This window comes from Colwellia sp. SU-HH00943 (genome assembly GCF_057546125.1).
The window spans coordinates 692,057-736,311 of record NZ_BAAJLW010000003.1 but is presented as its reverse complement, the minus strand read 5'-3'; the positions used below and the strand labels follow the sequence as shown (position 1 = coordinate 736,311).

The 44,255-nt window shown below is 37.7% G+C and carries 37 protein-coding genes and 7 tRNA genes (1 of these 44 cut by a window edge); 23 read left to right on the top strand and 21 right to left on the bottom strand.

Annotated features, from left to right (window positions below):
* The 3 genes from ybgF to AC27GZ_RS11690 form a co-directional block, all read left to right on the top strand.
* The coding region (gene ybgF / locus AC27GZ_RS11700; protein WP_487095249.1) for a tol-pal system protein YbgF at nt 1-2,113 on the top strand (2,113 nt) is incomplete at its 5' end.
* A gap of 110 nt (nt 2,114-2,223) precedes the next feature.
* A complete protein-coding gene (locus AC27GZ_RS11695; RefSeq protein ID WP_487095248.1) occupies nt 2,224-3,057 on the top strand; it encodes an OmpA family protein in 834 nt (277 codons plus the stop codon).
* A gap of 38 nt (nt 3,058-3,095) precedes the next feature.
* Nucleotides 3,096-5,627 (top strand): protein kinase domain-containing protein, encoded by a 2,532-nt coding sequence (locus tag AC27GZ_RS11690; RefSeq protein ID WP_487095247.1) that lies wholly within the window; start codon nt 3,096-3,098, stop codon nt 5,625-5,627.
* A 204-nt stretch (nt 5,628-5,831) separates the two neighbouring features.
* Here the strand turns inward: AC27GZ_RS11690 and AC27GZ_RS11685 are convergent, their stop codons facing one another.
* The 16 genes from AC27GZ_RS11685 to lolB all read right to left on the bottom strand — a co-directional run bounded on the left by AC27GZ_RS11685 (nt 5,832) and on the right by lolB (nt 16,686).
* Complete coding sequence (locus tag AC27GZ_RS11685) at nt 5,832-6,797, bottom strand: universal stress protein (RefSeq protein ID WP_487095245.1); 966 nt, start codon at nt 6,795-6,797, stop codon at nt 5,832-5,834.
* Nucleotides 6,798-6,916: 119 nt separating this feature from the next.
* Nucleotides 6,917-8,566, bottom strand: a complete 1,650-nt coding sequence (locus AC27GZ_RS11680) for an alpha/beta hydrolase (RefSeq protein WP_487095243.1) — start codon at nt 8,564-8,566, stop codon at nt 6,917-6,919.
* A gap of 251 nt (nt 8,567-8,817) precedes the next feature.
* On the bottom strand, nt 8,818-9,852 hold the full coding sequence (locus AC27GZ_RS11675) for a Leu/Phe/Val dehydrogenase (RefSeq protein ID WP_487095241.1): 1,035 nt from the start codon (nt 9,850-9,852) through the stop codon (nt 8,818-8,820).
* A gap of 236 nt (nt 9,853-10,088) precedes the next feature.
* Nucleotides 10,089-10,180, bottom strand: a tRNA-OTHER gene (locus AC27GZ_RS11670).
* Nucleotides 10,181-10,293: 113 nt separating this feature from the next.
* A tRNA-OTHER gene (locus AC27GZ_RS11665) sits at nt 10,294-10,388 on the bottom strand.
* Nucleotides 10,389-10,488: 100 nt separating this feature from the next.
* Nucleotides 10,489-10,573 (bottom strand) — tRNA-Leu (locus AC27GZ_RS11660).
* 25 nt (nt 10,574-10,598) lie between these two features.
* Nucleotides 10,599-10,673: transfer RNA gene (locus AC27GZ_RS11655), tRNA-Gln, on the bottom strand.
* A gap of 64 nt (nt 10,674-10,737) precedes the next feature.
* A tRNA-Gln gene (locus AC27GZ_RS11650) sits at nt 10,738-10,812 on the bottom strand.
* 24 nt (nt 10,813-10,836) lie between these two features.
* Nucleotides 10,837-10,921: transfer RNA gene (locus AC27GZ_RS11645), tRNA-Leu, on the bottom strand.
* Between the two features lie 162 nt (nt 10,922-11,083).
* A tRNA-Met gene (locus AC27GZ_RS11640) sits at nt 11,084-11,160 on the bottom strand.
* Between the two features lie 247 nt (nt 11,161-11,407).
* On the bottom strand, nt 11,408-12,499 hold the full coding sequence (gene ychF / locus AC27GZ_RS11635) for a redox-regulated ATPase YchF (protein WP_487095240.1): 1,092 nt from the start codon (nt 12,497-12,499) through the stop codon (nt 11,408-11,410).
* 98 nt (nt 12,500-12,597) lie between these two features.
* A complete protein-coding gene (gene pth / locus AC27GZ_RS11630; protein WP_487095239.1) occupies nt 12,598-13,182 on the bottom strand; it encodes an aminoacyl-tRNA hydrolase in 585 nt (194 codons plus the stop codon).
* 23 nt (nt 13,183-13,205) lie between these two features.
* Nucleotides 13,206-13,829, bottom strand: coding sequence for a 50S ribosomal protein L25/general stress protein Ctc (locus tag AC27GZ_RS11625; RefSeq protein WP_487095238.1), 624 nt, complete (start codon nt 13,827-13,829; stop codon nt 13,206-13,208).
* 247 nt (nt 13,830-14,076) lie between these two features.
* The gene (locus AC27GZ_RS11620; RefSeq protein ID WP_487095236.1) at nt 14,077-15,024 is read right to left on the bottom strand and encodes a ribose-phosphate pyrophosphokinase; all 948 of its coding nucleotides are present in this window, start codon (nt 15,022-15,024) and stop codon (nt 14,077-14,079) included.
* Nucleotides 15,025-15,113: 89 nt separating this feature from the next.
* The gene (gene ispE, locus AC27GZ_RS11615) at nt 15,114-16,049 is read right to left on the bottom strand and encodes a 4-(cytidine 5'-diphospho)-2-C-methyl-D-erythritol kinase (RefSeq protein WP_487095235.1); all 936 of its coding nucleotides are present in this window, start codon (nt 16,047-16,049) and stop codon (nt 15,114-15,116) included.
* On the bottom strand, nt 16,042-16,686 hold the full coding sequence (lolB, locus tag AC27GZ_RS11610) for a lipoprotein insertase outer membrane protein LolB (RefSeq protein ID WP_487095234.1): 645 nt from the start codon (nt 16,684-16,686) through the stop codon (nt 16,042-16,044). The genes ispE and lolB overlap by 8 nt, the downstream gene beginning before the upstream one ends.
* A 213-nt stretch (nt 16,687-16,899) precedes the next feature.
* On the opposite strand from lolB, the gene hemA reads away from it, so the two are divergent.
* The 7 genes from hemA (at nt 16,900) to kdsA (ending at nt 23,820) form a co-directional block, all read left to right on the top strand.
* Nucleotides 16,900-18,168 carry a glutamyl-tRNA reductase gene (gene hemA, locus AC27GZ_RS11605; RefSeq protein ID WP_487095232.1) on the top strand — a complete coding sequence of 423 codons (1,269 nt, stop codon included), beginning with the start codon at nt 16,900-16,902 and terminating at the stop codon, nt 18,166-18,168.
* 183 nt (nt 18,169-18,351) lie between these two features.
* Nucleotides 18,352-19,440 (top strand): peptide chain release factor 1, encoded by a 1,089-nt coding sequence (gene prfA, locus AC27GZ_RS11600; protein WP_487095231.1) that lies wholly within the window; start codon nt 18,352-18,354, stop codon nt 19,438-19,440.
* A gap of 22 nt (nt 19,441-19,462) precedes the next feature.
* On the top strand, nt 19,463-20,320 hold the full coding sequence (gene prmC, locus AC27GZ_RS11595; protein ID WP_487095269.1) for a peptide chain release factor N(5)-glutamine methyltransferase: 858 nt from the start codon (nt 19,463-19,465) through the stop codon (nt 20,318-20,320).
* A gap of 57 nt (nt 20,321-20,377) precedes the next feature.
* A complete protein-coding gene (locus AC27GZ_RS11590) occupies nt 20,378-20,743 on the top strand; it encodes a SirB2 family protein (RefSeq protein WP_487095230.1) in 366 nt (121 codons plus the stop codon).
* A gap of 28 nt (nt 20,744-20,771) precedes the next feature.
* Nucleotides 20,772-21,611, top strand: coding sequence for a SirB1 family protein (locus AC27GZ_RS11585; RefSeq protein WP_487095229.1), 840 nt, complete (start codon nt 20,772-20,774; stop codon nt 21,609-21,611).
* A gap of 44 nt (nt 21,612-21,655) precedes the next feature.
* Nucleotides 21,656-22,900, top strand: coding sequence for a DUF819 family protein (locus tag AC27GZ_RS11580; RefSeq protein WP_487095227.1), 1,245 nt, complete (start codon nt 21,656-21,658; stop codon nt 22,898-22,900).
* 77 nt (nt 22,901-22,977) lie between these two features.
* Nucleotides 22,978-23,820, top strand: a complete 843-nt coding sequence (gene kdsA / locus AC27GZ_RS11575) for a 3-deoxy-8-phosphooctulonate synthase (RefSeq protein ID WP_487095225.1) — start codon at nt 22,978-22,980, stop codon at nt 23,818-23,820.
* A 109-nt stretch (nt 23,821-23,929) separates the two neighbouring features.
* Here the strand turns inward: kdsA and AC27GZ_RS11570 are convergent, their stop codons facing one another.
* Entirely contained in the window at nt 23,930-24,232 is a 303-nt protein-coding gene (locus tag AC27GZ_RS11570) for a hypothetical protein (RefSeq protein WP_487095223.1), read from the bottom strand.
* Between the two features lie 318 nt (nt 24,233-24,550).
* On the opposite strand from AC27GZ_RS11570, the gene AC27GZ_RS11565 reads away from it, so the two are divergent.
* Genes AC27GZ_RS11565 through rlmM form a run of 4 tightly spaced genes read left to right on the top strand, consistent with a single transcriptional unit; the run spans nt 24,551 to nt 27,708 of the window.
* Nucleotides 24,551-25,483, top strand: coding sequence for a transcriptional regulator GcvA (locus AC27GZ_RS11565; RefSeq protein WP_487095222.1), 933 nt, complete (start codon nt 24,551-24,553; stop codon nt 25,481-25,483).
* Between the two features lie 41 nt (nt 25,484-25,524).
* Nucleotides 25,525-26,187: an alpha/beta family hydrolase gene (locus tag AC27GZ_RS11560; protein ID WP_487095221.1), complete on the top strand. Its 663-nt coding sequence runs from the start codon at nt 25,525-25,527 to the stop codon at nt 26,185-26,187.
* A gap of 25 nt (nt 26,188-26,212) precedes the next feature.
* Nucleotides 26,213-26,611, top strand: coding sequence for a DUF423 domain-containing protein (locus AC27GZ_RS11555; protein ID WP_487095219.1), 399 nt, complete (start codon nt 26,213-26,215; stop codon nt 26,609-26,611).
* A complete protein-coding gene (gene rlmM / locus AC27GZ_RS11550) occupies nt 26,608-27,708 on the top strand; it encodes a 23S rRNA (cytidine(2498)-2'-O)-methyltransferase RlmM (protein ID WP_487095217.1) in 1,101 nt (366 codons plus the stop codon). The genes AC27GZ_RS11555 and rlmM overlap by 4 nt, the downstream gene beginning before the upstream one ends.
* Before the next feature lie 97 nt (nt 27,709-27,805).
* On the opposite strand, the gene AC27GZ_RS11545 is transcribed toward rlmM, so the two are convergent.
* From AC27GZ_RS11545 to mfd, 3 genes are read right to left on the bottom strand one after another with little or no spacing between them, the layout of a single operon-like run.
* Nucleotides 27,806-28,093, bottom strand: coding sequence for a DUF1244 domain-containing protein (locus tag AC27GZ_RS11545; protein WP_487095215.1), 288 nt, complete (start codon nt 28,091-28,093; stop codon nt 27,806-27,808).
* 21 nt (nt 28,094-28,114) lie between these two features.
* Nucleotides 28,115-29,800, bottom strand: coding sequence for a CsiV family protein (locus AC27GZ_RS11540; protein WP_487095213.1), 1,686 nt, complete (start codon nt 29,798-29,800; stop codon nt 28,115-28,117).
* A gap of 14 nt (nt 29,801-29,814) precedes the next feature.
* Nucleotides 29,815-33,417, bottom strand: coding sequence for a transcription-repair coupling factor (gene mfd, locus AC27GZ_RS11535; protein WP_487095211.1), 3,603 nt, complete (start codon nt 33,415-33,417; stop codon nt 29,815-29,817).
* A 183-nt stretch (nt 33,418-33,600) separates the two neighbouring features.
* Here mfd and AC27GZ_RS11530 point away from each other — a divergent pair, with 183 nt between their 5' ends.
* The 7 genes from AC27GZ_RS11530 (at nt 33,601) to galE (ending at nt 40,902) form a co-directional block, all read left to right on the top strand.
* Nucleotides 33,601-33,909, top strand: coding sequence for a ComEA family DNA-binding protein (locus tag AC27GZ_RS11530; protein WP_487095209.1), 309 nt, complete (start codon nt 33,601-33,603; stop codon nt 33,907-33,909).
* A 190-nt stretch (nt 33,910-34,099) separates the two neighbouring features.
* Nucleotides 34,100-34,999, top strand: a complete 900-nt coding sequence (gene cysD, locus AC27GZ_RS11525) for a sulfate adenylyltransferase subunit CysD (protein ID WP_487095207.1) — start codon at nt 34,100-34,102, stop codon at nt 34,997-34,999.
* Between the two features lie 59 nt (nt 35,000-35,058).
* Nucleotides 35,059-36,459: a sulfate adenylyltransferase subunit CysN gene (gene cysN, locus AC27GZ_RS11520; protein WP_487095206.1), complete on the top strand. Its 1,401-nt coding sequence runs from the start codon at nt 35,059-35,061 to the stop codon at nt 36,457-36,459.
* Nucleotides 36,460-36,524: 65 nt separating this feature from the next.
* Entirely contained in the window at nt 36,525-38,252 is a 1,728-nt protein-coding gene (locus tag AC27GZ_RS11515; RefSeq protein WP_487095205.1) for an SLC13 family permease, read from the top strand.
* A gap of 15 nt (nt 38,253-38,267) precedes the next feature.
* The gene (gene cysC / locus AC27GZ_RS11510) at nt 38,268-38,882 is read left to right on the top strand and encodes an adenylyl-sulfate kinase (RefSeq protein WP_487095204.1); all 615 of its coding nucleotides are present in this window, start codon (nt 38,268-38,270) and stop codon (nt 38,880-38,882) included.
* Nucleotides 38,883-38,886: 4 nt separating this feature from the next.
* Nucleotides 38,887-39,855, top strand: coding sequence for a DHH family phosphoesterase (locus AC27GZ_RS11505; protein WP_487095203.1), 969 nt, complete (start codon nt 38,887-38,889; stop codon nt 39,853-39,855).
* Nucleotides 39,856-39,891: 36 nt separating this feature from the next.
* Nucleotides 39,892-40,902, top strand: a complete 1,011-nt coding sequence (galE, locus tag AC27GZ_RS11500) for a UDP-glucose 4-epimerase GalE (protein ID WP_487095201.1) — start codon at nt 39,892-39,894, stop codon at nt 40,900-40,902.
* Nucleotides 40,903-41,001: 99 nt separating this feature from the next.
* Here galE and AC27GZ_RS11495 read toward each other — a convergent pair whose 3' ends face one another.
* Nucleotides 41,002-42,222, bottom strand: coding sequence for an EAL and HDOD domain-containing protein (locus AC27GZ_RS11495; RefSeq protein ID WP_487095199.1), 1,221 nt, complete (start codon nt 42,220-42,222; stop codon nt 41,002-41,004).
* Nucleotides 42,223-42,449: 227 nt separating this feature from the next.
* On the opposite strand from AC27GZ_RS11495, the gene putP reads away from it, so the two are divergent.
* Both putP and AC27GZ_RS11485 read left to right on the top strand, forming a co-directional pair.
* Nucleotides 42,450-43,937 (top strand): sodium/proline symporter PutP, encoded by a 1,488-nt coding sequence (gene putP, locus AC27GZ_RS11490; RefSeq protein WP_487095198.1) that lies wholly within the window; start codon nt 42,450-42,452, stop codon nt 43,935-43,937.
* A 49-nt stretch (nt 43,938-43,986) separates the two neighbouring features.
* Nucleotides 43,987-44,255, top strand: partial view of a protein adenylyltransferase SelO gene (locus tag AC27GZ_RS11485; RefSeq protein WP_487095196.1) — the 5' end (the start) only. Its footprint extends 1,306 nt past the window's final position; 269 of the gene's 1,575 nt are visible here — the first part of the coding sequence; its start codon is at nt 43,987-43,989; its stop codon lies beyond the right edge, outside the window.

Genomic DNA, 44,255 nt, shown 5'->3' with positions numbered 1-44,255 from the left:
AAGGCAAAGTGTGGGTGAAAAGTCTAAATCTATCAGCGCTATTATCAGCCAAGGTTATGCGCCACCAGAACAATACACTACTCGTGGCAAACAAGGGCCATATACCGACATCTATGCCATTGGCGCCGTCATGTATTATTTAGTTACCGGAGAAAAGCCAGTAGATAGTACCGACAGACAACATGATATTATTGATGAGCAACCTGATCCGCTAACACCTATTGAACAAAGTAGAGGCTACAGTGAGTCACTTGTAAACGCTATAACTAAAGCGATGATGTTACGGGCAGCAAGTAGGCCACAACATGTTAATGAATTACAAGCCCTTTTAAAGGGGGAAGCTAAAGAGAAATCGGTTAAATCAAGCTCTAGTATTGATGAAGACAAAACTCAAAAAATATCAAGAAAACAGCTTGATGAAGTTTCAGTTAAACATGAACAAGTAAGCACTGAAACCAGTCATACAAAATCAGAAAAATCGAAAAAACTTCCGATAATTTTTTTTATTGTTGCAAGTGCATTAGCAGGCTTAGGGTATTTTTTATATTCAGAACATCAACAAAAGTTGGCAGAAGAGCAAGCAGAAAAATTAGCTCAACAATTAGCCCAAGAACAAGCCTTAGCACTGAAAAAACAGCAAGCGATCGAATCAGGTAAAAAACTCTCGGCAATTTGTGTCGCTTGTCATGGGGATAAAGGTATTTCTAATTTGCCAGAACTTTACCCTAGCTTGGCGGGTTTATCAAAAGACTATACTTACCAACAGTTACTCGCTTATAAAAATGGTTCAATTGCTGAGCCCATTATGCAAGGTATGGTTGTTGGTTTAACAGAAAAAGAATTAGAAGATCTTGCCTATTATTTTGAAAGCGTTAAAAAACTAACTCCAGCGCAGCAAACCGCACAAATTGAAACGTTTAAAGCACAAAAGCTTATTAAACAAGAAGAGTCAGCTTGGAAAGCAGCTAAAAAATTAAATGATATAGAGGCTTACCAGTCTTTTTTGAACAAATGGCCTAATGGTCAGTTTGTTGATGAGGCAAATCAAGCGATAAATCAGCTAGAAGAAAAAGCGTTAATTGAGCAGCAGCGTTTAGCACGTAATAAACAAGCCGCAATGGCCAAAGAGCAAGAACGTGTTCGTCTTGAAACTATGGCAAAGCAAGCTAAGCGTAAGCAAGATATAGAAACAGCACAACAACACCTGAATACTTTGGGGTATCAAGCACCGAATCATGGCACGTTAGATATTAGGACTGTTAAAGCCATTGAAGCATTTGAAACCAAACAAGGCATGATAGTTACTGGGGAAGTGGATAACTTATTATTGTCAAATTTATCAGCAGCAGTTCAGCAGTATAAGAAAGCAGAAGAGCAAAAAATAGCGCAAGAAAAGTTAGCAAAAGAAAAATCAGCGAGTTTAGCTAAAGCGAAAAAAGCCAATCAGTTATCAGAGCATCAAATGTATGATAAAGCGATTAATATTATCCTTAAAGATAGAAACTATGATGAAGGTATAGTTGCCCTAAATGATTTTCTGTCGGTTTATTCAGATAAAAGCTCTAGCTATGTGGCAAACGCAAATTATTGGTTAGGGCAGCTTTATTATAATAAGGCCGATTTTAGATTAGCTGAGCAACATTTTAGTACTGTCATAAACGAGTTCCCAAGCTCTACTAAACGAGGCGATAGTTATCTTAAATTAGGTATGGTGTATGAAAAACGGCAGCAATTTTCAAAAGCAAGAGCCTCTTATAACACTGTTATCAGGTCTTACAGTGATAGCTCTGCGGCTAAATTAGCAAAAAATCGTTTAGCACAAATTGAAAATACACCAGACTTAGCCAACAGTAAAAATGTAATAGCAGGGGATATTGCCAAAGGTAAAAGTAAGTCTGCCATGTGTGCTGCCTGTCATGGAGCTAACGGTATATCATTAATAAAGTTATATCCCAGCTTAGCGGGATTAGATGGCAATTATATATTTACTCAGCTTAAAAACTATAAAAGTGGTGCACGTAAAGACCCTGTTATGCAACCCATGGCTATACCTTTATCTGAGCAAGATATGAAAAACCTTGCGGCATATTATGAGAGTTTGCCAAGCAAATAGTCAGAAATATTGATAATGATAACAAGGCTCATTTATAATTTATTGTACGTGGCAGCTTTTTTAAAAGAAAAATAACGATAAAAGATAGTGGTATTAAACAAGTGAATAAGATGAATAAAATAATTATTAGTATATGTTTAGTTAGTCTTTTAATTACCAGGGCAGTATCTGCTAACTGTAATGTTAAAACAAATATCCAGCTATCTGACGATCATGTTGAGCGACTTTATCAACTACAAGACGCCGTAGATGATTGCGAAGACTTATCAACCTTAATGCCATTAATAACTGAACTTGTTGAACAAGATAAATTTAAACAGGCACAGACCTACCTTGATATAACGAATGATTATATTACAACAAAACCACAAGCTGCGAAGGTTCGCTTACTCAAAGCTAACTTTTATTTAGCGCAAGATAACGTGTGTAAAGTGCAAAAGTTAATACATTCAGCAAGTGCTAAAAAGTTACCCATCTCTGAAGTGGAAATTGCCTTAAATAACTATCAGCAACTTCATGGCGTCAATAGTAAAGCATTAAACTGCATGTTATCGTCAACTCGCTCACTTGCCAGTGCAAGAGGGTTAAAACGCACCCAAAGTATTAATATGGCGATAGCATTTTCGACCAATAGTGCTGAGTTGACACCAGCGGGTAAAGCGCAAGTGGAGCAACTGGCGAAATCATTAACCAGCCTGAAACTTAAAAAATATAAAATCAACTTTGTTGGTCATACTGATTTACGTGGTATGGAAAGTTATAATATGAAGCTATCACAACAAAGAGCAAAGTCTGTATATCAAGAAGTTGTGTTTCACCAGCCTGCATTAACAGGTGAAATTAACTTTTATGGTAAAGGTGAAACAGAGCCTAAGATGACAATACAAACTGAGCAGGCACATCAATTGAACCGACGTGTCGAAGTGTTTTTAAGTAAAGAATAGACTCATTCAATAGTAATAATAAAAAGTAGGGTAAACACGTGCAAGAATTGGATTCATCACTCGCTATTGGCAGTCACGTTGGTGATTATCGCATTGTTGATATCTTAGGTGCAGGTGGTTTTGGTATCACTTATAAAGCTGAAGATACCATCATGCACCGTATGGTGGCGTTAAAAGAGTTTTTACCACAAGAATTAGCCGGTAGAAGTCACGATGCATCAACCGTTATCCCTAAAACCAATTGTTCTGATGATTATAATTATGGTCTAGACAAATTCCTCATCGAAGCACGTACTCTCGCAAAATTCAATCATCCTAATATCGTTAAAGCCTACACCTTAGTACAAGCTAATGGTACAGCGTATCTAGTGATGGAATATGTTGAAGGTGAAGCACTGGATGAACACCTGAAAAAAATCCATTTTAATGGTGGTATGGCTGAAACTCGTATTCGTGAAATTATTGAGCCCGTATTAAAAGGGCTTGCTGAAGTTCACAAAGCAGGCCTATTACATCGAGACATAAAACCTGGCAACATTTACCTGCAAAGTTCAAGTGATGAACATGGTAATAACCCTATGCTCATTGACTTTGGTGCCGCAAGGCAAAGTGTTGGTGAAAAGTCTAAGTCTATTAGTGCCATTATCAGCCAAGGTTATGCGCCACCTGAGCAATATACTTCACGTGGTAAACAAGGCCCATACACAGATATTTATGCAATTGGCGCTGTTATGTACTACTTAGCAACCGGTATTAAGCCGGTAGAAAGTACCGACAGACAGCACGACATTATGGAAGGTGAGGCAGACCCTTTAAAGCCGATCGAGCTTGAGCAATATAGCCAATCGCTTAAACAAGCCATTAGCCAAGCTATGGTGCTAATTGTTAAAAACCGTTGTCAAAACGTTGAGCAATTACAAAAACTATTAGCAGGAGAGGTTGTTTCCTCTGTTGAAAATGCAGCTATTGATGATGACGCTACCCGTAAAGTAGAAGCCGTTACTCGTCAAGTAAGTAAAGAGCCTACGCCTGCGAAAACAGAGCAAGCGTCTGAGCAAAAAGCTAGTGAAACACCTACAAAGAGCGGCTCAGCTAAAACTCTCATTGTTATCATTATAGCTGCGCTGTTAGGTACTGGCGGTTATTTTGGTTTTGCTGAATATCAAAAAGAACAAGCACGTATTCAAGCAAGAGATGAAAAAGCGGCTCAACAAAAAATTGAACAGCAGCGTATAGCTGAGCTAAAAAATATAATATTAACAGTGCAGCAAGGGTTAAGAGAGCTAGGCTTTCAATCTCCGGCAAACGGAGAGCTTGATGTTCGCACTCAAAAAGCTATTGAAGCCTTTGAAAAGCAACAAGGCATGTTAGAAACAGGCGCCGTTGATGATATTTTATTGTCAAGCTTGAATAAAGCCTTATCTGAGCAAAGAGCAAAGCAATTGGCGGCTAAAAAAGCCAAGGAGAAAGCTGATAGGTTAGCCAAAGAAAAGGCTGAGCGACTAGCCAAAGAGAAAGCAGAGCGGTTAGCTAAAGAAAAGGCTGAACGACTAGCAAAAGAGAAAGCAGATCGGTTAGCTAAAGAAAGGGCTAATAGACTAGCAAAAGAGAAAGCGGAACGATTAGCCAAGGAAAAAGCAGACCGACTAGCCAAGGAACAAGCTGAACGTGATCGTTTGGCAAAAATAGAAGCCACTAAAGTAAAACTTGAAATTAACATTCAGCCAAGTCAGGCAAATATTGAACTGATAGATTTAGAAGTAGGTACGTCATTAGTTTATAAAAAAGGCATGTCGTTATTACCCCGTTTTTATAAAGTAATTGCGAATAAAGCAGGTTATAAACAGCGTGAGTTGAGTTTAGATTTAACCCAAGTTAATACAAAAACTAAAAGCTTAGAGGTTAAACTAGAACAAGATAAAACAACTATGGCCCTGCCTATTTTAAATAAAGGTGATTACTGGAAATATAAAGTGTCTGGCACTTATGAATCTGACCTAACCACTTTGGTTGTAGGGGAAGATAGCTATAAAGGCAAGCCAGCTTATGTTATAGAAAATGAAGTTTTTCTTCCTATTTCTGAGGGATTACGAACAGAAATAGGTTTAGAGTCTTTATCAAAAACGTCCGAGGTTAATACCCAAGATAATACTTATACAACTCGTACCAGAATGTTACTTGAAAAAGAGACACTTGAAGCAGTATCAATGACTATTGGGTATAACTCTGCTAGCCCAAATGAAATGGATTTAAATAGCCGTATTCTAAAGGGAACTAAATGGCCAATGAAAGTAGGTAATAAATGGGAAAGTAATAGCAATAATATGACAACTTATAACGAAGTTGTTGATGTGGAAGTTGTAACCGTTCCCGCCGGCGAGTTTTATTGCTTTAAAGTAGAGAGTACTACTGACGGTGATGGTTTTATATTGAAGCAAGTGATATGGTTCAATGTAGAAACTAAATACATGGTGAAACATAAAATCCATACGTCGTATACTGATAGTTCGTTGAATATTGATGATAGTCGAACTGTTACAGAATTAGCAGAATTTAAAGTAAGTTATTAATGTCGGTCTTTTAATTTGACTATTTAGCTTGTTTATTGAAGAGTATTTCACGGTAACTGGACTGAACTTTATTCGTGTACGTCGTAAATTCAAACACGAACTAGCCCTTTATGCGCTAAGTAAACTATTTAGTCTTTTCTAATTTATGTGTTAAATAGTTTACTAAGCGTTTTTAAGGCAAAGTCCATAAAGTATCGCATATAGTTACTGACCTATTGAAGAATCAAAGCCCTCGGGTTTTAACGCTAATACGGATTGGTTTAGTCGATATAAAATATTCTCTGCGGTATTGCCGATAAATAAGCCCTTTATACCAACCCTTGCTACGGTGCCCATCACAACTAATTCAGCATTTATTAGCTTTGTATATTGAGGCAGGCTTTCTTTCGGTAAACCATTAATTGATACCGACTCTACAGACACATATTCAAGCATTTCAGGGCTAATTGTGCTGTAAACGGCTTCCATAAAGGCAGCGAGGTTTAGTTTATGTTGCTGCTCAGCATTTTTCTGGTAAAGGTTAATGTCTTCTGTGTTCTTTTTAAGGTATTTCGCGTAGTTGAGTGCCTTGTCGTAGGGTGTTGACCATGCAGAGACAATCTTTAATTGGCTGCCTCGATTTGCTGCAATGGCTGCGGCTGCCTTAACAATGTTTATATTCAACTGCTCTCGAACGTTTTTTTCTGTTTCAGGGTAATTATTATCAACATCAACTGCTGCCACAATAGTTTGACTATCGCCTAACGATTTTGGTTTGATTAATAACACTGGGCAAGGGCATTGACGAAGGTACCCCATATCGTTACTACCAAAGAGTTTAGATAAAAAACCTTCATTTTCTGATGGTTTAATCAATAAATCAAAGCTGTCACTTTGAACCATTTTTACCACATCAATATAAGAGTTATTGAGTAAGGTTTCTTTTTTAATGCTTATTCTGTCGGCGTATTGCTCAATGATTCCATCACGCTCTTGCTCTTTCGTTTCAATAAATTCGTCGATATCATCCTGTGTAAAACCTAGAGAGTCGGGCAGAGTGTCATTGGTTAAAGTAAATAATACAGTTAATTTGGCTTGATTATTTTTGGCTACATCAACCGCTTTTTTTAGTGCTACAGCATTATCTACAGAGTCACTATAAATATAGAGGATATTGTTAATGTTCAACATATTACTTTTCCTTAAACTGTTAACCTAAATTGCTAATCTACTTGCCGTAAATATATACCTAGCGTAGCAATTAGTAGGCTGATTTCAATAGTTATACCAGACAATGTTGTGATCAATTGTTATTGAGCTTGAAATAATTCCTTTACGCGTTGGTTGCTTGATGGACTCCATGCTTGAGGCGCAGTAACTGCAACCCAACCATCAATATAACTTGCAGCAGAATAACTGTGCGCGTTGCCTCTAGGTACTTTATCAGCCATCGGCATATCAAATAAAACTTGGAAAAAAGTAATAAGTGGGAACCACTGAAAGTGTGAAGAAACATCATAAGCTCTTTCTCCTTTCATCCAATCAGGCTCTTTTCTAAATAAATTGGTTGAAAAATACACCATGGGATCACTAGCGTATTGTACGTAGACAAACCGCATTGGTCCCCAATGCCATTGTGGGTTGCTAAGGCTATTTTTTTGTGTGGTAAAACGCACTAAAGAACTGTCTTGTATAACAGGTAACCATTGAGGCGAATCATCATTGCGATATTTTGTTATATAAGGAGCTATGGTGCTAGGAAAAGGCGTGCCAACAAATAAAGCCCCTTGAATAGGATTATTGATAATAGTGGTTAAATTAATAGAGGTTTCTGCCCCGTATGCACCCAAGCTCAGACCAAAAAGATATAAATCTGGGCGTGTAGTTTTATCAAGTTGTGACCAATATTGATGAACCTTTTGATATAAAGCAGTAGCAGACAGCTTGGCACTTGTTGGATCAACAAGTAGTGTTAGCCAACTTGGCAAGTAGGAATATTGCATGGCAACAATAGCGGTATTACCTTTGTGGATATATTCAAATGTATCCATAGCAGAAGGGTCTAACCAGCCAGTTCCCGTTGGTGTGGCAATTACCAGTTTGTCCCGCTTAAAAGCGTTAACTCGAATTAACTCTTGTAGCGCTAATTCTGCCCTTTGCTCTGGCGTTTCTCTTGAGCGTAAACCCACGTAAACTCGAAGAGGTTGTTGGCTTTCTTGTTGCCAAAAATTTTCTATCGCTGACTGTTTAGAAGTTTGCGTAATAAACTCTTGTCCTGTTCGTCCTATTTTTTGCCAAGAAATAAGTGATGATGAACTACCAGACGCACTGGTAAGTGTCGGCACTGGTATGTCACTTTCAATATTTTCATCAAGTAGCAAATAGGTATTATCTAAAGCATCGACAAATTTTGTAATCAGTAACGAGTTAGTGAGAAAAAATACTAAAGTTGCTACTAACGAAAAACTTAAAATATTAGCAACACGTTGAGGAATTAACGTTTTTAATCGCGTTTTAATTCTGAGGAAAATAACTTTAATGCCATTAGCTAAAAGCAAAAGCATGAGCGCCATTGTGATAGATATAAAGCTCATATAGAGTGTTAAACTAGGTTTAATAGCTTCTAATCCCATAAGGCTTCTCAATTCATTTTGCCATTGAGCTGAATAAAACACCGAGTAAAGGCAAAGAGAAAAACTAAGTATGCTCAATGATAACTTAATGATAAACAGAGGGCGGTTGTTAAGTACAGGAAGCTTTAAATAATCCCAAAGCCACCTTATTAAAACCCCTAAACCATAGCCGATAGCCAGTAATATCCCTGAAAGTATGCCTTGTAAAATATATGGCCTAGGGACGAGCGAAGGGGAAAGTGAAAAGGAAAAAAATAATGCGGCTAATACAATACCGACATACGACAAAGAGGTTAAGTATGCGAGTACTCTATTTTTAAACGTCATTAAAAAACTTATTGTTAAAGAATTAATTAAGATAAAATATTATCAAAACCATTCATTTACACAATACAATTATTTATATGCTTTGTTATTTGTAATTACCTTTATTTAATTTACTTTATTTGAATTACCGATAATATGTAGCGTTTGCTTCCCTTATGTTAGTTTACTTAGGCTATAGCCGTATTTTGATAAAAGTACAGTTACAGCCCAGTATAGGATCTTATTAATGCTTTTCGACAGGGGATTTTATTTTACTTACCACCATTTTTTATGATTTCGCGCGCCATTTCATCTGCAATGATTCCGGTAGGTCTGTTAGTCTCTTCAGCCTTGGTAAAAATAGTCAGTAAAGTATCGTATATTTCTTCAACTTTTTTGGTCGCTTTGTCTGCACAATAATCCTCTTCAAAAGAAATATTAATGATACCACCTGCATTTATCACATAATCAGGGGCGTACAATATACCTTTATCTAGTAGGGCTTGATCATGTCGCGGCTCTGCTAATTGGTTGTTGGCACAGCCAGCAATTATTTTAGCTTTTAAGCGCTTTATGGTGTCATCATTTATGCTTGCCCCCAGGGCGCAAGGAGCATATACATCTGCCTCTTGATCATACAGTTCATCAAGGCCCACAATGGTGGCATTAAGCTCAGTAGCAGCTTTGTCTAGCGCGGCTTGGTTAATGTCAGAAACAATTAACTTTGCACCAGCTTGATATAAATACTCACATAAACCATAACCAACACTTCCTAGGCCTTGTACAGCTACTTTAAGGCCTGTTAAATCATCACGGTTCAGTTTATGCTTGACGCTGGCTTTTATACCTAAAAACGTTCCTAGAGCGGTAAATGGCCCAGGGTTCCCACTTTTACCCTCTGTGCCTGTAACAAAAGGTGTTACTGAATTAGCAATGGCAATATCATCAGTGGTTATATTGACATCTTCAGCACTTAAATAGCGACCGTTTAGATCATTTAACGCTTCACCAAACGCTTTAAAAAGTGCTTCAGATTTAATTGATTTAGCATCACCAATAATTACCGATTTACCGCCACCCATTTGTAAGCCAGCCATGGCATTTTTATAGGTCATACCTTTAGATAAACGTAACGCATCGACTAATGCTTCTTCATCACTTTGATAATCCCATAATCTACAACCGCCTACAGCAGGGCCTAGTTTTGTACTGTGAACGGCAATAATTGCTTTTAAACCCGATTTTTTATCACTACAAAAAACTACTTGCTCATGATCATCAAAATCAACCAAATCAAAAAAAGCCATGGTTTTGCTTCCTTATTTCTACACCGAATAAACTAATTTAAGAATTGAAGAAACCATATCATTTCAAATTTATGCAAACTAGCTTGTATGAATTAATTCTAGTAAAGCTAGACGGAGTAAGTGTTCAGATATAAGTACAGTGAAATGATAATGAAAAATAGTACTGTTTTGTTGTGAAGGATAAGTTTCAAAAATTTGTAGTGGTTAATGAGAGGTAAGCATGAGAGTTATCAAAATGGTACGGAAGGAGAGACTTGAACTCTCACGCTGCGAGGCACTGGAACCTACTTTTCCTAACATAAGCAGCGTGCCTACCAATTCAAGCACTTCGAATTTTAAATTATTAATGTTTAGAGATACTAGAAATTTATATATTGATATTTTAGGTGAACGAATATTAGTTTTGAAAAAATAGAGGTGTACAAGAGAGTTATCAAAATGCTACGGAAGGAGAGACTTGAACTCTCACGCCGCGAGGCACTGGAACCTACTTTACCTAACATAAGCAGCGTGTCTAGCAATTCCACCACTTCGCATTTTAAATTATTAGTGTTTAGAGATACTAGAAATTTATATAATTGAGGTGAACGGATATTAGTTTTGGAAAAATTCAGATGTACAAGAGAGTTATCAAAATGGTACGGAAGGAGAGACTTGAACTCTCACGCCGCGAGGCACTGGAACCTAAATCCAGCGTGTCTACCAATTCCACCACTTCCGCATTTTGATTTTCTTTATAAGAAAAGTGGCAGGGGTAAGAGGATTTGAACCTCTGAATGACGGGATCAAAACCCGCTGCCTTACCGCTTGGCTATACCCCTGCAGATAGTTGTAATTACATTGAAGACTTAACTTAAAATTCACACATAGGATAGATAAGAAAAGTGGCAGGGGTAAGAGGATTTGAACCTCTGAATGACGGGATCAAAACCCGCTGCCTTACCGCTTGGCTATACCCCTGCAATGTATTACTTAGTATATAAATGGTACGGAAGGAGAGACTTGAACTCTCACGCCGCGAGGCACTGGAACCTAAATCCAGCGTGTCTACCAATTCCACCACTTCCGCATTTATATACATCAAGTTTTTATAGAGACTTGAACTCTCATGCCGATCGGCACTGAAACCTGCTAATCCTATTAAAGGCAGCGTGTCTACCAGTTCCACTACTTCAGCACTATTTAAATCAAGATTTTAGAGAGACTTGAACTCTTATTGTTGAGAGAAGAATGGTGGCTACACCGGGATTTGAACCTGGGACCCCATCATTATGAGTGATGTGCTCTAACCAGCTGAGCTATGTAGCCTTTACATCTTGCCTCTCAGCAAGTGGCGCGTATTATGCAAATCTGCTTGCCTTACGTCAACCGTTTTTTGTGAAAAAAACTGACTTTTTATTTGTTTGGCTATTGCCTGTGCAATTTGCCTGCAAACTACACAAAAAAAATGCATACCTGACAGCTTTTTGTGTGTGTATGCATTTTTATATTAGTTTTAAAAAGGTTAGCCCTTTTTATGTTTTATCTTTTTGTTTTAAGTTTTTTAGTTAGCTGATTATACGTTAAAGCGGAAGTGTACTACGTCACCATCTTTAACAGGGTATTCTTTACCTTCTAAACGCCATTTACCCGCTTCTTTGGCCCCAGCTTCACCATTAAACTCAATGAAGTCATTAAAGGCAATAACTTCTGCGCGTATAAAGCCTTTTTCAAAGTCGGTATGAATAACACCTGCTGCTTGAGGAGCCGTTGCATTTTGTTTCACTGTCCATGCTCTCACTTCTTTAACACCAGCAGTAAAGTAAGTTTGTAAACTTAATAAACCATAACCTGAGTTGATTACTCGGTTAAGTCCTGGCTCTTCCAAGCCCATTTCTTCCATGAACTCATCTCTGTCTTCATCATCCATTTCAGAGAGCTCGCCTTCAATTTCAGCACAAACAGGTACAACTACTGCACCTTCTTTATCTGCAATGGCTTGTACTATGTCTAAATAAGGGTTGTTTTCAAAACCATCGTCGTTGACATTAGCAATGTACATGGTTGGTTTAATGGTTAAAAAGTTTAAGTAGGCAACTGCTGCTTTTTCTTCTTTAGTTAGCTCTAAAGAGCGCACCATATTACCATCTTCAACGTGCTTTAAAATTTTCTCAAGTACGGGTAGTTCAAACTTAGCGTCTTTATCGCCACCTTTTGCGCGTTTAGTTTGACGTAGAATTGCTCGCTCAGCAGTATCCATATCGGCTAAAGCTAATTCTGTATTAATAACATCAATGTCTGCAGCAGGATCTATTTTATTAGCAACATGAATGATGTTGTCATTTTCAAAACAACGGACAACATGACCAATAGCATCTGTTTCACGGATATTCGCTAAAAATTTATTACCTAAACCTTCACCTTTTGATGCACCAGCAACTAGGCCAGCAATATCAACAAATTCCATGGTGGTAGCAATAACACGCTCAGGTTTTACAATTTCGGTAAGTTGGTCCAATCTTGGATCTGGTACAGGTACTACGCCAGTATTTGGCTCTATGGTACAAAAAGGAAAGTTAGCAGCTTCAATGCCAGCTTTAGTAAGTGCATTAAAAAGGGTTGATTTACCGACGTTGGGTAGGCCAACGATACCACATTTAAATCCCATGATTGATACCTATTAAATTTGTTAATGTTAACTCAGGACTGAACCTTCGTATAATTTTGGTGTTTTACTTACTTATCAATAATTATAAAACAGTCTTTTTATATTGCTTTAAAAGCATGCAAACGTTGTTGCGCTTTTTTTAAATCGTCTTGTTGCCAAATGTCGAAACAACGTGTTGCTTCGTCGATAGCTTGATCAATTAATGCTTGCTCGCTTTGTGGAGCTTTACCAAGTACATGGCCAGTGACTTTATCTCTATGACCAGGGTGGCCAATACCAATTCGCAATCGATAAAATTCTTTATTATTTGCCATGCGTGCAATAATGTCTTTTAAGCCATTATGTCCACCATGACCGCCACCTTTTTTAATTTTAACTACACCCGGCAACATATCTAATTCATCATGTGCGATTAGGATGTTATCAACATTAATACGGAAAAAGTTTGCAAGAGGAGCAACTGCTTGACCACTGCGATTCATAAATGTTGTTGGAATTAAAAGGTGAACTAGTTCGCCGCCAATAACCCCTTTACCATACAGGCCAGAGTATTTTTTTTCAGGACGGAGAGAAATATTGTTGCGTTGTGCTAGTTCTTCTACGAACCAAACACCTGCATTGTGACGTGTTCTTGTATATTCGGGGCCAGGATTACCTAGCCCCGCAATCAGTTTAATACTCATATTAAGTAATAATTATTAAACTGTTATTCAGCTGCTGGTTCTTCTTCAGTAGCTTCTTCACTATCGTCTTTGCTAGCTTTAGGAGCGTTAGCAGTAACAACAGCTTGATCATGGCTTTCACCTTTAGCTAATTCATCTGAAGTTACGCCTTTAGGGAAAGTAACGTCTGATAAATGTAGTGTTTGACCAACTTCTAGATCTGCTAAATCAATTTCGATAAATTCAGGTAAATCACTTGGTAAACAAGTAACAGCAATTTCAGTTACGTGATGAGCAATAGTAGCGCCAGACTTAGTAACTTTATCTTCATTGATGAAGTGTACAGGTACATTGTTGTGGATAGCGTGTTTTGCATCAATACGTAGGAAATCCATGTGCATGATAATGTTTTTGTACGGGTGACGTTGCATGTCTTTAATTAAACATTGAACAGCTTCTTTGCCAATGTTTAATGTTAATACGTGCGAGTAGAAAGCTTCTTCTTGTTGAGCACGTAAAACATTTTTGTGCTCTAAAGTTAAAGATACTGGCTCTTGGCCTTCACCGTAAAGGATTGCAGGAACTTTATTCGCGTGACGTAGGCGGCGGCTCGCACCTTTCCCTAAGTCTGTACGTACTTCTGCATCCAAAGTAAATAAATCAGTCATGATAAATACTCTTATATAATAAAATAAATTAATCTTGTTTTTTGCGACCAAAAACAAGGGTATACGCGCTTATTTACCTGAGCAAACGCGATATAAAGTGCGTTAGTAGATAAAAAAGGCGCGGCATAATAACACTAGCGGAAAAGTAAAGCTATTTAAAAGCGATAAAAAAAGCAGATATTGTTAAATATCTGCTTTTTGAAGTTCAGCAAGCCAAGCTTAATTGTATGAGCTTGGTTAACAAAATTTAGTTATCGAACATTGCTGAAATTGATTCTTCATTACATACGCGGCGAATAGCTTCGCTTAACATGCCACTTAAAGTTAATTGACGAACCATTTTAAGTTTTTGAATTTCTTTTGATAATGGAATTGAGTCTGTTACAACAACTTCATCAATTACTGATTTTTTAAGGTTTTCAGCTGCATTACCTGATAATACAGGGTGTGTTGCATAAGCAATAACACGTTTAGCACCATGGTCTTTTAATGCTTCAGCTGCTTTTGCTAATGTACCACCAGTATCAATCATGTCATCAACAATAATACAGTCACGACCTGCTACATCACCAATAATATGCATTACTTGAGCAACATTTGCTTTTGGACGACGTTTATCAATTATCGCAAGATCAGCATCATCTAATAATTTGGCAACAGCACGCGCACGAACAACACCACCAATATCAGGTGAAACCACTACAGGGTTGTCAAGTTCGCGGTTTTTCATGTCTTCTAATAAAATCGGTGTACCAAAAGCATTATCAACAGGAACATCGAAGAAGCCTTGAATTTGCTCTGCATGCAAATCAACGGTTAATACACGGTCAACACCAACACTTGATAAGAAATCAGCAACAACTTTTGCAGTAATTGGTACACGAGCACTACGTACACGTCTGTCTTGGCGAGCATAACCAAAGTAAGGAATAACAGCAGTAATTCTGCCTGCTGATGCACGACGAAATGCGTCGATCATCACTATTAATTCCATCAAGTTGTTATTAGTTGGAGCACAAGTTGATTGAACAATAAATACATCGCTACCACGAACGTTTTCATTGATTTCAAAGCTTATTTCACCATCGCTAAAACTGCCAATTTTGGCTTCACCTAAAGTGATATATAGGCGATTTGCAATTTGCTTGGCCAGTTCAGGGGTGGCATTACCCGCAAAAATCTTCATGTCAGGCACAGTCTGTTCCTCAGAAACATTTGACATTAATAGTAGTAACTGAATTTAACCATAATGTAACTTTAGTTTAATAGGTTAAGTTCAGCAAATTAGGTTGAACTTTTCAGTTGCTCAATCACTGAGCATAAAGGCGATTTATTGCACCCTTGTGCGACAAATGAGCGTGTTCCTTTCGGAAGTTTCGCCTGTAAATCGCACGCCTCTTTTTGACTGGAAAAACATGAAAAAATACATGCACCTGTTCCAGTCATTCTAGACGGCGCATATTCTACCAACCAAGCCAGTAGCTTGGCAACTTCAAAGTAGTGTTTTGTTACCATGGTTTGACAATCATTATGATATTTTTCGACTTTTGATGCAGTATTAATGAATAAATCGTCATCTTGGTAATCAAAAGAAAAGTTTTTGCTTAAGATTTTAGGCGTGTTTCTTGGTAAATCTTTTGAGGTAAAAACACTGGCAGTTGAAATGCTCACATCAGGCTTAGTGATTAAATACCAACGCTCTTTTGGCGCTACAGGGGTGAGCTTTTCACCAATACCCTGGGCGAAAGCGGCATAACCATGAACAAAAATAGGTACATCAGCACCAAGGGATAAGCCAAACTCAGCTAGTTCTTTATTTGTGAAATTCGTTTGCCATAAGGTGTTTAAGGCCACTAATATTGTTGCGGCATTGGATGAACCACCACCCAAACCGCCACCCATTGGCAGTACTTTTTCTATACTGATATCTGCACCTAGCGGTTCAGCTTGAAATCGGTTTTTTTCTTGTGCCTTTTTTTGGAGTAAAAGCGCGGCTTTAACGATTAAATTATCTTCGTTTTGCACCCCTTTAATAGGTGTCGACAACAGTATTTCTGGAGCTTGTGTGATAGATATTTCAATAGTGTCATTGTAATCAATAAACTGAAATAAAGTTTCTAATTCATGGTAACCATCTTGGCGCTGGCCAACAACATGTAAAAATAAATTCAATTTTGCAGGGGAAGGGAATTGCAATGTCTTGTTTAAATATTTATTCATTTAAAGTCCACTTAGTTACAGCAACTTTTATTAGTAAGTTATTTTTTTTGAACGTGAATTTTGTTGCCATAGGTATACCGTTAAATTGTCGGTAATTACCATAATCAATTTGCCATAAAACATTATTGTAAAAGCTAGACATGCTAAGAGGTAATTGTGTTGTAGTATCAAAGTTGATTGTATCGTTAGCATGATAAGGTAGACCTTTTAACCAAAAGCTAAGTGCCTTGGTAGGTAAAGTTAAACCGGTCAAGGAACTTATTAAGCCCACTAAATCTTTTGTCTGATATTCCTTACCATCAACTTGAAGTGTGTGTAGCTCTTGATTTGAATTCAACTTAAGAACATTTATGCCTAGATAACTGGTTAGGTTTAACTCTTGAGATTGTTGATTATCATCGACAACCCAAGTTATGGAGGCACTTTCACGTTTATCTTTGCTGTTAGGATATTTTTCGATAAATGCGATTTTACCGCGTAATTGCCAGCGATTTTTGTTTCCTAGTTGTTCGGCTCTTTGTTCAGGCGTTAAAGAAAGTGTATTTTCTTCTGAAGGCAAGGGCTTTGTAGCACAACCGGTAAATACTATAGTCGTTATTAAAAGTAAGGAATATAACGAGAAGTTTGATTTGGGCATGTAGAATTAAAATGTACATTGTATAGGTGGTTATTGGAACATAGCCACTTACTCAATTCAACTGTTGCCAATAAATTGCGGTTTGAATGTAAAAAATTATTTTGTAAAATAGCTTTTTTTATTTAGTGATTTTTATCACAGATCATATTTTAAAACTTTGCTATGCGTTATACTCAGCTTGTTCGCAAGTAAAATATCAATAGGTTTATTACATTGTCCATAGTTGCTGTTGGAATTAATCATAAAACTGCACCCGTTGCCGTGAGAGAGAAAATATCCTTTAATCCGGATAAGCTTTCTTTTGCCCTTCAAGAAATGCTCTCAGCAGTACAATGTCGTGAAGTTGCTATTTTATCTACTTGTAACAGAACTGAGCTATACCTTGTACAGGACGGCGATGTTGAGCTTACACAAGAGCGATTAGTTAAATGGCTCGAAAGTTATCATAATGTTCCAGCCTCGACTATTTTACCGAGTATCTATTGGCATCACGACCAAGAAGCTGTAAATCATATGATGCGTGTTGCCTGTGGTTTAGATTCTTTAGTACTGGGTGAGCCGCAAATATTAGGTCAAATGAAACAAGCATATTCTCAAGCTAAAGCTGCAGGCTCAATGGCTTTAGTTATGGATAGGCTATTTCAACGCACTTTTGGCGTAGCTAAGCAAGTACGCACAGAAACTGATATAGGCACTAGTGCGGTATCGGTTGCTTTTGCTAGTGTTAATTTAGCCAAGCATATTTTCGCCAGTTTAGAAAAAGCACGTGTGTTATTAGTGGGCGCTGGTGAAACCATCGAACTCGTTGCTAAACACTTGTATGAGAATAATGTCGGGAAAATTACTGTCGCCAACCGTACTATTGAAAAAGCTGAAGGTATGGCGAAAAAAATTGGTGCCGAAGTTATTACTTTAGCGCAAATTCCAAAAGTAATGTGTGAAGCAGATATTGTTATTAGCTCTACAGGATCAACTTTGCCCCTTATTGGTAAAGGTATGGTTGAGCAAGCGCTTTCTGAGCGCAGACATCAGCCGATTTTCATGGTTGATCTTGCTGTTCCGCGTGATATTGAAGAACAAGTGGGCGATTTAGACGACGTATTTCTTTATACCGTTGATGATCTACAAACAATAATCGCACAAAACCTAGAAAATCGCAGAAAAGCCGCTGTTGAGGCTGAAAGTATTGTTAATAGTCAGTCTAATAGTTTTATGGCTTGGTTACGTGGTTTAAATACGCAGGACACTGTGGTGAGTTATCGACAACAGTGCTTAGCTGAACGTGATTTATTACTTGAGAAAGCGTTAACACAGTTAAGTAGTGGAAAAAATTCTGAAGCGGTAATTAATGAGTTAGCGGTTAAGTTAACCAATAAATTTATGCATGCCCCTACCAGTGCTTTGCAATCGGCTGCGCAAGGTGGTGAATTAGATAAACTGATTTATTTGCGCGACATATTCAATATTGATCATAACAAGTAGCCAAGTTTAATTTTCAGCTTAGCGCTAGCAGCATTCATTCAACCATATTTCTTGAGTTAGCTTGAGCTATATAGTTAAACCTTTCACTATGTAAAAACTTCTATTGTGCTAGAATAGCGCCAGTTGAGTTTTTTTCCGATAAAAACGTCCTTATCCATAAGTAAAAAAGAAAAGATTATTTTAATGAAATCCTCAGTATATCAAAAGCTTGAAGGCCTAGTAGAACGATTTGAAGAAGTTCAAGCCTTATTATCCGATCCAGATACCATCGCCGATCAAGAAAAGTTTCGCGCACTCTCTCAAGAATTTAAGCAATTAGAGCAAGTTACTTCGGTATTTAATGCCTATAAAGAAGCAGAAGATGATTTTGAAACGGCAGAATTAATGCTAAAAGATGATGATCCTGATATGCGAGAAATGGCACAGGAAGAATTTAAAGAGGCTAAAAAAGCCGTAGCTGATTTATCTGATGAATTACAAATACTTTTATTACCGCGTGATCCTAATGATGACAATAATTGCTTTGTTGAAATCAGAGCGGGTGCTGGTGGTGATGAAGCGGCTATTTTTACAGGTGATTTGTTTAGAATGTATAGCCGTTATGCTGAAAAGCAAGGCTGGAAAATTGAAGTGATGAATGCCAACGAAAGTGAGCAGGGTGGCTTTAAAGAGTTGATTATGAAAGTCAGCGGCGAAGGTGCTTATGGTCATATGAAATTTGAATCAGGCGGTCATCGTGTACAACGGGTTCCTGAAACTGAGTCTCAAGGCCGAGTTCATACTTCAGCATGTACGGTTGTTGTTATGCCTGAAATCCCTGAATCTCAAGCAATTGAAATCAATAAAGCTGATTTAAGAATTGATACCTTCCGCGCCTCGGGTGCTGGTGGTCAGCATGTTAACAAAACCGATTCAGCAATTCGTATAACCCATATTCCAACGGGCGTTGTGGTTGAATGTCAAGATCAACGCTCTCAACATAAAAATCGCGCGCAAGCAATGTCAGTGCTGCAAGCACGTTTACAACAAGCTGAAGATGAAAAGCGTCGTAGTGAAGAAGAGTCCTCACGTAGAAATCTAGTGGCAAGCGGTGATCGCTCTGAGCGTATACGTACATATAACTTCCCTCAAGGTCGTATGAGTGACCATCGTATAAATTTGACCTTATATCGCTTAAATGAAGTCATGGAAGGGAATTTACAGTTAGTTATGGAACCGATCATGCAAGAAAATCAGGCAGACTTATTAGCGGAACTTGCTGAGCAAAGCTAACGAAGTGATTAATACGATGCGAATGCGATTTATTGGTGATAATTCAATCGCCAATTTGCTTACTCAAGGTCAAGGATTACTTAGTGATGGCTCAGATAGCGCCTTACTCGATGCACAAATTTTATTATCATTTGTGTTAGATAAACCTCGTAGTTATTTATTTACATGGCCTGAAAAGTTGTTGTCGGATGAACAACTTAAACATTTTGTTAATTTAATCACACGTCGACATTCAGGTGAGCCAGTTGCCTATATCACCGGTGAAAAAGAGTTTTGGTCGCTACCCTTTAAGGTTTCTCCCGCAACACTGATTCCACGCCCTGATACTGAAATCCTTGTAGAGCTTGTCCTAGCGAAATATGTAGGTGATAAATCACTAAACTGCCTTGATTTAGGTACAGGCACTGGCGCGATAGCACTGGCGTTAGCTAGTGAGAACCCTACTTGGAAAATAGATGCGGTCGATTTTAATGACGAGGCGGTAGAACTTGCTCAGCACAATGCCGAAAATTTAAATTTAGCGCATGTGAATATTTTTAAAAGTGACTGGTTTAAAAATATTGAACGAGATAAGAAGTATCACTTAATTGTTGCTAACCCGCCGTATATTGATAGTGAAGATGAAAATTTAACCCAAGGGGATGTACGCTTTGAGCCTAACTCTGCTTTAATTGCTCAAGAGCAGGGCCTAGCAGATATTAACCATATTGCAGATATTGCTCGTCAATTTTTAGCCTCTTCAGGCGCATTGTTTATTGAGCATGGTTTTGAGCAAGCGAAAGACGTTCAAAAACTATTAACGACCTTAGGTTATAAAAGTGTTCAGACACAAAAAGACTTAAATGGTTTGGATCGTATTACATGGGCTATTTACCCTTAATAGCCGCAATTAATTTCACATAATAATAATTCACATAAGAATAAGAGGAAACTAACGTTGAAACATTTACATATGACATTGGCCGCTTTAAGTATCGGACTTTTTACTTTACGTTTTATTTGGTTATTGATGCACTCACCTAAGTTAAACGCTAAATGGGTTAAAGTTTCCCCTCACATAATTGATACTTTATTACTGGTTATTGGTGTTGTGTTAGCGGTTAAATATTATATGAATCCACTAGAGCAATTTTGGTTACTAGAGAAATTGTTAGCGGTTGTGGCCTACATATTTACGGGGTATTACACCTTAAAGTTAGCACGAAATAAAACCATGCAAGTTATTGGTTATTTAGGAGCAATGGGCTGGGTTATGCTAATTGTTCGTTTAGCAATGACAAGAGAGCCATTGTTTTTTGTGTAATATGAAAATTAATTAGTTAAAATTTGTTATGAATACATTGTTACTATCAGAATTACAATCTGATAAAAAAGATCTATTACAGGTACTTGTTCTGTTAGAAGAGCATATTTTTTCGGAGCAAAACGCTATTGAATCCAATGGTGGAGAGGTACCGTTAACGGATCAATCGCTAGATACCTTAGAGACTATAATTGCTCAGTGCCAAGCGGTTATTAGCGACGTTGAGTCTCCTCTTGATAAAGCTGAAATATTGTTAAACGAATTGTTTTATCAACATTTGTTTATTGATAAAAAAAGAGCTGACTGGCCCGTTGATGCTTTTAAGGTTGCCTGTGGTTTAAATCAACGTTTAATGTCTCCGGTGGTAAAAGCAGCTGTAGTCTCTGAAATAGTGAATGCTTGTGGTTTTAGCTGTGATTTAGTCTTTGTGCCCAGCAAAGTGATGTTGCGACTTTGTTGTAATAACGACTACGCCATTATTTTTGATGCAATTACTGGAGAGTCATTAGACTGGCATGAACTTGACTTGTGCCTAGATGATATTGATGGTGATCCTTCTCAGCATGAGCTTTCCAATATGAATCGCTCTTCAATATTGGTTGAATATTTGAGTGGTTTGAAAAATGCGTTAATTCGTGAGCAAGCTTTTGATAAAGCATTACAGTGTGTTGATGTGCTACTGTCACTAAATCCTGACGATCCACACCAACGTCGTGACCGTGGGTTTTTGCTTCATCAATTAGATTGCTTTAAAGTGGCGGTAGACGATTACCGCTACTTTGTTGAACAATGTCCAACAGATCCTGCGGCGCAACTACTTAAACTTCAACTTGAGAATATTACCCTAAGTGATCCTACGTTTCACTAAAGGATAATGTTGTTCAAGTTTAAATTATCTAAATAGGAACATAAATGTCAGCACCATTGATCACGAATGACGCAACTGTTTTAGGGTTATTAGCATTAATTTTAGGATTTGTTTTTTATACCTCTAATAGCCAACATCCTGTATGGAAAAAGTTCTATCAATATGTACCTGCTTTATTAATTTGCTATTTGTTACCGTCTTTACTTAATACTTTCGGTATTGTTAGTGCTGAAGTAAGTAAAGTGGATGAAGTGGCAAAGTATTATTTATTGCCAGCCTGCTTAGTGTTATTAACATTAAGTATTGATCTTAAAGCTATTACAGCATTGGGCAATAAAGCCATTATTATGTTTTTAACGGGTACAGTTGGTGTCGTTATTGGTGGTCCTATTGCCTTATTGTTAATTTCTGCAATTTGGCCTGAGCTTATCGGGGTTACTGGCCCTGAAGCAGTATGGCGTGGTATGGCTGCGCTTGCAGGGAGTTGGATTGGCGGTGGTGCCAACATGCTTGCCATGAAAGAAATTTATGGCGCAGACGGTAATATATTCACCATTATGGTGACGGTTGACATTATTGTTGCCAATATTTGGATGGCATTTTTACTATATTTTGCTGCTAATCATAAACGTATCGATGCCAAAAGTGGCGCAGATACCACAGGGATTGATAGGTTAATTAATAAAGTTGAAGCATTTGAACGAGAGCATGCTAGACGCCCAGAATTAAAAGACTTTATGCTTATTTTAGCCATAGGTTTAGGGGCTTCAGGTTTTGCCCATTTAGCGGCTGATTACTTAGTACCTTTTTTCAAAGTGAATTATCCAGATTTAGAAAAGTTCAGCTTACATAGTAAGTTATTTTGGATTATCGTGCTGGTGACAACCCTTGGCTTATTACTTTCTTTTACCAAAGCAAGACAACTTGAAGCGGCAGGCGCCTCCAAAGTTGGTAGTAGCTTTCTGTATATACTTGTGGCAACCATTGGTTTGCACATGGATGTTACTCAAATTGTTGAAGCGCCAAAATACGTAGTGATTGGTTTAGTGTGGATGGCCATACATGTTGTATTATTGTTTGCTGTTGGCAAGATGATTAAAGCACCAATCTTCTATTTAGCTGTAGGTAGTAAAGCGAATATTGGCGGTGCAGCATCGGCACCAGTAATCGCATCGGCATTTCATCCGTCACTAGCGCCAGTTGGGGTGTTGTTAGCCGTGTTAGGTTATGCGTTAGGCACATATATGGCTTGGCTATGTGGGCAATTATTACGCATAGTAGGCAGTTAAATTTTTAATAAAGCTTCACAAAGGTTTTTGTATAGGCTTTAAATTTCACTTATTAGGACGCCTGATCAGGAAAAGTTATGACAATTAAATCAGTTTCAGTCAGCGGCATTGATGTTGCCAATGATAATCCCTTTGTTTTATTTGGTGGTATGAATGTACTTGAATCTCGTGATTTAGCGATGAAAATTGCTGAGCACTATGTTGAAGTAACTCAAAAGCTTAATATTCCATATGTTTTTAAAGCTTCATTTGATAAGGCTAACCGTTCATCAGTACACTCATACCGCGGACCAGGCCTTGATGAAGGTATGAAAATTTTTGAAGAAATTAAGTCAACATTTAATGTGCCTATTATTACCGATGTTCATGAGCCTTACCAAGCACAACCTGTTGCTGATGTTGTTGATGTTATCCAGCTTCCGGCATTTTTAGCTAGGCAAACTGACCTTGTCGTCGCTATGGCTAAAACTGGCGCCACAATTAATGTTAAAAAGCCGCAATTTTTATCAGCTCATGAGATGAAACATATCATTAATAAATTCTCAGAAGCAGGCAATGAAAACATTATTCTTTGTGAGCGTGGTAGTTGTTATGGTTATAATAACTTAGTTGTTGATATGCTTGCTATTGATGAAATGCGAAATTATGCGCCTGTTATATTTGATGCCACACACGCTTTACAAAAGCCTGGCGGTAGAAGTGATAGTGCAGACGGTAGACGTGCACAAGCCGCTCAGTTAACACGTAGCGGTATGGCTATAGGTATTGCAGGTTTGTTTATTGAAGCGCACCCTGATCCCAGTATCGCTAAATGCGATGGCCCTTGCGCTTTACCACTCGATAAACTTGAGCCTTATTTAGCACAAATGAAAGCGATTGATGATTTAGTTAAGGGCTTTGAGCCTCTTATTACTGATTAGTAATAGTATTTGCTAAATAGTAGAGATAAAAAAAGCTGTCGTTTGACAGCTTTTTTAGTTTTCATCGTTTGATAAAATGTGCGAGCATTTTTTGATGTGCATTTTAAAGTTACTCACTGATACGTGATACTTTAGATAATGTTACCGATTGATTTGTTTTAGCAGCATTTTTTTGTTTTGCTACTAAAGTTTCAATGCTGTTTTTAGTTATTTCATTTTCAATTGTTAACGTTGAAAATGATAGCTTTAAGCTTTCTTTTGCTTCTTGCATTAATTGGGTTTGCTTTACGGGCTCTACTTTTACTAACTCTGTTGCTTGAGCTAATGTTGTGATAGCTGAGATAAAGTAAATTAATACGAGAGAAGTTGCAGCAATAGCTAGTTTATATGAATATATACCTGCGTTTTTCATGATTTTTCCTTAATTGATCTAATAATAAATATTGTTTTACCCCTAGGGCTTTAATAGATTTATTAGGACTTTTCTCGCAGCTGCTTTTTTCGCTCACATACAAACTATGGGTTGGGATAGTAAAGCTTGTATTGATTTTTCAGAATCTTGAGATGATGTCCTTCATCTACGGTGTGAATAATACGTTAGGCTACAAAAAATTAAAAATGATGAATTTTAATCTTATGTATTAGAAAAACTAATGGATAGGTGTTATTCTTGTTTTGTTACATAAACTGTAAGTTATTTTGAAAGATTACAAAGAAGGAAAAATATGTTTTGGCTAGTAGACTACCGCCACTAAACGCGCTTAAAGCTTTTGAGGTTTCTGCAAGACAGCTTAGTTTTACCCGAGCAGCAGAAGAGCTGTTTGTAACTCAAGCAGCTGTCAGTCACCAAATTAAGGCATTGGAAGAACATCTAGGCATAAAATTGTTTATGCGAAAAAATCGTGCTTTGCTGTTAACTGAAGAAGGGCAGTCTTACTACCTCGATATAAAAGATATTTTTAATACAATTCATGAGGCCACAGAAAAGTTATTGGCACGAGGGGCAAAAGGCGCTATTACCGTAAGTTCTCAAGCAAGTTTTGCTATACAGTGGCTGGTACCTAGGTTAAGTGCTTTTAATGCTTTACATCCTGATATTGATGTTAGAATTAAAGCGGTTGATCATGCAGAGAATTCATTGACTGAAGATGTTGATGTGGCGATATATTACGGTAGAGGTAGTTGGCCTAATATTCATGCAGACAAGCTACATACAGAGTACTTAATTCCAGTTTGTTCGCCATTGTTGGTAGAAGAAAATACTGCTATTGATAAACCTGCTCTAGTTAGCCTACAAGACTTGCAGCATCATACTTTGTTGCACGACACTTCTCGAAAAGACTGGAAGCGTTGGTTTAAGCAAGTGGGTGTTAAAGGTGGGAAAGTTAATCATGGCCCCATTTTTAGCCATTCAGCCATGGTGTTACAAGCTGCACTGCATGGCCAAGGGGTAGCGTTAGCATATAGTGTACTTGCTAAACCTGATATTGATTCAGGCCGATTAGTTTGCCCGTTTAATGACGTGTTAGTGAGTAAAAACGCTTATTTTGTTGTTTGTAGAGAAACTCAAAAAGACAATGTTAAGATCAGCGCCTTTCGCGATTGGCTTTTAGATATGGTTGCAGCAGAGCAAGAACAAATAAAAGATGGCCAGATTGCTTAGCCTTGTATCATCTAAAATATCTCTAGGTAATAGGTAATTAAATGTTTAATAAAATTGTAAATAATGTTGAGAAACCCATTGCCCAAATTATCTTTGCTCACGGTGCTGGTGCAGACATGAATCATGACTTTATGGAACAGATCACCAAATTGTTCAATGAAGCTAACATTAATGTCTTACGTTTCAATTTTCCTTATATGGATAAGCGTGCTGAGACAGGTAGGCGTTATCCTCCAGATAGAATGCCCAAGTTACTGGATTGCTATCAATCTGTGATTAACAGTTTAGTTGATGAAGAATTATCTCAAAATCAGTTACCACTGTTTATTGGTGGTAAATCTATGGGATCTCGTGTTGCTGCAACCTTAGCCGGTGATAGCGATATAGCAGCACTTATTCAAGGTGTTTTCTGTTTAGGATACCCATTTCACCCACCTAAAAAAGCAGATAAATTACGCTTAGAGCCTTTGCAAGAAACTCGTAAGGCTATTCTTATTATACAGGGTGAGCGAGATAACTTGGGCTCACAAACAGAAACGCTCAACTATGAAGTGTCAAATTTATGCCAATATTGCTATCTAGCTGATGGCGATCATAGCTTGAAGCCTAGAGTGAAATCAGGTTTTACTCATCAACAACATATGAAAACGGCAGTTTTTCATATTGCAGCTTTTATTGGGCAGATAATCAAATCTCAAAAATAAAATTCAAGCAAAGGTGATCTATAAAATGTTATCTAGTGAAGAAAAAAGCAACACCATTAAGTTTTTAATGATTTTTGTTGGTATCAGTGGCTGCTTTTCTGTACTATTCGGCGCTTGGCTTGCTCACGGTGGGAAAGCCCTTGAATTAAGTCAGCAAGTAAGTTTACAAACAGCGCAACTTTACCAAGTTTTACACACTTTAGCGTTACTTGCTGTTTTGATATGGGCGATGACTAAGCCGCACAGTAAAGTATTAATAGCTGCTTGTTTAGCTTTTTTTATTGGCATAGTGTTGTTTAGCGCCACTATATATATCAAAGTATTTTTCAGTGTTGGTATTATTGGCAAGCTCACACCTTTGGGTGGAGTTTCTTTAGCACTTGCCTGGTTGTTATTGTCTATTGAAGGTATTAAAAAATTATGACTTCTGTTGTTTTGTTCTGTCGACCTGGCTTTGAAAAAGAGTGTGGCGCTGAAATCCAAGAAAAAGCGGCTTGGAACGAAATGTATGGCTATTTAGAGCTGAAAAAAAACCAAGGCTTAGTGTTTTTTCATTTACATGAAGATAGTCATGGTGAGGCGTTAATGCGTAAGTTGCCGTTGAAACGACTTATTTTTGCTCGCCAATGGTTTGTTACCTTAACCGATAAAGTTGAATTACCTGATTACAATCGCGTAGAAGCTATTGTTGATGCGCTAGGGGATGAGTGGCAATACGATGAATTGCGTATGGAAACTGCCGATACTAATGATGGCAAAGCATTAAGTAAATTTTGCCGTAAGCTCGCTGTACCATTGCGTCAAGGATTACGTAAAGCAAAAGTACTGACCGATAAACAAAAAGATGAAGTAAAACTAGAGGATGGCGCGATTTTACACGCGTTGTTTTTATCAGGCCAAGAAGTCATTTTAGGCTTTTCCTTCGCTCATAATAGCTCTTCACACGTAATGGGGATCCCTCGTCTTAAATTTCCAAGCCAAGCACCGAGTCGTTCAACCCTTAAACTTGACGAAGCATTTTTGTACTTTATTCCTAAAGAAGAGTGGCCTGAGCGTTTAACATCAGGAATGAATGCGGTAGATTTAGGCTCTGCGCCTGGTGGTTGGACATATCAATTGGTTCGCCGAGGTATGATGGTGACAGCAATTGATAATGGCCCTATGGCAGATTCATTAATGGAAACAGGGCAGGTTAAGCACAAGATGATGGATGGCTTTAAATATGTTCCGATGAAGCAAAATGTTTATTGGTTAGTTTGTGACATGATTGAAAAGCCGCAGCGTGTCGCCAAGTTAATGTCTGAGTGGTTATTAAACGGCTATTGTAAGGAAGCAATGTTTAATTTGAAATTACCAATGAAAGGCCGTTATCAACAAGTTACTGAGGATTTACAGTCAATTAAAGATGCTTTTAGTGAACATAAAGTTAAGTATGAGTTATATGCGAAACACTTATATTATGATCGTGAAGAAGTGACAGTACATGCTAGGTTGTTATCACCTGTACCGAAAAAAACTTAGCGGTATTGGTAGTCTTTTATATTTATAGATAAGCGCGACATGAGTCGCGCTTTGCTTTTTTAGCGAAACTAATTATTTAAGCTTATAGCTTTAACGGCTATTTTTTATTTAACTCATTAAATTTTGCTAATTGCTCTTCAGTAGCAGGTAACTGATGGTTATCTTTCCATTCTTGATAAGACATACCGTAAACCTGCTGTTGAGCGTCAGATAACTCTACTTCTACACCAAGTTTTTCAGCTTCTGCTACTGTCCATTTGCTAAAGCAGTTTCGGCAAAAACCAGCAAGGTTCATTAGTTCTATATTTTGCACATCTTTTCTACTGTCTAAGTGGGCAAGTAAGCGACGAAAAACGGCTGCTTGTATCTCTGTTTGCTTATTCATTGGATTTCCTATGTTTACGAGTTATTTTATTGCTTGTGTGACGGCTTCATCAGCCGGTTTTGTTGGGTCAAAGCGTCTAATTTGCACAATCATACCTATATATGGATGATCAAAGTAATGTATTTCTCCGGTAATCACTCGTCTATTTTGACTAAAATTAATAAGCTGCACACTGGGCTCGTCAGTGTTTTCTAATGATTTGTTTGTTGGTCGTTCACTCAGTACGTTAAAGTCTGCGGTAATGTAGAGATAATGATCAAGGTGCACTTTGAAAAAGCCATCTAAAGACCAAGGCTGGATTGGTGCTACAGGTGGGTTAGCGATATTTAATGGCTGTTCTAAATCGTCATTACTACCTTCTAACGGTGATAAAAGAGAATCAATGCTCGTATAAGCTAGTTGTTCAATTACTTCATTGACAACTTCTGTGTTTTCACTGTCTAGGTTATTAATGTCATTAAATAGTTGAGTGAAAGATTGTTGCTTAAGTTGAGAGTAATAAGCTTCTTTTGTTAACTCACTTTCTTCACTTACGCTTTCTTCATTTACGTTTTCTGAAACCATGCTTTCTGCATTAGCGTTGATGGCATCTTCTTGAATACCATGGGTTTCAGTTTCTGACTCTGCTGCTAAAGCTGATTCTGCTTGAAATTGTTCAATTAGTAATTGCTCTTGTTTCCTGACTTCTTCAAGTTCAATTTGATAATCTTCTAACGCTTGTTGATAATCGTTTTCAAAATGATGACCAGCGAAAAGTTTCAATGGTGTTGCTTTTCTGCGAGTGATCCCTACCTGCCGCCAGCCAAAATGTAGTAATGGTTTAAACTCTTTACTCCAACCTAGGCGAGTATTGATATCTTTTAACAACAATGAGCTATCAGCAATTAAATAAGGCTGATTTGCCGTGTGCGCACCAGAGGCATTAAGCCTAGTTGGTAATGCCTCGACTGGAAATCCATCAAGGTTAAAGTGTGTTAATTGTTGCTCAGTTAATATATTGTCAAAATCAGACTCTTGATAGACACATAGTGTATTTGCTGAATATAACGGGCTAGTAGCTGCTTTTGTGTATTCGTCAAAATTTAGCGCTATTGCTACATGGGGTCTATCTTTACTTGTAATTTGGATTACTTCTTGTTCGATATCTTGCGCTATTGCTTGCTCAACGTTATCTTCTGAAGTTTGCTCATCATTTTGCTGCTGAGAAAATGTATCGCTTGTTTGGACATTAGCCGCTTCTTCATCTGCTTGCTGAACTAGAACATTGTGATCAGTCGATAAACTTGATAAATCTATCGGTTGATAGGTAAAAGCATTTACTTGGTCAACAAATTGTTGTTGTGCAGGTAAGTTAACTGTTGGTTTTGTGATTGATAATGCGTAATTGCTTTCACCTTGCTCATTATTACAAAGTGGTAAATGCTGTTTTATTGCTGATAAATCTGGCTGAAGGTAAGGGGTTAATAAATCAAAAGAACGTCTATAGTTAGGTAAATTATTAGCATTGGTTTCATTTGAAAACTGCTCTTTTAATGAATTTTTATCCTGTAGTTGCTTAAATAAAATGACTTCAATTTCAAACCAACGTTCAGCATTTTTTTCTTGTTTAGCAGCAATATACGTACTGGTAGTAAGCAAACTTAAACAAGATGCTTTAATGATAAATTTAGGCAGTCGATAAGATAAAACTTGGTGGTTAAATTTCATTAATAGTCCATTTACTACTGATTTTTAGGGCTAAGCTCGTTAATAAGTGTTGTGACAACGCTAAACCTTGCTTGCTCACCTTCATTCGCTTTGGTGAATTTTAGCTTATTTGGTGGCACCATCTTATACATTGTTGGCTGTTTTTGCACTAAGGATATTATCTGCATATGATCCACTTTGGTATCATCGCTAAACTCAATAGAGCCACCAGCGTCATTGGCTTCAATGCGATTGATACCTATTTTCTGGACTTTTAAGCGCAATTTAGCAATTTGAATTAAGTTTTTGGTTGCTTGTGGTAATAAGCCGAAGCGATCAATTAACTCAATTTGCACATCATCTAATTGGGCTTTATTTTTACAGCTAGCAATACGTTTATACAAGCTTAATCGCAGGCTTACATCAAAAATATAATCCTCTGGAATCAGTGCTGGAATGCGTAAATCTATTTCAGTTTGTTTTGAGGTTACTTGATTTAATGTTAGCTGTTTACCTTCTTTGAGTGCTTCTACCGCATGATCTAGCATTTCCATATAAAGGCTAAAACCTACTTGACTCATTGAGCCTGACTGATCTTCACCCAGCAATTCACCTGCACCACGAATTTCTAAATCATGGGTGGCAAGTGTAAAACCAGCGCCTAAATCTTCGAGTGAAGCGATAGCATCAAGACGTTTTTTGGCATCTTTTGTCATGCGCTTTTCATGGGGCGTTAACAAATAAGCATAAGCTTGATGATGAGAGCGACCAACTCGGCCACGTAATTGGTGCAGTTGCGCTAAGCCTAAATGATCTGCTCTGTCCATAATAATGGTGTTAGCACTAGGCACGTCAATACCGGTTTCTATAATAGTTGTACAGACAATAACATTGAATCGCTGATGATAAAAATCACTCATGATACGCTCAAGTTCACGTTCTCGCATTTGCCCATGAGCGGTAACAATACGTGCTTCGGGTACTAGGGTTTGAAGTTCTGCAGCTGTTTTTTCGATAGTATCAACATGGTTATGTAAGAAGTAAACCTGACCACCACGAAGGGTTTCCCTTAAAATTGCTTCGCGAATTAGCGCATCTTCACGTTGTCTGACAAAGGTTTTAACAGCTAAGCGCTTTGCTGGTGGTGTTGCAATAATAGATAAATCACGCATACCACCCATTGCCATATTCAGGGTTCTTGGGATCGGTGTTGCGGTGAGCGTGAGAATATCAACATTACTACGTAGCTGTTTGATTTTTTCTTTTTGTTTAACACCAAATCTGTGTTCTTCATCAACAATGAGCAAGCCTAAGTCTTTATATTTAATGCTATTTTGAAGCAGCTTATGAGTACCAATTAAAATATCAACTTGTCCAGATTCAACTTTAGCTATCACTTCATTTTGTTGTTTTGTGGTTTTAAATCTTGATAAAACTTCAATACTCACCGGCCAATTGGCAAAGCGATCTCGAAAATTTTCATAATGCTGTTGAGCAAGTAACGTTGTCGGTACGAGTATAGCGACTTGTTTGCTGTCATTAACCGCTACAAAAGCAGCGCGCATGGCTACTTCAGTTTTACCAAAACCAACGTCGCCACAGACTAGCCTATCCATTGCCTTATCTGAAAGCATATCGCTGACTACGGCGTTTATGGCTTGATTTTGATCGAATGTTTCTTCAAAACCGAAACTATCACTAAAGGCTAGATAGTCTTCTTTATCTCGTTTAAAGCTGTAGCCACTATTACTGGCTCGTTTAGCATAAATATCTAATAACTCAGCGGCTACATCACGTACTTTTTCAGCGGCTTTTTGTTTAGCTTTGCTCCAAGTATCATTACCGAGCTTATGCAATGGTGCATGTTCGCTATCGGTACCTGAATAGCGGCTAATTAAATGTAGAGAGGCAACTGGTACGTAGAGTTTTGCATCGTTGGCATAGTTAAGCATTAAAAATTCTGTGGTGATACCGCCGGTTTCAAGGGTTTGTAAGCCAAGATAACGGCCGATACCATGTTCTATATGAACAACTGCTTGACCAATAGATAACTCCGCTAAGTTTTTAAAAATTGCATCAGTTTCAATGTCTTGTGATTTATCACGCCGTCTTGATTGCCTTACATGTGAGCCTAACAGTTCAGCTTCAGTGATTAACGCGATAGAGTTCTTTTTTGCTGAGCCTTTTGCTTGAAATGAAAAGCCTTGGCTTAGCGCATTTACGCAAATACCAAGTGGTTGATTGTCGTTGATAAACGCTTCAAGAGAATCAAAAATTACTGGCTTGATATTGTCTCTATGAAGTAACTCTAAAACACTTTCTCTGCGGCCTTGGCTTTCTGCAACAAACAGTATTTTACTTGCTGTTTCTTTATCTTTTATAAATTGGTTAATTAATTCAAAAGGTTGCTTTAACTTATGATCTACTGTTAGATCTGGTAAAGGGCTAACATCAAAGTAAATAGCGCTACTTTTAGTTTTAGTCGCAACGTCGATTTCTTGTGTGTCATTGGGCTTATTGACTTGTTGAGCATTGACCTGTTGAACATTGGCAGGTTCGATTGTTATGCGTGCAAAGGGTTTTAATGCTGAATATAGTGCTTCTTTGCTTAAAAACAATTGTTGAGGTGGCAATAATGGCCTTGTTGGATCATAACGCCTGTTTTCATATCGATAATCAATATCTTGCCAATATTGTGTTAGAGGCTTCTCTAAGTCACCATAAATAACAACTAGGGTTTGCGGCGATAAATAATCACATAAGGTATTTGTGCCTTCGCCTAGCTCATCTGGATTATCGAGATCTGAATTATTAAAAAATAGTGGTAAGTAATACTCGATACCTGCTGGTAAAACACCATTACTAACTTGGTGATATATAGATTCTTTATTGATTGAGCTTTTAAATAACTGGCGATACTGGCTTCGAAATAAATTAATAGCCGCTTTATCGGTTGGAAACTCATGTGCTGGTAATAAATCAATGTTGTTTATTTTATCACTAGAGCGTTGATTTTCTGGATCAAATAAGCGAATTTCGTCAATTTCATCATCAAAAAAGTCAAGGCGAAAGGGCACTTTGCTACCCATAGGGAATAAATCTAAGATAGCGCCACGCGCTGAAAACTCACCATGTTCCATCACTTGTTCAACACAGCGGTAACCATTGCTTTCTAGATCTTGCCTTAATTGATGTAAATCTTTTTTATCGCCTTTTTTTATCATTAAAGAGTTTGCTTCTAAATACTGTTTAGGAGCAAGTTTTTGCGCTAGGGTTGTAACGGGTACGATGACGATACCTTTATCCATTCTCGATAAATGATAAAGTGTTGATAAGCGCTGAGAAATAATATCTTGATGGGGGGAAAAAGTATCGTAAGGTAATGTTTCCCAGTCAGGAAATAAACAGATAGTTAACGGCGACTCTTGCTGGGCAAGGCTAAGCAATTCTTGCTCTAAACGAAGGGCAGCAGGTGTATCTTGAGTTACAATCAGCAATGGAGCTTCGGCTACTAAAGCGCCTTGATATAAAGCAATGCTAGAGCTGCTCCCGTATAAGTTGTGCCAGACTTTTTTATCGACGGTTTTGGTTTTATTTTTGGCGAGAGTCGGGGTTAATAAACAACTAGTTTTGCTCATGAATTTTAATAATTTATCCGATGAAATCTATGGCTGCATATTCTATGTGATCTACAAGACATTTGACAAAAATTTATTTTACTTCTAAACCTAGTAAAGTCTGCTTTATTGTTAATTTATTTTACTTAGGTTTGCAGTGAAGTAGCTACTTATTATTATGGAATCAAATACAAGGAATTTATTATGAAAACTATTTCATTATTAGCATTATCACGTCTATTACTTTCTTTTTGTTTAATTTTTACTGCAAATAGTAGTTTTGCTGAAGCGAAAATACCTTTTGAAGCAAATGAACAGCAGCAAGTTATTCATTTGAATAAGTCAACCGTTGATCAGTTAACTTTGTTAAAAGGGGTAGGCAAGAAGAAAGCTGAGGCTATTGTGATGTATAGAGAGAAAGTCGGTGGCTTTTCTTCCATTGATGAGTTACTTAAAGTTAAGGGAATTGGGAAGAAAGTTATTTCTGACAACAAATATCGTTTATCTATATAGCACTTCATTTAATGAGTGATTAGTTAATAAAGCCAGTGAGTTACTGGCTTTTTTTATCAAAAATCAGTTACGGTCTAATAAATAAATCTTTTATGTCTTTTTGTTATATTAAAGCAGTTTGTTATATGGAATGTTAGAAAGTTTTATGGCATGCTTAGCGCACTAATTTTTCCCATTTTTTGTATTGCATATGAACTTAACCCATTTAAAGAAATTAGAAGCTGAATCTATACATATCTTTCGTGAAGTAGCTGCTGAGTTTGATAACCCAGTCATGTTGTATTCCGTAGGTAAAGACTCTGCTGTTCTTCTCCATCTTGCACGTAAGGCGTTTGCGCCAGGTAAAATTCCTTTTCCATTATTACATGTTGATACGGATTGGAAATTCAAAGAAATGATTGCCTTTCGCGATAAGATGGCGACCGATTATGGTTTTGAGTTGCTTGTACACAAAAACCCTGAAGGTTTAGCGATGGGAATAGGGCCTTTTACTCACGGTAGTGCTAAGCATACCGATGTAATGAAAACACAAGCATTAAAGCAAGCACTTGATAAATATGGCTTTGATGCTGCTTTTGGTGGTGCGCGTCGTGATGAAGAAAAATCTCGCGCTAAAGAGCGTGTTTATTCATTTAGAGATAAAAATCATCGCTGGGATCCAAAAAGCCAACGCCCTGAGCTGTGGAATGTTTACAACGGTAAAGTAAATAAAGGTGAAAGTATTCGTGTATTCCCATTATCAAACTGGACAGAGCTTGATATTTGGCAGTACATCTATTTAGAAAGTATTCCAATTGTACCACTATATTTATCTGAAAAACGCCCGGTAGTTGAGCGTGATGGTACATTAATTATGGTTGATGATGACCGTATGCCAATTGGTGAAGATGAAGAAATTCAAATGAAGGATGTACGCTTTAGAACATTAGGTTGTTACCCATTAACGGGTGCAGTTGAGTCAACAGCAGCGTCATTACCTGAAATTATCCAAGAAATGTTATTAACTAAAACTTCTGAGCGACAAGGTCGTGTGATAGATCACGATAGCGCTGGCTCAATGGAGAAGAAGAAAATGGAAGGTTACTTCTAAACCATTATTTAGCCATTTTTAGTTATTAATTGCCCATTACAAAATTTTGAGAGATAAACATGAGTCATCAATCAGACTTAATTGAAAGTGATATAGAAAGTTACTTAAAGCAACATGAAAACAAAGAGTTGGTTCGTTTTTTAACCTGTGGTAGTGTCGACGATGGTAAAAGTACCTTAATCGGTCGTTTACTGCATGATTCAAAAATGATTTTTGAAGATCAACTTGCAGCTATTGAATCAGACTCTAAGAAGTCAGGGACTACGGGCGAAGCAATTGATTTAGCGTTATTAGTAGATGGTTTACAGTCAGAGCGTGAACAAGGGATCACCATCGATGTTGCTTATCGTTATTTTTCGACGGAAAAGCGCAAGTTTATTATTGCCGACACCCCAGGCCATGAACAATACACACGTAATATGGCAACCGGTGCTTCAACCTGTGATTTAGCGATTATCTTAATTGACGCTCGTTACGGGGTTCAAACACAAACGCGTCGTCATTCATTTATTTGTTCATTACTAGGTATTAAACACATTGTTGTTGCGGTAAATAAGATGGACCTGGTGGATTACTCACAAGAGCGTTACCAAGAGATCAAAAAAGAATACCGTGAATTTAGTGAATCGTTAAACTTTAGTGATGTGCGTTTTGTACCAATGTCAGCATTAAACGGTGACAATGTGGTAGAAGAAAGCGCAAATATGCCGTGGTACCCGGGCGCAACATTAATGAAATTATTAAATACTATTGATGTTGACGTTCAAGATGAATTCACACAATTTCGCTTACAAGTACAATACGTAAATCGACCAAACCTTGATTTTAGAGGTTTTGCTGGCACTATTGCTTCTGGTCATGTGTTAGTGGGTGACACTATCGTAGCTTTACCTTCAGGTAAAGAAAGTGTGGTAAAAGAGATAGTGACTTACGATGGCAATTTAGAGCGTGCCGATAAAGGTATGGCTGTAACACTGACGTTGGAAGATGAAATAGACATTAGCCGTGGTGAAATGATCGTTAAAAAAGATTGTTTACCGCTATCTAAAAAAGAGTTCAATGCGACTGTGGTTTGGATGCATGAGAATGAACTAGAGCCAGGGCGTGAATACTTTATAAAACACGGCAGTAAAATGACTACAGGTCATGCTCAATCAATCGCGAGTAAGTTTGACATCAATACCATGGAAAAACAGCCAAGTTCGCAGCTTGCGGTAAATGATATTGGTTTAGTTGACTTTGTTGTTGATGAAACATTGCATTTTGATTCTTATCAAGACAGCAAAGGTACCGGTGCTTTTATCATTATTGATAGATTAAGCAATATTACGGTTGGCGCAGGTATGATTAATCATGCACTTGATGCTCAAGTACATGAATACTCAGCATTTGAGTTAGAGTTTAATACCTTAGTTCGTAAGCATTTCCCTCATTGGGGTGCTAGAGATATTACTAAGTAAAACTGGCCTCAAGATAAATGATAAGGCTTTAATGGCCTTATCATTTTTTATATATAAGGATATCAATGACAATAGCGCACTACATGATCATAGCTGTATTTATTGTCACCTTTATTGGTTTAGTCAAATATAGCCAAGTGCCAGAAAGAGTGTTTTCTATCACTATTTTAGTTTGCTTGGCGCTTTCCTTCGTCACTGTTGATGACATTCTTACTAATGCAGTTAACCCCGGTTTAGTCACCTTAATTTTACTGGTGTTGTGTTCTTTCTCATTTGAGCGCACAAGTATTTTACGTCGCCTCAGTGCGACTGTTTTCAATGGCTCCAAAATAAAATCAATGCTGCGCCTTCTAGTGGGGACAGCATTCTCTTCGGCACTGATGAGTAACACGGCCGTAGTGGCGACATTGATTAATAGTGTTAAAAGTAACCCTTTAATTAATGCAGGAAAGCTGCTTTTACCTTTATCTTACGCGGCCATTTTAGGTGGTACCCTTACCTTAGTCGGTACTTCAACCAATCTTATCGTCAATAGCTTATTGATTAAGCAAGGTGTTCCAGGTTTTACTTTTTTTGATTTTACCTTAATTGGCCTAGTTGCTTTAGTGGCTTGTTTATTGGTTATTATTCTCAGAGCGAGAAGTTTGCCTAATATGGAGCAGGGGCAAATCAAAACTCAGGATTACTTGCTTGAGGCGGAAGTCTCTCCAGATTCAAAGCTGATAGGACAAAGTATTGAAGAAAATGGCTTACGAAACTTAGATGCATTATTTTTGGTAGAAATTGTACGCCGTGGCAAGTTGATTTCACCTGTATCGCCCGAAGAAGCTTTACAAGCAAATGACAAGCTCATCTTCAGTGGAGATATTTCTAAAGTACTGACTTTACAGCAGTTTGATGGTTTAACCTTGTTTGCTGAGCAAGATGATTTATTACAAGACAACTTAACCGAAGTACTGATAAAACCTGATTCAGCGATTAGTGGTGTGACCTTAAAAAGGGCGGGATTTCGAGCGCGTTTTGATGCTGCAGTGGTAGCTGTTCGCCGAGAAGGTAGTGCGTTATCAGGTAAACTCGGTGATATTGTTTTACAGTCGGGTGACTTTTTAGTGCTTGCGGTTGGACAAGATTTTGCTAGCCGTACTAACTTATCAAAAAATTTCTTTATTCTTTCGGGCCATCAAGCCGTTAATATGCTGAGTGGTTGGCGAGATTATGGCACCGTTTTAGGCTTTATTGCTGCTATTCTTATTTCTGTTGTCACACCGATATCTTTGCTTAGCTGTTTATTTGTGTATGTAGCCGTGCTTATTTTTAGTGGTTCATTAACGGTAAATGAAATAAAGCGACGTTTTCCACTTGAAATATGGATGATAGTACTCGGTGCGTTAACGTTAGCAAGCGCTATTGAAAACACAGGCTTGGCAAACATTATTGCCGAGCAAATCAAGGCCTTGATAGATGGCCAAAGTGCCTATTTAGCTTTTATTATTATTTTTCTTGTAACCTTATTAATGACAGAATTAATCACCAATAATGCTGCAGCAGCTTTGGTGTTCCCTATTGCTTATAATATTGCTTTAGGTCTTGGTGTTAATCCTATTCCATTTGTGATGGCGGTAGCGTTTGGAGCCAGTGGTAGCTTTATTAGCCCATATGGTTATCAAACCAATGTGATGGTTTATAATGCGGGTAACTACCAATTAACAGATTTTGTTAAGTTTGGCTTGCCTATTTCACTGGTATATAGTGTCACCGTGTTATTGATGATCCCGCTAATTTTTCCTTTTTAGTTAAGAGTTTATTGTATGAAAACAGAAAACACTGTTTGGCATGAACAGCACATATCAAAAGAACAGCGTGCTGAATTAAAACAACAACGTCCTTGCTTGCTGTGGTATACCGGATTAAGCGGCTCAGGTAAATCTACGGTAGCTAATGCCGTTGACGCATTATTATACAAACTGGGTTATCACAGTTATTTACTTGATGGTGATAATGTTCGTCACGGGCTAAATGGTGATTTAGATTTTACTGATGAAGCACGTATTGAGAATATTCGCCGAATCAGTGAAGTATCAAAACTTTTTCTTGATGCGGGGTTAATTGTCTCGACAGCGTTTATTTCTCCTTTTGCACAAGACAGAGCCAGTGCTCGAGAAAAACTTGCCGACGGCGAGTTTATTGAAGTGTTTATTGATACACCGATTGAAGTTTGTGAACAGCGTGATCCCAAAGGCTTATACAAGAAAGCTCGCGCGGGTGAAATTAAAGATTTTACCGGTATAGACTCTGATTATGATATACCTCAAAACCCTGAAATCCATGTGAAAACTGCAGAGAAAGACATTGGAGCTTGTGCACAACAAATAGTTGAACACTTAGCTAAACAAGGCTTTATTTCTACTTCGTCATTAGGGTAATACTATGCATTATGATGTTTTTAACGGTGATGCTGACGGCATTATCGCCTTATTACAACTGCGTTTATCTCAACGACAAGTTCAGCCTAGCGAAACCGTACTGGTTACCGGGGTTAAGCGTGATATTAGCTTATTAAAGAAAGTCGATATCAGTAAAGCTACGTCGGTTACTGTGTTAGATATTTCTTTAGAAAAAAATAGCGCGCCTTTAAACGAGTTGCTTAACAATGATATAGCAGTTTTTTATGCTGATCACCATAGAACGGGGGAGATCCCGCAATCTAAAAAATTGACCAGCTTGTTAGACTTAGATGCAAATACTTGTACTAGCTTATTAGTGAATAAGCATTTACAAGGCGAATTTCCACTGTGGGCTATAGCGGCTGCATTTGGCGATAATATGCATGCTTCAGCCACTGCTTTAGCAACTGAGATAGGCTTGTCTGAAGAAGAGCAATCGCTACTTAATGAACTGGGTGTTTATATTAATTACAACGGTTATGGCTCAAGCGTTGATGATTTACATTTTCATCCTGCAGATTTATACCAACAACTACTAGAATATCCAAATCCTCTAGCGTTAATTGCAGAAACAGGCTCTGTTTTTTCAACCTTAAAAGCGGCTTATTTAGCTGATATGGACAAAGCAGCAGCTTCAGAAGTACTTTCTGATAATGATACCCTTAAAGTTGTGCAGTTAGCTGATGAAGCTTGGGCAAGACGTGTGAGTGGCGTTTTTGGCAACGAGCTCGCAAATACCACACCTAATAAAGCACATGCTGTGGTTACTCTAAATGCTGATGATACTTATACTATTAGCTTGAGAGCGCCATTAAGCAACAAACAGGGAGCTGGTGAGTTGTGTGCTCAATTTCCTACCGGTGGTGGTAGAGCCGCAGCAGCAGGGATCAATGCATTACCTAAAGAAATGCTTGCTGATTTTATTAAACGCGTGTCAGAATATTACGCATAAAATGATAACAACAATATATTTTAATATAGGATTATTATGAGCTTATTAATAACTGGTGGCACAGGCTATATTGGCAGCCATACTGTTGTTGAATTACAAGGTTTATCTGAAGAACAAGATATAGTTATTGTAGATAATTTATCAAACTCATCAACAAAAGTGCTTGATCGTATCAAAAAAATAACAGGTAAAAACGTTACTTTTATTGAAGCAGATATTTGTGATCATCAGGCAATAACATCAGTATTTGAACAACATGCCATTAATGCTGTAATTCATTTTGCCGGACTAAAAGCGGTTGGTGAGTCCAGTGAAATACCGTTAAGTTATTATGAAAACAATGTTTCAGGGACTGTAACTTTATTGAAAGTGATGGCAGCATTTAATGTTAAGAAGTTAGTTTTTAGTTCATCGGCCACGGTTTATGGCGATAATACTTCTCCGTTAAATGAAACTATGCCTACTTCTGCCACGAACCCATACGGACAAACCAAGTTAATGGTGGAACATATACTATTTGATTTGGCTAAAAGTGATCCCAGTTGGTCAATTGCTTGTTTGCGTTATTTTAACCCTATTGGAGCACATAGTTCAGGATTAATAGGTGAAAACCCTAACGGTATTCCAAATAATTTATTGCCGTATGTGTCTCAAGTTGCAGTGGGTCGATTGAAAGAGTTACAAGTGTTTGGGGACGATTATGATACGGTAGATGGCACAGGGGTTCGTGACTATATTCATGTTGTTGATTTAGCACAAGGGCATGTAAAAGCACTGCAAAATCTGGATAAAATTTCTGGCTGTAAAGCCATAAATTTAGGTACAGGTAACGGCACGTCAGTATTAGAAATTGTGAATACTTTTAAAGAAATAAGTGCTCAACCTATTCCGTATAGTATAGTACCGAGGCGGGCAGGGGATTTAGCCACTGTTTATGCGGATGCTAGTTTAGCGAAAGAGCTTCTTGGTTGGCAGGCAACTAGAGATATGCGCACTATGATAATTGATACATGGCGCTGGCAATCAGAAAACCCTCAAGGTTTCTAACAGAGCTTCAACTTGTTAAGTAGCAATATCTAAGAGAGTTCTAGGTTAATTGTTAACGATTCTCTTAGTTGGCCTTAGTATGAATTTTAGTGCAGATGCCTAACTTGCCAACATACTTTGCTCATCAGCCCAAGCTAAGGCTTCGTTATAATGTTTGACAGCTTGCTCTTTATCGAGCTTTAATTTTTCCATGACAATATTCGTTTTATCCCACTGAGCGTGTTCTATAAACTCAACCAATTTAATAATGGCCGCCATTACCCCTTTTCGAGTCAGCAGTGGCTCTTTTATCTCAGTGGCTAAGGGTAGCTTATCTAACACAACAGCTAGTTCTTCATCTAAAATGGCATCAATCATCGATAATAGCCCTGTTAAAAAGGCGATAGAGTCATCAACTTGATTACCCATATCTTTGGCTACTAACTCTGAAAATTTTGCCCTTGTCATAGCAAGTTTAATGAGTTCTGTTGGTTTGTCAGGGTTTGCTGTGACTGCAAACATTAATCCTAAAAAGCGTTTTAGCTCACTTGAGCCTAATATAACCAGTGCTTGCTTTATTGTTGAAATTTCACTGCGACGTCTGAAAATTGCGGAGTTCGCGTAACGTAGCAGCTTGTATGATAGTGAGACATCACGCTCAAAAACACCGGTAATACTATTAAGATCTAATTCAGGTTTCGAGGTTTCGTAAAGCAGCTCTGCCATGGAAAGCTGTGATGGTGATAAGCTTTTAGTTTTAACCATTTCAGGTCTAGCAAAGAAAAAACCTTGAAAGTACTTGAATCCTAATTGTAACGCTTGATCATACTCTTGATAGGTTTCTACTTTTTCAGCCAACAATGCGATATGAGGGTGATCTTTAATGGCTTCTATAATTTGCTTTATGTCATCTAAGTTAGTGTCTTGAATATCTACTTTGATGATTTTAATAAAAGGGTAAAAATGCGCCCAAACACTTTGATGTTCATAATCGTCTAACGCTATTGTATAGCCTTTAGCGTGTAAATCTTTGCAAAGAGATAGCAATTTTTTACCCGGCTTTACTGTTTCTAAAACTTCAACGACCACTTCTTCGTTGGTGAGCATTTCAGGGTAACCCTGACTTAATGTCTCTAAGGTGAAGTTAATAAAAGCAGGCTTATTACTGGTAAATTCACTAATGCCCATATTGAACTGACTAGCTTCAATCATTTTGCTCGTTGCTTCATCACCATCTACTTCAGGAAATACATTATCAATACTGTCTCGAAACAATAACTCATAAGCAAAAAGGTTTTTGTTTACATCTAAAATAGGTTGTCGGGCGGCATAAAAGTACATAGTTTGAACAATATCTATAAATAAAAACAATTATTAATTAAATATATGGTAAACCAGTGTTTTTTTCATTATTTTTTTTTGTTTTTATCTATTTAACTTACTGCAATATTGTATTCCATTATTATTTTCATGTTTTGACTATGGAATGTGAAAGACTAGACTTTCTTTTTAGCTGCGTTCTTGATAGCTTAGCAAACTATTTTTATTATCTTTGCAAGGGGAAGCTTTTGGCTCTCGGTACTTTAGTTTCATTAGCCTTATATTTTATTGCCATGTTAGCAATAGGTTTATACGCATTTAAAAAATCAACAAGTGATGTTTCTGGTTATATGCTTGGTGGTCGTAGTTTAAGCCCTAGTGTTGCTGCGCTTTCTGCTGGTGCTTCTGATATGAGTGGTTGGATGTTAATGGGGCTTCCAGGTGCAATGTATTTAAGTGGCTTGAGCAGTTTGTGGATTGCTGTTGGCTTAGTCATTGGTGCTTATTGTAATTATCTTATTGTTGCTCCTCGATTACGTACGTATACCGAAGTTGCGAATGACTCTATTACTTTACCTGATTTTTTTGAAAACCGATTTAAAGATAATAGCCATCTGTTAAGAATAGTATCTTCTATCGTGATTGTAGTGTTCTTCACGCTTTATACATCGAGTGGTGTTGTTGCTGGTGGTAAACTATTTGAAAGCTCTTTTGGATTAGATTATGAATTAGGCTTATATGTAACGGCTGGAGTTGTGGTTGCTTATACCTTATTTGGTGGTTTTTTGGCGGTAAGTTTAACTGATTTTGTTCAAGGTTGTATTATGTTTATCGCCTTGGTATTAGTGCCTATTGTGACCATTGGAAAAGTTGGCGGTATTGGTGAAATGCAAGCAAGTATCAGTGCTATTAACCCCGAGCTATTGAATGTATTTAGTGGGGTGAGCTTGATCAGCATTATTTCGGCTATGGCGTGGGGCTTAGGATATTTTGGTCAGCCGCATATTATTGTTCGTTTTATGGCTGTTCGACGAGTTGAAGATATGCCTACTGCTCGCCGTATTGGTATGAGTTGGATGATTGTAGCGATCATTGGTGCGATGGCAACAGGATTTGCAGGTATTGCTTATGTTGCTCAAACTGGCATGTCTTTAGATGATCCAGAAACCATTTTTATTGTCTTGTCGCAAATTTTATTTAGCCCCCTTATTGCTGGCTTTTTATTGGCTGCTATTTTAGCTGCAATCATGAGTACTATTTCCTCACAATTATTAGTGACCTCAAGTTCTTTAACAGAAGATTTTTATAAAACTTTTTTACATCAAGAGGCTAGTGATAAACAGCAAGTACTTGTAGGGCGCATCTCAGTGTTTATAGTGGCTATGTTAGCTATTTATTTAGCCTATGATCGTAATTCAACTATATTAACGCTTGTCAGTAATGCTTGGGCTGGTTTTGGTGCTGCTTTTGGGCCAGTGGTTATTGGGTGTTTATATTGGCGAAAAATGACTCGAAATGGGGCTTTGGCAGGAATGATTTCAGGCGCAGCCACTGTATTGTTATGGATTTATGCGCCGGTTACTATTAATGGTCAATCGTTAAGTGCACTTATGTACGAAATAGTGCCAGGCTTTATAGTTTGCTCATTAGCCATTTATATTGTCAGTAGTTTATCTTCTCAACGTGATGATGAGATCTTGGCTAAACATGATGAAATGCTAAAGCTACATGCATAAATTTATTGCTATGAAAGAGGTTAAATGAGCTTAACCATGAGTATTACTTTTGTTTAAATTTTCTCATACTTACAGTGAATTAGGTGATAAGTTTTATCAAAAAACGTTACCTGAACAGGTTTATTCACCTTTATTATTGCTATGGAATAGCGATTTAGCGGATCAATTAGGTTTTAGCCATCAGGAGCAGCAACAATTGACTGATGGTGATAGTGACTTGGCTAACTACTTTTCTGGCAATGTTATCCCTGAAAATGCTGACCCTATTGCATTGGCTTATTCTGGCCATCAATTTGGACATTTCAATCCTCAGTTAGG

What these genes read in the sequence shown, in the direction of transcription:
- ychF (WP_487095240.1), bottom strand. Translation starts at nt 12,499, where the DNA reads ATGGGATTTAAATGTGGTATCGTTGGCCTACCCAACGTCGGTAAATCA.
- cysC (WP_487095204.1), top strand. Translation starts at nt 38,268, where the DNA reads ATGAAAACAGAAAACACTGTTTGGCATGAACAGCACATATCAAAAGAA.
- AC27GZ_RS11625 (WP_487095238.1), bottom strand. Translation starts at nt 13,829, where the DNA reads ATGACTGATTTATTTACTTTGGATGCAGAAGTACGTACAGACTTAGGG.
- AC27GZ_RS11570 (WP_487095223.1), bottom strand. Translation starts at nt 24,232, where the DNA reads ATGAAAAACGCAGGTATATATTCATATAAACTAGCTATTGCTGCAACT.
- cysN (WP_487095206.1), top strand. Translation starts at nt 35,059, where the DNA reads ATGAGTCATCAATCAGACTTAATTGAAAGTGATATAGAAAGTTACTTA.
- AC27GZ_RS11580 (WP_487095227.1), top strand. Translation starts at nt 21,656, where the DNA reads ATGTCAGCACCATTGATCACGAATGACGCAACTGTTTTAGGGTTATTA.
- AC27GZ_RS11675 (WP_487095241.1), bottom strand. Translation starts at nt 9,852, where the DNA reads ATGGCTTTTTTTGATTTGGTTGATTTTGATGATCATGAGCAAGTAGTT.
- mfd (WP_487095211.1), bottom strand. Translation starts at nt 33,417, where the DNA reads ATGAGCAAAACTAGTTGTTTATTAACCCCGACTCTCGCCAAAAATAAA.
- AC27GZ_RS11530 (WP_487095209.1), top strand. Translation starts at nt 33,601, where the DNA reads ATGAAAACTATTTCATTATTAGCATTATCACGTCTATTACTTTCTTTT.
- AC27GZ_RS11680 (WP_487095243.1), bottom strand. Translation starts at nt 8,566, where the DNA reads ATGACGTTTAAAAATAGAGTACTCGCATACTTAACCTCTTTGTCGTAT.
- prmC (WP_487095269.1), top strand. Translation starts at nt 19,463, where the DNA reads ATGCGATTTATTGGTGATAATTCAATCGCCAATTTGCTTACTCAAGGT.
- AC27GZ_RS11685 (WP_487095245.1), bottom strand. Translation starts at nt 6,797, where the DNA reads ATGTTGAACATTAACAATATCCTCTATATTTATAGTGACTCTGTAGAT.
- AC27GZ_RS11515 (WP_487095205.1), top strand. Translation starts at nt 36,525, where the DNA reads ATGACAATAGCGCACTACATGATCATAGCTGTATTTATTGTCACCTTT.
- cysD (WP_487095207.1), top strand. Translation starts at nt 34,100, where the DNA reads ATGAACTTAACCCATTTAAAGAAATTAGAAGCTGAATCTATACATATC.
- AC27GZ_RS11495 (WP_487095199.1), bottom strand. Translation starts at nt 42,222, where the DNA reads ATGTACTTTTATGCCGCCCGACAACCTATTTTAGATGTAAACAAAAAC.
- ispE (WP_487095235.1), bottom strand. Translation starts at nt 16,049, where the DNA reads ATGAATAAATATTTAAACAAGACATTGCAATTCCCTTCCCCTGCAAAA.
- galE (WP_487095201.1), top strand. Translation starts at nt 39,892, where the DNA reads ATGAGCTTATTAATAACTGGTGGCACAGGCTATATTGGCAGCCATACT.
- rlmM (WP_487095217.1), top strand. Translation starts at nt 26,608, where the DNA reads ATGACTTCTGTTGTTTTGTTCTGTCGACCTGGCTTTGAAAAAGAGTGT.
- kdsA (WP_487095225.1), top strand. Translation starts at nt 22,978, where the DNA reads ATGACAATTAAATCAGTTTCAGTCAGCGGCATTGATGTTGCCAATGAT.
- AC27GZ_RS11560 (WP_487095221.1), top strand. Translation starts at nt 25,525, where the DNA reads ATGTTTAATAAAATTGTAAATAATGTTGAGAAACCCATTGCCCAAATT.
- AC27GZ_RS11585 (WP_487095229.1), top strand. Translation starts at nt 20,772, where the DNA reads ATGAATACATTGTTACTATCAGAATTACAATCTGATAAAAAAGATCTA.
- AC27GZ_RS11555 (WP_487095219.1), top strand. Translation starts at nt 26,213, where the DNA reads ATGTTATCTAGTGAAGAAAAAAGCAACACCATTAAGTTTTTAATGATT.
- lolB (WP_487095234.1), bottom strand. Translation starts at nt 16,686, where the DNA reads ATGCCCAAATCAAACTTCTCGTTATATTCCTTACTTTTAATAACGACT.
- AC27GZ_RS11540 (WP_487095213.1), bottom strand. Translation starts at nt 29,800, where the DNA reads ATGAAATTTAACCACCAAGTTTTATCTTATCGACTGCCTAAATTTATC.
- AC27GZ_RS11505 (WP_487095203.1), top strand. Translation starts at nt 38,887, where the DNA reads ATGCATTATGATGTTTTTAACGGTGATGCTGACGGCATTATCGCCTTA.
- prfA (WP_487095231.1), top strand. Translation starts at nt 18,352, where the DNA reads ATGAAATCCTCAGTATATCAAAAGCTTGAAGGCCTAGTAGAACGATTT.
- AC27GZ_RS11695 (WP_487095248.1), top strand. Translation starts at nt 2,224, where the DNA reads ATGAATAAAATAATTATTAGTATATGTTTAGTTAGTCTTTTAATTACC.
- AC27GZ_RS11545 (WP_487095215.1), bottom strand. Translation starts at nt 28,093, where the DNA reads ATGAATAAGCAAACAGAGATACAAGCAGCCGTTTTTCGTCGCTTACTT.
- pth (WP_487095239.1), bottom strand. Translation starts at nt 13,182, where the DNA reads ATGAGTATTAAACTGATTGCGGGGCTAGGTAATCCTGGCCCCGAATAT.